The following is a 55,291-nucleotide window of genomic DNA, read 5'->3' as shown; positions in this document are numbered from 1 at the left end:
AGGGTGCACGACCGTGTAGGGAAGCTGCGGCAGGCCGGCGGCCGCGAAGACGACCTTGGCGACGGCCTTGTCCATCGCGACCGCGCTGGCCAGGACGCCGGAGCCGACGTAGCGCAGCCCCGCCATCTCGAACAGGCCCTGGATCGTCCCGTCCTCTCCCCACGGCCCGTGCAGCAGGGGGAAGGCGACGTCGATATCGGCGACCACACGGGTGCCCCCGTCGGTCGTCGCGGCGAGCAGTCGCGACCCGGCAAGGGAGACCGGCGTGCCGGACTCGTCGACGACGGGCAGTGTGCCTGCTGCTGCGGAAACTCCGTGCTCCTGGAGCAGCCAGCGCCCGTCACGGGTGATGCCGACCGCGACGACGTCGTAGCGCTCGCGGTCGACCACCGCGAGGACCTCACGCGTCGTCATGCAGGACACCTCGTGCTCGCTCGAGCGTCCCCCGAAGACGAGCAGGACGCACGGGCGTCCGTCGTGGGAGGCGGTGCCGGAAGGTGCGGGGTCGTACAGCCTGGGATCACTCATCGGGGCGACCCTATCGTGAGGGGCGAGAATGGTCGGCATGGCTCGCACCGACCGCCCGCGCTCCCCTCGATCCGCGCTCTCCCCCGAGACTCTTGCCGTCGCCGCCGGACGTCCGCCGCGCACTCCGGACGCGCCCCTGAACGTGCCGCTCACCCCCGCTAGCACATACGTGGCCGGAGGCGCGCTGGAGTACGGACGGTTCGGCAATCCCACCTGGCAGGCGTTCGAAGATGCCGTCGGGGCGCTCGAGGGCGGACGTGCCGTGATGTACGCCTCGGGGCTCGCAGCGGCTGCTGCGACGTTCTCGCTCGTTCCCGACGGAGGCGCCGTGGTGGTGCCACGCCACGCCTACAACGGGACGCTCGGGCTCCTGCGGGACGGAGAGCGCAGAGGACGCCTCACGGTCCGCGAGGTCGACGTCACACATCCGGACGCCCTGGTCGACGCCGCGGAGGGTGCGGCGATGGTGTGGATCGAGTCACCGACGAACCCCGCACTCGAGGTCGTCGACATCGCCGAGACTGCCGCCGCTGCACGAACCCGCGGCGCCCTCGTGGTCGTGGACAACACGTTCGCGACGCCGCTGGTCCAGCAGCCGCTCGCCCTCGGGGCAGACGTCGTCGTCCACTCTGCGACGAAGCTTCTCGCGGGTCACAGCGACGCCCTCGCCGGCGTGGCGGTGGTCGCCGACGACGCGACCTACGACCTTCTCGAGGCCTATCGGCGGCTGCACGGCGCGACGCCCGGCACCCTGGAGGCCTACCTCGCCACGCGTGGCCTCCGGACGCTGGCGGTCCGCTTCGAACGCGCTCAGGACAACGCCCGGCGCCTCGTGGAGCGTCTCGAGGCCGACGAGGCTGTCGCGACGGTCGGCTATCCGGGATTCGGCACGGTCCTGACGTTCGAGCCGGTGGGAGGAGCGGTCGCCGCACACCGTGTCACCACGGCGAGCGAGCTCGTGGTCTGCGCGACCTCGCTCGGCGGCGTGGAGACGACCTGGGAACGACGCAGGCGTTGGGCCGGCGAGCCGGAGACGATCCCGGACGCCCTGATCCGAGTCTCGGTGGGCATCGAGGGGTTCGCCGACCTTTGGGCCGACGTCGCGCAGGCGCTCGACCCCTCGTCAGCGGACCTCGGGCTTCGGCGTACGTGAGACCAGGGTGGCGACGAGCTCCTTCGGGCTCGTCTCGCCCCGGATGAGAGCCGCCACCTGCTCCACGATCGGCATGTCCACTCCGTGGAGGCTCGCGAGCTCGGAGACCGAGTCGCTGGACTTGACGCCCTCGGCGACCTGCCGGGTCGACGCGACGATCTCGTCGATGCTCATGCCACGTCCGAGCTTCTCGCCGAAGGTGCGGTTGCGCGACAGCGGAGAGCTGCACGTCGCGACCAGGTCTCCCATCCCGGCCAGGCCCATCATCGTCATCGGATCAGCCCCCATCGCCATCCCGAGGCGCGCGGTCTCGGCCAGACCTCGGGTGATGACCGAGGCCTTGGCGTTGTCGCCGTACCCGAGGCCGTCAGCCACCCCGACGGCCAGCGCGATGACGTTCTTGGTCGTGCCGGCCAGCTCGCAGCCCACGACGTCGGTGTTGGTGTACGGGCGGAAGGACGGCGTGTGGCACCACGCCTGGAGCCGCTTGGCGACGGCGTCGTCGACGCACGCCACGACCGCTGCGGCGGGCTCGCGCTGAGCGATCTCACGCGCGAGGTTGGGGCCCGTGACGACGGCGATCCGCTCCGGGCCCGCGCCGGTCAGCTCGGCGATGACCTCGCTCATGCGCAGGTGGGTGCCGAGCTCCACGCCCTTCATCAGGCTCACGATGACGGCGTCCGGCGGAATGTGACGGGCCCACTCCTGGAGGTTGGTCCGCAGCTGCTGGGACGGGACCGCGAGGACGACGATCTCTGCACCCGACAGCACGACGGCGGGGTCGTGGCTGGCCTTGATCGTCTCCGGCAGAAGGATCCCGGGAAGGTAGTCCGGATTCTCACGGGTCTGGTTGATCACCTCACAGACCTCGGTCCGGCGGCCCCACAGGTGCACGTCATTGCCGGCGTCGGCCAGGACCAACGAGAACGCGGTCCCCCAGGATCCGGCTCCGAGCACTGCGGTCTTCGGCATTGATCAATTCTCCTTCTGGGATGCCGACTGGCGGCGGGGTCGTGGACGCTGCCGCACACGGGGGTCGTCCAGAGACATCCGTCCGTCCGGGGCGGAGATGCCTCTGATCTTGGCCAGCTCCTCGGTCACCGCATCCATGATGCGTTCGGTGGCCGTGGCGAGGATAGCGGCACTGACCACTTGACCGCGAAGCTCGGCCAGATCGACCGGGGGCCCTGCGGCGACGACCATCGTCTTCCGGGGCAGCACATGGGGCACCTTGTCGTACGGCTCAAGAAACATGTTGGGCCCCCATTGGGCAATCGGGATCACTGGGCAGCCAGTCTCCAGCGACACGCGCGCGGCCCCACTCTTGCCTGACATCGGCCACTCGTCCGGGTCGCGGGTGATCGTGCCCTCGGGATAGAAGATGACGCCTTCTCCGTCGAGCACGGCCTGCTTGGCTGCGGCGAAGGCGTCGGCGGCGTGCGCCGTACCGCGGTAGACGGGGATCTGGCCGGTCGTCCGAAGGAGCCTGCCGGCGACCGGCAGGTCGAGGATCGCCGCCTTCGCGAGGTAGCGCGGCGGCACCCCGTTGTCGTACAAGAAGTGGGCGAGCATCACCGGGTCCGAGTGAGAGACGTGGTTGGCGGCCACGACGAACCCCTCGTCGACCGGGAGATGCTCGGCGCCGCGCCAGTCACGTTTCACCATCACCGTCACCGGACCGCGCAGCGTCGCCACGATCGCCCTCAGGACCAGCCCGGGATCACGCCGGGACCGGGCAGGGACAGGACTCTCCATCCGAGTGAGCCTAGTTCATCACGACCCGGCGCCAAGGGGTGTAGAGCCGCGATGGGGCAAGATCGACCTGTGAGTCGAAGGTGGTCGGTGGTCGTCCCCGTGAAGGACGCGTCGGTGGGCAAGTCGCGGCTCTCCGCGTACGCAGCCGCGCGCCCGACGCTCGCGCGGGCACTGGCGCTCGACACCCTCGACGCTGTCGCTGGTTGTCCCGTCGTCGCGCGCGTCATCGTGGTGACGTCCGACGAGACGTTGGCCGCCGCGTCCTCGACCAGTGCGTACGAGGTGGTTCCGGACCCGGGAGGGGGCCTGGGCGCCGCGATCATCGCGGGCCTGGCGAAGGCGGGCGGGGGCGGTGCTCCGGTCGCGGTCCTCACGGCCGACCTCCCCGCACTGACGTCTGACGAGCTCGCGGCCGCTCTGCGCCTCGCCGAGGCCTATCCCCTTTCCGTGGTCGCCGATGCGGACGGCACAGGCACCACCCTGCTCGCTGCCACCGACGTGCACCGGCTAGAGCCTCGTTTCGGCGCCGGCTCGTTGGCCGCCCACCTCGCTCAGGGCGCGACGCCGCTCCCGGCCGGCCGGGGGCTGCAGCGGGACACCGATCTTCCCGAGCACCTCGCCGCGCTCGGCACCGCGCTCGGGCCCCGGACGACCGCGGTCCTCGCGAGAGTCACGGTACGGTGACCTCCATGCAGGGCACGATTGCCACCTTCGACGCCGAGCGGGGCGGCACCCTCGTGCTCGACGACGGCGTGACGCTGTCGTACGACAGCGACGTGGTCGCCTCGTCGCCGGTCCGGCACCTTCGCCCAGGGCAGCGTGTCATCGTCGAGACGAGTGCGGGACGAGACCGCGTCACCGCCCTGCGCATCCACTGACCGCGGACGCGCGGATGCGGCCCCGGTCACGCCCGAGGCCGCATCCGTCGTCGAGGTCACACGCCGGCGGTGACGCGAGCAGGTGACTTGCGTGCGGTCTTCTTGGCGGCGGACTTCTTCGCCGCGGTCTTCCTTGCAGGGGACCTCTTGGCTGCGGACTTCTTCGCCGCAGTCTTCTTGGCTGCGGACTTCTTCGCCGCAGTCTTCTTCGCCGCAGTCTTCTTTGCGGCCGTCCTCTTCGCCGCAGTCTTCTTGGCGACGGACTTCTTCGCCGTGCTCTTCTTGGCCGCAGTCTTCTTGGCGGTTGCCTTCTTCGCCGTCGTCTTCTTGGCTGCGGTCTTCTTGGCTGCGGTCTTCTTGGCGGTCGCCTTCTTCGCGGCGGTCGTCTTCTTGGCTGCGGACTTCTTGGCAGTCGCCTTCTTCGCGGCCGCCTTCTTGACAGTCGCCCTCTTGGCCGTCGCCTTCTTTGCGGCCGCCGTCTTCTTCGCCGCGGACTTCTTGGCAGTCGCCTTCTTAGCGGTTGCCTTCTTCGCGGGCGCCCTCTTGGCTGCCGTCCTCACACCTGCCACCACGTTCTTCAGCTCCCCTCCGGGTATGAACTTCGGGATGGTCCGATCCGCGATCACGTGGATCTCCCCCGTCCGCGGGTTCCGGACCTCTCGGCCGGTGCGGATCGATTGTTGAAACGCTCCGAACCCGCTGATCACGACACGGTCACCGCTCGCCAGGCGGGCGGTGAGAGTCACGATCACAGCGTCGAGCGCGCGACGAGCCTGCGCACGGTTTCCTTCGAAGGAAGCCGCGAGCACCTCGACGAACTCGCTCTTGTTCACCGGTTCCTCTCCGTGAACGATTCGGCACTTCGCGTTTGACGGTAGGCAATCGCCTTGTCCGACTCAATCACCGTAGAGGCATTTGTCCGAACGTGTTGCCTCCACGTGTCGCCACACGCAGCGCGCCCTCACTGCCGTTCCGACTGCTGTCGTCCGGACGCGCAAAAAACCCGATTCTCGGAAACCACCGTGGTTACGTGGTTTCCGAGAATCGGGTCAGAGCGGACGGCCTACCCTTTCGACGTCATCGAGAGGGTGACCTGCTCGTCACAACGTTGCTGGCTTGAACGACGGTCGTGTCGCCTCGTACGCGCTGATTGCGTCCGCGTGCGACAGCGTGAGGCCGATGTCGTCGAGTCCTTCGAGCAGCCGCCAGCGCGTGTAGTCGTCGATGTCGAACGAGTCCTCGATGCGGTCGGAGCCCTCGCCGGCGACGAGGGTGCGCGCCTCGAGGTCGACGGTGATCGTCGCTCCGGGCTGCGCCTCGAGGAGCTCCCACAGGGCGGCCACGGTCTTCTCGTCGACCTGGGCCGCGAGGAGTCCCGCCTTGCCCGAGTTGCCTCGGAAGATGTCGCCGAAGCGCGGCGAGACCACGACCGCGAAGCCGTAGTTCTGGAGTGCCCAGACTGCGTGCTCGCGCGACGAGCCGGTGCCGAAGTCGGGGCCGGCCACGAGCACCGACGCGTCCGCGTACGCCGGCTGATTGAGGACGAACGCGGGGTCCTTGCGCCAGCCGGAGAACAAGCCGTCCTCGAAGCCGGTGCGAGTGACGCGCTTGAGGTACTCGGCGGGGATGATCTGGTCGGTATCGACGTTGCTGCGTCGTAGCGGGGCTCCGACGCCGGTGTGCGTGCTGAACTTCTCCATGGGCGTTCTCCGTGCGGGTCGGTCAGGCGTTGACGAGGTCGGCAGGTGAGGCGAGGTGTCCGAGGACCGCGGTCGCAGCGGCGACCTCGGGCGAGACCAGGTGGGTACGGCCGCCCTTGCCCTGACGCCCCTCGAAGTTGCGGTTCGACGTCGACGCGCTGCGCTCACCCGGCGCAAGCTGGTCGGGGTTCATGCCGAGACACATCGAGCAGCCGGCGCCGCGCCACTCGGCGCCCGCCTCCTTGAAGATGACGTCGAGGCCCTCCTCCTCGGCCTGCAGACGCACGCGCACCGAGCCGGGAACCACGAGAAACCGCGTCGAGTCGGCCACCTTGTGACCCTCGATGATGGCCGCGGCGACCCGCAGGTCCTCCATGCGCCCGTTGGTGCACGAGCCGACGAAGACCGTGTCGACGGCGATGTCGCGCATCGGCGTACCGGCGGTCAGGCCCATGTACTCCAGCGCGCGCGCGGCAGCCACGCGCTCGCTCGGGTCGTCGAAGTCGTCCGGCGACGGGACGTCGGCCGACAGTGGGACGCCCTGACCGGGGTTGGTGCCCCAGGTGACGAACGGGGTCACCCGGGAGGCGTCGAGGGTGACGACCTTGTCGAACTCGGCGTCGTCGTCGGTGACGAGCGTGCGCCAGTGCGCGACGGCGGCGTCCCAGTCGGCCCCCTTCGGCGCGTGCGCACGCCCCTCGAGGAACGCGAAGGTCGTCTCGTCGGGCGCGATCATGCCCGCCTTGGCGCCCCACTCGATCGACATGTTGCAGATCGTCATCCGCGCCTCCATCGACAGCGCACGGATGGCCTCCCCGCGGTACTCGACGATGTAGCCCTGCCCACCACCGGTGGACTCCTGGGCGATCAGCGCGAGGACGAGGTCCTTGGCGGACGCCCCCTCGGCCAGCTGGCCGACGACCTCGACGGCCATGGTCTTGGGGTGCGCCTGCGGCAGCGTCTGGGTCGCGAGGACGTGCTCGACCTCACTGGTGCCGATCCCGAAGGCGATCGCGCCGAACGCGCCGTGCGTCGCGGTGTGCGAGTCGCCGCACACGACGGTCATGCCCGGCTGGGTCAGACCGAGCTGCGGGCCGACGACGTGCACGATGCCCTGCTCGATGTCGCCCATCGGGTGGAGGCGAACGCCGAACTCCTCGCAGTTGCGGCGCAGCGTCTCGACCTGCGTCCGGGAGATCGGGTCGGCGATCGGCTTGTCGAGGTCGGTCGTCGGGATGTTGTGGTCCTCGGTGGCCAGCGTGAGGTCAGGCCGCCTCACCGTACGGTCGGCCAGGCGCAGGCCGTCGAAGGCCTGGGGGCTCGTCACCTCGTGAATGAGGTGAAGGTCGATGAAGAGGAGGTCGGGCTCCCCCTCGGCACGTCGTACGACGTGCTCGTCCCACACCTTCTGCGCAAGGGTCTTGCCCATTGCTCTCTCCTTCTTCCACGTGGTGCGCCGTCCAGATGTTCGTACGAGTCCGGCGTGAGCTCGCTCGCCCATGCTTGCATTTCACAATGCGAGACGGCAATATCAAGGCATGGACAACTCTAGCGGAGTCGGCGTGCTCGACAAAGCCGCACTGGTCTTGTCGGCACTCGAGGCCGGACCGGCGACACTGGCCGGCCTCGTGTCGAGCACCGGACTCGCGCGCCCGACGGCGCACCGCCTCGCGGTGGCGCTGGAGCACCACCGTCTCGTCGCCCGCGACATGCAGGGGCGCTTCGTCCTCGGCCCCCGCCTCTCCGAGCTCTCGGCCGCTGCGGGCGAGGACCGGCTCCTCGCCGCGGCCGGGCCGGTCCTCGCGCGCCTGCGCGACATCACCGGTGAGTCGGCACAGCTGTTCCGCCGGCAGGGCGACTACCGCGTGTGCGTCGCCGCCGCCGAGCGCCCGACGGGGCTGCGCGACACCGTGCCCGTCGGCAGCCAGCTGACGATGCGTGCGGGGTCCGCGGCGCAGATCCTGCTCGCCTGGGAGGACCCCGAGCGGATGAACCGCGGCCTCCAGAACGCGGCGTTCACCGCGGCCGCGCTGTCGCAGGTACGCCGCCGTGGCTGGGCGCAGAGCGTCGGTGAGCGCGAGCCGGGCATCGCCTCGGTCTCCGCGAGCGTCCGCTCCCCCTCCGGCAAAGTCATCGCCGCGGTGTCCGTCTCGGGCCCGGTCGAGCGCCTGACGCGTCAGCCGGGTCGCATGCACGCACCCGCCGTCGTCGCCGCCGCCGAGCGCCTCTCGCAGTCGCTGCGCCGCAACGGCGAGTAGCCGGGTCAGAACAGCCCCGGGCCTCGCTCGAGGTCGAGCAGGGTCTGCTTGCGGTGGAGCCCGCCTGCATAGCCGGTGAGCGTGCCGTTGGCGCCGACGACGCGGTGGCACGGGACGACCACGGGGATCGGGTTGGACGCGTTCGCGGACCCGACCGCCCGCGCCCCGAACGGGCCGAGCTCGAGCCGCGCCGCGATCTCCCCGTACGTCGCGGTCTCGCCGAACGGGATCGCGGCGAGCTCCTTCCAGACAGCGCGCTGGAACGCCGAGCCCTTGCGAGGGCCGAGCGGGAGGTCGAAGTCCGTACGCTCGCCGGCGAAGTACTCGCGGAGCTGGGTCACGGCCGCCTCGAGGACGGGGTCACCCGTCGTGTCCGGCTCCTCGGGCTCGGCATCGAAGTCGATCGCCACGACGGCAGCGCCGTCGCTGTGGACGCGCAGGCCGCCGATCGTGGTGTCGACGTACGCGGTGTTCGTGACAGTCATGGCTGCCTCTCGGTCGGTCGGGTGTCGGGAAGGTTCCAGAGATGCATCGCGGCGTACGAGCGCCACGGGCTCCAGGCGGCGGTCGGGTCGACCGTACGGGTCGGCGCGAGCCCGAGGGCATCGAGCCGGCGCCGGATCACGAGGTCGGTCGCGAGCAGGACGTCGGGATCGCGGGTCGCACGCATGAGGACGTAGTCGGCGGTCCACGGGCCGACGCCTCGCAGCGCCAGCAGCTCCTCGCGCAGGGCTGCGCGGTCGGCGCTCGGGCAGATCTCGAGCTTGCCGACGGCGACCGCGTCCGAGACCCCGGCGACCGTCGCGCCGCGTGAGCGCGGCATCCCGAGCGATGCAGGATCGACGGCGGCCAGCGCGTCCGGCTCGGGGAAGACGTGCGTCAGGGTGTACGCCGCCGCGAGCGGGTGCGCCTGAGGATCGAGGGCCGACCCGTGGTCGCGCACGATCCGCCCGAGGGTCGTCCGCGCCCCGGCGACCGACACCTGCTGTCCGACGACCGCCCGGACGACGAGCTCGTAGCCGTCGACGTGGCCCGGCACGCGGGTGCCGGGGACGGCACGGACGGCGTCACCGAGGGAGGCGTCGGCGCCGAGGACCTCGTCGATCGCCACCGGGTCGGCGTCGAGGTCGAGCAGGCTGCGGCAGCGCGTGACGGCGGACATCGTGTCGCGCAGGTCGCTGAGCTCGAGCGCACAGGTGACGTGGTCGGCGGCCGGCGTGAGGGCGACGACGCCCGGACCGTGCGGGAGACGCAGCGTGCGGGCGTAGGTGCCGTCACGCACGGTCTCGATGCCGGGGACGGCGCGCGTCTCGAGAAACCCGAGGATTCGGTCGTACGCGAAGGGGGCACGCACCGCGAGGCGCAACGTGATCCGCCCGGAGGTCGACGCGGCCGGCCGGGCGCGAGCGGTGCGTCGGTGCGCTGCGTCGCGCAGGGCGGTCGGGGTGGCGTCGTAGACCGTGCGGAGGGTGTCGTTGAACTGCCGCACGGACGCGAATCCGGAGGCGAACGCCACGTCCGTCACGGGGACGGCGGTAGTCTCCAGCAGGATGCGCGCGTGGTGGGCGCGGTTGCTCCGTGCGAGCGCGAGCGGTCCGGCGCCGACCTCGTCCACGAGGATCCGGTGCACGTGCCGGGTGCTGTAGCCGAGCCTGTCGGCGAGACCGGGCACGCCGTGACTCTCGACGACGCCGTCGCGGATGAGGCGCATCGCCCGCCCGACGGTGTCGGCACGGACGTCCCACTCGGGCGACCCCGGCGCCGCGTCAGGGCGGCACCTGCGGCAGGCCCGGAAGCCGGCGTCGTGGGCCGCGGCCGCCGTCGCGTAGAAGCGCACGTTCTCGCGCTTCGGGGTCCGCGCCGGGCAGGACGGACGGCAGTAGATGCCGGTGCTCGTCACCGCCGTGTAGAAGACGCCGTCGAACCTGGCGTCCTTTGCGCTCACTGCCCGGTAGCAGCGGTCCTCGTCGATCCTCATGCCCCCAGCATGCCTGGCCGCACCGACAGGAACTAGCGGGAATCGGACGTCGCCGTGGCCGGCCCGTACACCCGATCAGTCCATCACGCCGACCATCTGGGCGCTGTCGGACCACAGTGCTCGCGCGGTCGCGAGATCGCGCGCACGCTCCGACGGTTCCGGCCACGTGACTCGCCCGCGTCGCAGCGCGGCGTACGTGCGGCCGTCCGGCGGGCGCGTACGCCGCAGAGCGAGGTCGGCGAGCGCTCTGCCTGCGGCATCGCGGGTGTTGTGGGTGGCGTTGAGCGCGCGCAGGGGCGGCCCGAGCACCGGCCCGGCCATCACGGACCACGCGGCACGCATCGGGGCGGGGAGGTTCCTGGCGAGCCCGGTCCCGAAGACCTGGCCCGGGCAGAACGCCACCGCCGCCATCCGGCGGCTGCGGATGTCAGCGCGCTCGGACAGCGCTCTGACGGTGAGCACCACGCACAGCTTCGACGCCGTGTAGGCGTGCTCGGCCGCCTTGCGCGGGCGGTCCTCCGTCCCAGGGTCACGTGCCGGGTCGGCAAGGAGCTCGGCGTCGGCATGGCGGGGTGCTCGCAGGCCCGCGCCGGTCGCAGGATCGTGCGTCCCGCTCGTGGTCAGGACGACGGCCGCGCCGTCGGCCAGACGGGGCGCCAGGCGTCGCAGCAGCAGGTAGTGGGCCAGGTGGTTCACCGCGAACGTCGTCTCGTACCCGTCCTCGGTCCGACCGTCGACGTCCCGCCGGATCCCTCCCGCGTTGAGGACGAGCGCGTCGATCGGCGCGTCGCCCAGCAGCTCATCCACCGCGAAGGCGAACCCCCGCACCGCGTCGAGGCGAGCGAGGTCGAGCGGCAGGGCCTCCCCGTACGGGGCATCGCCACGGGCACCGACGACGAGTCGCACGTCGCCCGACCGTACGAGGCGCTCGGCCGCGACCGCACCGAAGCCCGAGGAGCCGCCGGTCATCACGATCGTCGGCATGGCTCCCCCTGGTCCCTCGCCCGAGGCTCACGCTATCGCCACGGACGGACCCCCGTAAACACCAAGGCGCCCGAGTCCTGAGGACTCGGGCGCCTGTTGTAGCCCCGACGGGATTCGAACCCGCGCTACCGCCTTGAGAGGGCGGCGTGCTAGGCCGCTACACAACGGGGCCGTGGTGATGAAAGAACCCTACCGGATGCTCCGGAGCGTTCCTTCGCTGGGGTACTAGGACTCGAACCTAGACTAACGGTGCCAGAAACCGACGGGCTGCCAATTACCCCATACCCCATGGCTTTGGCCCGAGCCCGTTGCGGCCCCGAACCGAGAAGAACATTACCGGACGGGTTCGCGCTCCCCAAATCCGGGGTCTCCTCCAGAACGTCTTCCCAGGTCACCATGCCTTTGCGCTCTCCGCAGACCCCGCGCAGTCGGTCGATGCCGTGTCGCCCACGGCCACCACGTGACCACCCAGCGACCGACGCGGCGGGCTCGACTCGGGTTCGTCGGCAACGAGAACGGCCCCGACGTGAGGATTCTCACGTCGGGGCCGCATGCTTCGACCGCCTCAGGCCTCGAGCGCCCTGTCGAGGCGGGTCAGCGTGCGCGCCTTGCCGAGCAGCTCGATCGACTCGAACAGCGGCGGCGACACCCGGCGCCCGGAGACGGCGACGCGTACGGGGCCGAACGCGTGGCGAGGCTTGAGCCCCAGGCCGTCGACGAGCGCCGCACGCAGCGCCGCCTCGATCGAGGCCGTGTCGAACGGCTCCAGCGGCGCCAGCGCGTCGCGAGCGGCGCGGACGACCGTGAGGCCGTCCTCGGTGAGCACCTTGGCCGCGTCGTCGGGATCGACCCGGAAGTCGTCCTCACTGACGAACAGGAACGCCAGCATCTCCACGGCTTCGCTCAGCACCGTGATGCGCTCGTTGACCAGCGGCGTGGCCGCGGCCAGCAGCCCCAGCTCCTGGTCGGACGGCATCTGGCTCAGAAGGCCCGCCTCCCTGAGGTACGGGACGAGCCGCGACGCCAGCTCCTCGACCGGCAGCTCGCGGATGTGCTGGGCGTTGATCGCCTCACACTTCTTCGGGTCGAACTGCGCGGGGTTCGGGTTGACGCGGGAGATCTCGAACGCCTCGGCCATCTCCTCCAGCGAGAAGACCTCACGGTCGCCGCCGATCGACCAGCCGAGCAGCGCGAGGTAGTTGAGCAGACCCTCGGGCAGGAAGCCCTTCTGCTTGTACTCGTCGAGGCCGCCGCCGGGGTCGCGCTTGGACAGCTTGCGGTTGCCCGGGCCCATCACGAACGGCAGGTGCCCATACTCCGGCACGACGCCCTCGCCGATCCCGAGCGCGACCAGCGCGCGGTGCAGCGGGATCTGGCGCGGCGTCGAGCTGAGCAGGTCCTCGCCGCGCAGCACGTGGGTGATGCCCATCGCCGCGTCGTCGACAGGATTGGTCAGCGTGTAGAGCGGCTGGCCGTTGGCGCGCACGATGACGTAGTCGGACACGTGCTCCGGCTCGAACGTCACCTCGCCACGGACCAGGTCCGTGAACGTGATCGCCTCGTCGGGCATGCGGAAGCGGATGACGGGCTTGCGCCCCTCCGCCTCGTACGCGGCACGCTGCTCGTCCGTCAGGTCACGGTGCAGGCCGTCGTAGCCGCTCGAACGGCCCTCGGCACGCGCCTGCTCGCGTCGCTGCTCGAGCTCCTCCGGCGTGTCGTACGCGAGGTAGGCGTAGCCGGCCTCGACCAGCTTGTCGGCGACCTGGGCGTAAAGGTCCATGCGCTCGGACTGCCGGTACGGACCGAAGTCGCCACCGACCTCCGGCCCCTCGTCCCAGTCGAGACCAAGCCATCGCAGCGAGTCGAGGAGCCCCTGGTAGGACTCCTCCGAGTCGCGCGCGGCGTCGGTGTCCTCGACGCGGAAGACGAAGCGGCCGCCGTTGTGGCGGGCGTACGCCCAGTTGAACAGTGCGGTCCGTACGTTGCCGACGTGCAGGTTGCCCGTCGGGGACGGGCAGAAGCGCACGCGGACAGCGCGGTTGGACTCAGTCACGGGATACCACCTTGTTGGTCAGGGTTCCGATGCCCTCAACGGTGACGCTGACCTCGTCACCAGGGTTCATGGGCCCGACACCCTCGGGGGTGCCGGTGAGGATGACGTCGCCCGGGAGCAGCGTCATGAAGCCAGAGACGTACGCGATGAGCTCAGGGACCTTGAAGATCATCTGGCCCGTGCTGCCGTCCTGGACAACACGGTCCCCGACGGTCGTGGTGATCTGCAGGTCGGCGACGTCAAGGTCGGTCTCGATCCACGGCCCGAGCGGGCAGAAGCCGTCCGAGCCCTTGGCACGGGTCCACTGACCGTCGGTCCGCTGCAGGTCCCGCGCGGTCACGTCGTTGGCGATGGTGTAGCCGTGGATCACCTTCGCGGCGTCCTCGACGGGGACGTCCTTGCAGATCCTGCCGATCACGACGGCGAGCTCGCCCTCGTACTGGAGATCGTCGGTGAAGTCGGGATAGAGGATCGGGTCGCCAGGCCCGACCACGCTCGTGTTGGGCTTGAGGAAGACCAGCGGCTCGGACGGCACCTCGTTGCCGAGCTCCGCCGCGTGTGCGGCGTAGTTGCGGCCGATGCCGAGCACCTTGCTGCGTGGCAGCACCGGTGCCAGGAGCCGCACGTCGTCCACGGGGATCTTCTCGCCCGTGAGCTGGATTCCTGCATAGAGGGGGTCGCCGGTGATCACCGCGATCACCGAGACGCCGTCGGCCTCGCCGATGACGCCGAACCGGGGGTCTTCGTCAGTCGTGAATCTCGCGATACGCACGAGGTTCAGCCTATCCGTCGACGTAGAACCAGCGCCCCGCGCGCTGCTCGAAGCGGCTGCGCTCGTGCAGGGCGCCCGGCCCGTCGGCCGTGCGGTAGTGCGCGACGAACTCGACCTCGTCGCCGGCGGCGTCCAGGATCTCGAGCCCCTCCCACGTCAGGCCCGGGGTCGACGGGACGTCGTCGGGGCGGGTCCGCGGGTGCCACGTACGGAAGACGTAGTCGCGAGCGTCGACGGCGTACGCCGCGTAGCGCGCGCGCATGAGCTCCTCGGGGGTGGCCGCCTGCCGCTCGCCGCGGTGCAGCGGCCCGCAGCACGCGTCGTACGGCTCGGCGGAGCCGCACGGGCACGCAGAGACGAAGAGGCTCATGCCGAGCCGTAGCGGCGGTGGCGGCGGGCGTACTCCTCGATCGCCTCCCACAGCGCGCGCCGATCGACGTCGGGCCAGGCGATGTCGGAGAACACCATCTCGGCGTACGCCGCCTGCCACGGGAGGAAGTTGCTCGTGCGCTGCTCGCCCGAGGTGCGCCAGAACAGGTCGACGTCAGGCATGTCCGGCTCGTCGAGGTAGCGCGCGAACAGGTCCTCGTCGATCTTGCCCGGCTTGACCCGCCCTGCCGCCACATCGCGAGCGAGCGCCGCAGCAGCATCGGCGATCTCGGCCCGGCCGCCGTAGTTGACGCACATCGTGAGCGTCAGCACGTCGTTGTCCTTCGTGAGCTCCTCGGCGATCTCGAGCTCCTTGATGACGCTGCCCCACAGGCGCGGACGCCGCCCCGCCCAGCGCACGCGGACGCCGAGCTCGTGCATCTCGTCGCGGCGACGGCGGATGACGTCGCGGTTGAAGCCCATGAGGAAGCGGACCTCGTCCGGCGAACGCTTCCAGTTCTCGGTCGAGAAGGCGTACGCGGAGATCCACTTCACGCCGACTTCAATGCCCCCCTCGACGACGTCGAACAGCGAGGACTCGCCGGCCTCGTGACCCGCCGTACGGGGAAGCCCACGCTCCTTGGCCCAGCGTCCGTTGCCGTCCATCACGATCGCGACGTGCTTCGGGACCTGGTCGAGCGGGATGTCGGGGGCGGTGGCGCCGGAGGGGTGCGGCGTCGGGCGTCGTACGGGAGTGCGCGTCACGAGGCCATTGTCTCTCGCCTCGATCGGGACCGGGGTCAGCGGTCGACGTAGTCCAGCGAGCGCAGGCTGCGCTCGAGGTGCCACTGGAGGTACGTCGCGACGAGGCTGCTCGCCTCGCGTGTCGCGCGCTCCCCCGCCGCCTCGGCCTGCGGCCACAGACCGCTGAGCAGGGCGGCGAGCAGCGCGACGGTGTCCGGCGCCGGGTTGGCCGAGCCGGGGAGCCGACAGTCGGTGCAGAGCATGCCGCCGGCACCGGAGTTGAACGCGCGGTGAGGGCCGCCCACGCCGCAGCGGGCGCACGCGTCGAAGCTCGGGGCATAGCCGGCGATCGCCAGCGACCGGAGCAGGAACGAGTCGAGGATCAGCCCGCTGGGGTGGCGACGCTCCGCGAGCGCCCGCAGGGCTCCGACGAGGAGGAGGTACTGCTGGGCCGCGGGGTGCCCGTCCTCGCCGACGAGCCGGTCGGCGGACTCGAGCATCGACGTGCCGCACGTGTAGGCGCCGTAGTCGTTGCCGAGCCGGCCGGCGTAGGCGTCGAGGGTCTCGACCTGCGTGATGACGTCGAGCGTGCGGCCTTCGGCGAGCTGGAGGTCGACATGCATGAACGGCTCGACGCGCGAGCCGAAACGTGAGCTCGTCCGGCGGACCCCCTTTGCGACGGCACGGACACGGCCGTGGTGTCGGGTCAGGAGCGTGACGATACGGTCCGCCTCACCCAGCTTCTGGGTACGGAGGACGACGGCCTCGTCTCGGTACAACACCACGGCACCATTCTGCCGGGCCGTTCGTCGTACGGGGTGGAGGCCTCGCCGGGACCAAGGGTTGATACCTGTACCCCCTAGGGGTATGTTGCCTTCATGATCACGTACACCGCACGGCGACGTGCCGCCGCTCTCGTGTCCGCTCTCGCGCTCGGCCTCGGCATCTCGGCCTGCGGTGCGGGCGAAGACGGCGCTGGTGCCGACGGGCACGGCGAGCACGGCTCCTCCTCGACGTCCGCGGATCGCGCGGCGGCGGACGTCACGTTCGCCCAGCAGATGATCCCCCACCACCGCCAGGCCCTCGAGATGGCCTCGCTCGCCCCGACGCGTGCCGGTGCCGAGGTGACGGCCCTCGCCGCGCGCATCAGCGCGGCACAGGATCCCGAGATCGCGACGATGACCGCCTGGCTCGAGAAGTGGGACGAGCCCGTGCCGTCCGAGGAGGGCGACGACCACGCCGGCCACGGTGACGCGGAGGGCATGATGTCGCCCGAGGACCTGACCCGGCTCGCGGCGCTCCAGGGCGCGGCGTTCGACGAGGAGTTCCTGCGCCAGATGATCGCCCACCACGAGGGAGCGATCACGATGGCGGAGGACGTGCTCAGCACCGGCAGCGACCCTAAGGTCGCCACCCTCGCGCAGCAGATCTCCGACACGCAACGCGCGGAGGTCGACGAGATGCAGGACTTGCTCGACCGATGACCCGCGGGGAGCGCGCTAGCGTGAGCCGATGACTACGCTCCGCGACACGTGGGCCGACCGCGACCGACTCGTCGTGCTCGACGGCGCACTCGCGACCGAGCTCGAGCGGCACGGCGCAGACCTCTCGTCGGCCCTGTGGTCCGCGTCGCTGCTGCGCGACGACCCCGCCTTGATCGCGCAGGTCCACCGCGACTACCTGGAGGCCGGCGCGGACGTGATCATCACGGCGAGCTATCAGGCGACGGTCGGTGGCTTCGAGCGGCTCGGCCTGCCCGCCGACGAGGCCGAGCGCCTGATCCGGTCCGCGGTGACTCTCGCGCGCCAGACCCGCGATGCCTACGTGCAGGAGAACCCCGGCCGGCGTCCTCTGGTCGCCGCGTCCGTCGGCCCGTACGGCGCCGCGCTGGCCGACGGCTCGGAGTACCGAGGCGACTACGGTCTCGACGTGCCGGCGCTCCGCGACTTCCATCGTGAGCGCCTGCACCTGCTCGCCGACGCCGGTCCGGACGTGCTGGCGTGCGAGACGATCCCTTCCGCCCTCGAGGCCGCGGCGCTCGCCGACCTGCTCGACGACGTGAACGTGCCCGCCTGGGTGACGTTCAGCGCACGCGACGATGCGCACCTCAGCGACGGGACGCCCGTCGCTGAGGTCGTGCGCCTGGTCGCCGACCACGGTGTTGCCGCCGTCGGGATCAACTGCACGCCGCTGGAGCACATCGCCCCACTCGTGGACCGCATCGCCGCCGTCACCGACCTGCCGATCGCGGTCTACCCGAACTCGGGCGAGGTGTGGGACGCTGCCGCGCGGCGATGGACCGGCACCACCGCCCGTGGTTCGTGGGCTACGTGGGTGGGCCGGTGGCGCGACGCCGGCGCCAACCTCGTCGGGGGCTGCTGCCGTACGACACCCGCCGACGTGGCGGAGATCGCCGCGACCCGCGTCTGACTCAACCCTCCTCCGCAGGGACGGAACGCTGTTACGATCCAGCGATCCAGCGGCGCCCCTGCGCCCGAGCAGAGGAGCCTCATGAGCGACGACACCCCGATCACGCAGCGCCAGTGGCTCGCGATGCTGACGCTCTCGCTGGGCGTCTCGCTCGTCGTGATGGACATGACCATCGTCAACGTCTCGGTCCCGGTGATCATCGACGACCTCGGGCTGACCGCTGCCGGCGCGCAGTGGATGAACGCGATCTATCTCCTGATGCTCGCCTCGCTCCTGCTCGCAGCCGGCCGCCTGGGCGACCGGATCGGTCGCCGCCGGGTGTACGCGGCCGGCCTGGTGCTGTTCATGGTCGCCAGCCTCAGTGCCGGGGCGGCGCAGAACCAGGAGATGCTCATCGCCGCCCGGTTCGTGCAGGGCCTAGGCGCCGCCATGATCGTGCCCGCCACCCTGTCGACCCTCAACGCGACGTTCCAGGGCCGTGCCCGCGGGATCGCGTTCGCGATCTGGGGCTCGACCGTCGGCGGCATGGTCGCAGTCGGTCCGCTCATCGGTGGATGGCTCGCGACTGAGTCGACGTGGCGGTGGGCGTTCTGGATCAACGTGCCGTTCGGCCTGCTCGCGCTCGTCGGCATCGTCAAGGTCCTCGACGAGACCCGCGACGACGACATCCGCCCCGGCACGGACCTGCCCGGCCTGCTCCTCTCGACGCTCGGCCTCGGCGGAGTCGTGTTCGGCCTCATCGAGGGCCAGTACTACGGCTGGTGGCGTCAGGAGTCCGGCGCCCTCTCCCCCGTCCCGTTCTCGCTCGCGCTGGGCGTGCTGCTCCTGGTCGCGTTCGTCGTCGTCGAGGCGCGCCGCGCACGTGCCGGCGCAGTCACGCTGGTCGATCTCGGCCTGATGCGCTTCCGCTCACTGCGGTATGGGTCGATCGCCGCCATGGTCGTCGCGCTCGGCGAGATCGGCCTCATCTTCACCCTCCCACTGCTGCTGCAGGGTGCCCTCGGTTACACCCCGCTCGGCACCGGAGTCCTCGTCCTGTGGCTGGCGGTCGGCACCTTCCTCGCCTCCGGGGCTACCCCTCCGCTCACCAACCGTCTCGGGCAGCGCGCCGTCATCCGGATCGGCCTGGCCCTCGAGGTCGTGGCGATCGCAGGGACCGCTCTCGTCATCAGCACCGACGTCAGCGGACCCGCGATCGCGGCCCTGCTGTTCCTGTACGGCATCGGCGTGGGCATGGCGACCGCGCAGCTGACCAGCGCCATCCTCGTCGACATCCCGGTCGGCTCGAGCGGACAGGCCTCCGGGTTCCTGACGACGGTCCGCCAACTCGGCTCCGCGCTCGGCATCGCTGTCCTCGGCGGCCTGCTGATCTCGACCCTCGCCGCGCAGACGGCCGACGAGCTCGCGCGGACGGACATGCCGGGGCCCGATCAGGACGCGGCCGTCTCGCTCGTCCGCGACAGCGTCGGGGCAGCGATCCCGGAGCTCCTCGAGGACCCTGCGACGGCCGAGGTGGGCGAGGTCGCACAGGCGTCGCTGATCACCGCCAGCAAGGTCACCACCGCGGTCGCCGCCCTCATCCTCGTGGGCGGCCTGGCGGCCACGCTGGCGCTGCCCTCGGACACGACGTCGAGCCGCAGTGGCGGCGCGGGGCGTACCCCCGCCCGTACCCGCCGGCCGGCGCGGTCCTAGCGCACCTGCCGGCGGATCGGCGTCAGACGCGGGTCGCCGCAGCGCGGTTGGCGGCGGACACGACCGCCTTGAGCGAGGCCGTCACGATGCTCGGGTCGACCCCGACCCCCCAGACGATCTGGTCACCGATCTCGCACTCGACGTACGCCGCCGCGGCCGCGTCGCCGCCGGAGGACAGCGCGTGCTCGGCGTAGTCGAGCACCCGGATGTCTCCGTTGACCGACGCGATGGCGTCGACGAACGCGGCGACCGGGCCGTTGCCCTCGCCCTTGATCGACTGGACGGTCTCACCGACCCGGACGTCCACGACGAGCTCGTCCAGCCCGTCCTGGATCGTCGACGAGCGGAACGCCTCGAGCGCGTACGGTGCCGTCCGCTCGAGGTACTCCGCGGAGAACGCCTTCCAGATCTCGTCGACCGACATCTCGCCGGCCTCACCCTCGGTCATCGACTGGACGACGCGGCTGAACTCGATCTGGAGCCGACGGGGCAGGTCCATCTTGTGCTCGGACTTCATGATGTACGCGACGCCGCCCTTGCCGGACTGGCTGTTCACGCGGATCACCGCCTCGTACGAGCGGCCGACGTCGTGCGGGTCGATCGGCAGGTACGGGGCCTCCCACGGCATCTCCGACACGGGGATGCCGCGCTCGGCCGCCTGGCGGTCGAGGTCCTCCAGACCCTTCTTGATCGCGTCCTGGTGCGAGCCCGAGAAGGCGGTGTAGACCAGGTCGCCCGCGTACGGGTGGCGCGGGTGGACCGGCAGACCGGTGCAGTACTCGACGGTGCGGCGTACCTCGTCGATGTCGGAGAAGTCGATCTGCGGGTCGATGCCCTGGCTGAAGAGGTTCATGCCCAGCGTCACCAGGTCGACGTTGCCGGTGCGCTCGCCGTGACCGAACAGGCAGCCCTCGACGCGGTCGGCGCCGGCCATCATCGCCAGCTCGGTCGCGGCCACGGCGGTACCGCGGTCGTTGTGCGGGTGCAGCGAGATCGCGACGTTCTCGCGGCGCGAAACGTGTCGGCCGAAATACTCGATCTGGTCGGCGTACGTGTTGGGCGTCGCCATCTCGACAGTCGCCGGCAGGTTGAGGATGATCTCGCGGCCGTCCTCAGGCTGCCAGACGTCCATCACCGCCTCGCAGACCTCGATCGAGAAGTCGAGCTCGGCGCCGGTGAAGATCTCCGGCGAGTACTGGTAGCCGAAGTCGGTGCCCTGCAGGTACTCCTCGGCGTACTTCATCACCAGCTCGGTGCCTCGGACAGCGATCGCCCGGCACTCGTTGCGGTCCACGCCGAAGACGACGCGCCTGAAGAGAGGGGCGACGGCGTTGTAGAGGTGGATGCTGCCGTTCTTGGCGCCAACCAGGGATTGCGCCGTACGGTCGATCAGGTCCTCGCGGGCCTGCGTCAGGACGGAGATCGTCACGTCATCGGGGATCAGGTCGTCCTCGATCAGGTGACGGACGAAGGCGAAGTCGGTCTCGCTCGCGCTCGGGAAGCCGACCTCGATCTCCTTGTAGCCCATCCGTACGAGCATGTCGAACATGCGGCGCTTGCGGGCGGGCGTCATCGGGTCGATCAGGGCCTGGTTGCCGTCACGCAGGTCGGTCGAGAGCCAGCGAGGGGTCTCGGTGATCGTCTTCGACGGCCAGGTGCGGTCGGGCAGGTCGATCGCAGGGAAGGTCGGGTAGCGCTGGTATGGCATACCGCTGGGCTGCTGAGGGGAGATGGCCATGGTGATGTCCTCGTTCGGGGCTCGTCTGAGATGAGAAGCGCCGCGGTGCGGCGACGGCCGGCCATGACGAACGCCGCGACGAGGGGGTCCGACCTAGTGCGAACCCTCGCCGCGGCACCGAAGGAGGAGGCGCGCGATGTACATGGCTGGCGTCAGCATAGCCCACGACGGCGCTAGTCTCGCGAGATGTCCACCCTGCTGATCGTCCACCACTCGCCGACACCGACCGTCCAGTCGCTCACGGACGCCGCGGTGGCAGGCGCGCACGATCCTGCGCTCGAGGGTGTCGAGGTGGTCGTCCTCCCGGCGCTGGAGGCCCGGGCCGGCGACGTGCTGGCGGCCGACGGGTACCTCTTCGGCACCACCGCGAACTTCGGCTATATGAGCGGAGCTCTCAAGCACTTTTTCGACACGATCTTCCTCGAGGCCGGCGGTGCGCTGAGCGAGGACGGCTCCGCAGCGGGCACGAAGGACGGAGTCCGCAGGACCAGGCCGTACGGGCTCTGGGTGCACGGCCGGTACGACACCACCGGCGCCGTACGAGCGGTGCAGTCGATCGCGGGCGCGCTGCCATGGACACAGGCAGCGCCCGTGCTCGAGGTGCTCGGCAACGTCGGTGCGCCCGAGCGGGAGCAGGCCTACGAGCTCGGTGCGACGCTGGCGGCGCTGCTCACCCCGTAAGGCTGTGCAAAGGCGCCATCGCCCCCTCACCTCCTGCCCGTACACTGGCTGCCGTCGTACCGCCGAACCCCCCGGGAGGACGTACCGTGTCGGCTCTCCGACGCCCCCGCACCCGCGCCCGCAACTCGCTGCTGGGTGTGGTCGGCGCTGCGGCGCTAGTGCTCGTCACCGCCTGCGGCTCCGCCGGCGACATCAGCGGCGCTGCGCCCGGTGCGGACGACGCGCCGCCCCCGCCCGTACGCTCGCTGCCGCCTGCCACAGGGACGACCCCCGCACCGACCCCGACCGCAGAGCCTGTCGCGGCTCCACCGAAGGCTGGCGAGTGCCGCAAGCCGAGCACGGTCGACGTCGCGCTGCGCGTCAGCGACGACGATGCCGCCCCGATCACGTGCTCAGGTGCGACCTCGGTCACCTCTCTCGTACGCCCGATGAACGCTTCCGTGAAGGCCGCTGTCACCGCGTACGACACCACCCGCATCCTCCGCTCGGCCCGCCCGTACTGCGAGCGGGCCGCTGCCGGCTGGCTCGGCACCGACGCCAAGACGCTGAAGCGGTCGCAGTTCGGCTTCGTCGTCGGTGTCCCCAGCGCAGCGCAGACCGCCGAGGGCGCCGACTGGATGCGGTGCGACCTCGTGCTGTCGGCGAACAGCGCACGACTGGCTGCGCTGCCCGCTCGGACCAAGAACGCGCTCAAGGGCAAGCGCGGCCGCGACTTCATGCAGTGCGTGCGCGGTGACATCCGCAGCGCCAGCGGCACAGTGACCTGCTCGACCCGTCACCAGTGGCGCGGGGTGGACACCATCCGGCTCGGCGCCGCGAAGGTGAGGTACCCCGGCACCAAGAAGGTCCAGGCGACCATGCGCGACCGCTGCCCCGCGGGCGTGCGCCGCTATCTCGACACCCGCGGGTCGTTCGACTACGGCTACATCTCCCCCAGCCGCACCGCGTGGCAGCGCGGCGAGCGGTGGGGCGTCTGCTTCGCCAAGACCAAGAAGTAGCCCGCGGGCTAGAAGCCGAGGCGGCGCAGCTGCTTCGGATCGCGCTGCCAGTCCTTGGCGACCTTGACCCGCAGGTCCAGGAACACCGGGGTGCCGAGGATCCGCTCGATCTGTCCGCGCGAGTCGGTGCCGATCTGGCGCAGGCGCGAACCGCCCTTGCCGATCACGATGCCCTTCTGGCTGTCACGCTCGACGAAGATCGTGGCCCGCACGTCGACCAGCGGCTTGTCCTCGGGTCGGTCCTCGCGCGGCACCATCTCCTCGATGACGACCGCGATCGAGTGCGGGAGCTCGTCGCGCACGCCCTCGAGCGACGCCTCACGGATCACCTCGGCGACCAGCGTCTCCTCAGGCTCGTCGGTGAGGTGGCCGTCGGGATAGAGCGGGACCCCCTCGGGCAGCTCGGCGATCAGCAGGTCACGCAGATGCTCGACCTGGTAGCCGGACACCGCGGAGACGGGGACGACGTGCTTCCACTCGACGCCGAGCTCGTCGCCGGTCGCAGCGATCGCCGCGAGGTGCTCGATGAGCCGCTCGGGCGCGACCTTGTCCGCCTTGGTGGCGAGCGCCAGCATCGGCCTGCGTCGGATCTTGGCGAGCTCGCCGATGAGGTAACGGTCGCCAGGACCGATCCGCTGGTCGGCCGGCAGGCACACGCCGATCACGTCGACCTCCGACCACGTGCTGCGAACGAGGTCGTTGAGCCGCTCCCCCAGCAGGGTGCGCGGGCGGTGGAGCCCCGGGGTGTCGATCAGGATCAGCTGACCCTCGGGGCGGTGGACCAGCCCTCGGATCGCGTGGCGGGTCGTCTGCGGACGCGAGGACGTGATCGCGACCTTCTCGCCGACGAGCGCGTTGGTGAGTGTCGACTTGCCGGCGTTGGGACGGCCGACGAAGCATGCGAAGCCCGACCGGAACGTGCTCACGAGTCCACCCGAGAGTGCGGCGTGCCGTGGACGTCGGCGACCAGGACCGGGACACCCGCGCCGGCGAGGTCGCGGACCGCCGCCATGTCGTCGTCGCTCACGCCGTCACCGTCGGTGCTCAGCGCCGCAGCCTCGAGGCCGGTCGCTCCGGACGAGACGGCCATCGCGACCGCGAGACGGAGTGCGGTCAGCTTCAGCGAGGGCAGCTCGACGGTCGATGCCGCGTACGTTCGACCGTCGCGGTCGCGCACGGATGCCCCCTCGGCGGCGCGGGTCCGCGCCCGCGTCGCGCGGGCGAGGGTGAGGATCTTGCGATCCTCAGGGTCGTCGACAGTGAGGGGTGGGGAAACCATGAGGTCCAGGGTATCGGCGGACCCTCAACCCGACGCGCTCGCGCCGACCGACTCCTCCGAATCACCGCCGGAGGCCTCTCGGCTCACGATGACCGTGCCGATCCGGTTGCGTCGTCCGCGCGGGGCCTCGGCGACGAAGCGCAGCCCGTCGAGCGACACCTCGCTCCCCGCGATCGGGACCTTGCCGAGGTGCTTGGCCATGAGGCCGCCCACCGAGTCGACGTCGTCGTCCTCGATCGGGACCCCGAACAGCTCCTGGAGGTCGTCGACGTCGAAGCGTGCGCTGATGCGTACGGAGCCGTTCGACAGGTGCTCGATGTCCTCCGGCGGCGCGTCGTACTCGTCGGTGATCTCGCCGACGATCTCCTCGAGGATGTCCTCGATCGTGACCATGCCCGCCGTGCCGCCGTACTCGTCGACGACGATCGCCACGTGGGTGCGCTGTGCCTGCATCTCGCGCAGGAGCTCGGCCGCCGGCTTGGAGTCGGGGACGTACAGGCACGGCCGCATCACCGACTCGACCCGCTCGGTCGTCTCGGCGTCACGGTTGTCGAAGACGCGCTTGGTGATGTCCTTGAGATAGGCCATGCCGACGACGTCGTCGAGGCTGTCGCCCGTCACCGGGATGCGGGAGTAGCCGCTGCGCAGCGCGAGCGACATCGCCTGGCGCAGCTTCTTGGTGCGTTCGATGAACACGACGTCCGTACGAGGCACCATCACCTCGCGCACGACGGTGTCGCCGAGCTCGAAGACGGAGTGGATCATCTGCCGCTCGCCGGACTCGATCAGCGCGCTCTGCTCAGCCAGGTCGACCAGCTCACGCAGCTCTGCCTCGGACGAGAACGGGCCTTCACGAAAGCCCTTGCCCGGGGTGAGGGCGTTGCCGATCGCGATGAGGACGCGCGGGACGGGGCCCAGGATGCGGGTGATCGCGATGAGCAGCCCGGCGGACAGCAGGCCGACGCGCTCGGAGTTCTGGCGGCCGAGCGTACGAGGGCCGACACCGATCGCGACGAACGAGACGACCGACATCACCAGCGTCGCGAGCAGCAGCTGCTGCCAGAGCCCGTCGATGGCACGGGCGAACATGACCGCCACGAGGACGACGGCGCCGGTCTCGGCCACGATGCGCAGCAGCAGCGCCGTGTTGATGTACGGGGCGGGGTCGCGGACGACGCGCGCGACCCGCGTGGCACCGGAGCGCCCCTCGGCGACCAGCTCGTCGGCGCGAGCCTTGGAGAAGGTGGAGAGCGCGGCGTCGACACTGGCGAGCAGGCCCGCCAACCCGACCAGAGCGACGGCGAGGACGACCAGCCAGACGTCGATCGTCATTGCGGTGGCTCCGCCTCGCGCCACTTGGCCAGGACGACGTCCTGGAGGGCGAACATCTCGCGGTGCTCCTCGGGCTCGGCGTGGTCGTAGCCCAGAAGGTGCAAGATCCCGTGGACCGTCAGCAGCTCGAGGTGGTCGCGGAGATCCAGGCCTTCGCTGGCCGCATCCTTGGCGGCGACCGCGGGGCACAGCAGCATGTCGCCGAGATAGCCCTCCTCGGCGTCGAGGTCGTCGGAGCCGGGTCGCAGCTCGTCCATCGGGAAAGACAGGACGTCGGTCGGACCCTTCTTGTCCATCCACTTCTCGTTGTACTCGGCCATCGTGCCCGGATCGACGACGATCATCGTCATCTCGGTGGCCGGGGCCAGCCGCATCTCGGTCATCACGAACCGCGACAGGCGGGTCAGGCGCTCGACGTCGACCGGCTCGCCGGACTCGTCGCGCCAGCTGGACTCATCGAGTACGTCGACGTTCATGACCTTCGTCCTCATACTCGTCGTAGGCGGCCACGATGCGACCGACCAGCTTGTGGCGGACCACGTCCGCGGAGGTCAGCATCTGGAAGGAGATGTCCCGGACGCCGTCAAGGATCTCGCGCACCACCCGCAAGCCGCTGCGCGTGCCACCCGGCAGGTCGATCTGGGTGATGTCACCGGTGACGACCATCTTGGAGCCGAAGCCGAGCCGGGTGAGGAACATCTTCATCTGCTCGGGCGAGGTGTTCTGGGCCTCGTCGAGGATGATGAACGCATCGTTCAACGTGTTGTGCGTAACCAAGAAATCGTCCGTCACGTAGAGCGAGTCCTGAGCACCGACCGCGATGCACACGGTCTCCGCACGACCGGCGGGCTCGATCGAGTCGATGAACCGCATCGGCCGACCACCACCGGTTGCCGCGTACGCGTCTGCCTTGCGCGCGAGGCGGAACGGCGTGACACCCTCCGGAAGCCGGATGTCGAGCGTGTAGGCGTCGTGCCGATAGGCAACCTCACGTCCCCTCGCGAGCCCGGGCTTGCGACCGTTCGCCTGACGCGTATGCACGTATACGACTCCGCCGAGCGAACGTACGAGGAAGGTCACGTCGTCGCGAAGCCGTGGCGACGTCGTCGTGTACTGGATCCGGCAGGTCCGGCCGTCCTGTGTGACCGTCCCGCCGTCGCTGTCGAGCAGGCCCTGCAGGACACCGAGCCGGACCTCACGCGAGTTGTAGAGGTACGCGACAGGCACGAACGTGGCGGGTGAGGTCTTGTGCACGAGCGCGAGATCCCTGACGGCCACGGTGACGGGGTTCGCGATGCGAAGGCCGCCGCGTCCACCTTCGGTGTGTCGGAGCACGTAGTCGTAGTCGGAGCCACGGCGGGCGACCTGGATCGCGGGAAGCAGTCCCTCGAGCGCGTCGGCCAGCTCTGGATCGGCGGTCGTGAACGTCGGGGTCGTCTTGGTCGTGAGGCAGCCGTCGCCGAGCAGCAGCCCCAGTGCGTACGGGTCGATCGGGATGTCCTTCGGCTCCATCTCGACCGGGTCGACCATCGGAATCTCGTATCGGCGAGCGTGCAGCGCCCGCTCCTTGCCGATCATCTCGCGTGTCTGGAGCGTGCGGCTGCGCCCTCGCCGACGGTCCGACGCCGTGCGGACGGTCCACAGATGCTCGCCGCACGCCAGCGTCGACGCCCCGTCCTGGGCGGTGACGCGATAGACGTCACGCTCACCCTGCGGGTAGACACCGAGAACGGGCGTCGGTCGACCGTCCCGTCCGATAACGAGATCGCCGACCTGCAGCTTGCCGATTCGCTGCCAGCCCGTCGGCGTCAGCACAGCGCGGTCAACCGGCTGAGCCCTTCCACGCATGTAGGCCAGCGGCGCGACCTCGATCGTCCCGGCCGCGAGCAGCTTGGGGATTGTCTCGGGGTCGAGCATGTCGTGCAGCGCGTCGTACAGCGGGCGCAGGTAGGGATCGATCTTCTCGCTGAGCGTGCCCGGCAAGAAGCCGAGGTTCTCGCCGGCCTCCACCGCAGGGCGCGTGAGGATGATCCGCGTGACGTCCTTGGACTGGAGCGCCTGCACGGCCTTGGCCATCGCGAGGTACGTCTTGCCGGTGCCGGCGGGCCCGATGCCGAAGACGATCGTCTGCTTGTCGATCGCGTCGACATACCGCTTCTGGTTGAGCGTCTTGGGACGGATCGTCCGGCCGCGATTGGACAGGATGTTGAGGCTGAGGACGTCGGCGGGACGCTCCTCAGTCTCGGTCCGCAGGATCGCGATGCTGCGCTCGATCGTCTCGGTCGTCAGGCCCTGACCGGTCCGGATCATCGTCACCAGCTCATCGAGCAACCGCTCGACCAGCGCGGACTCGGCCGCCGTTGCGCGGATGGAGACCTGGTTGCCACGGACGTGGACGTCGGCGTCGAAGCTGGACTCGATCAGGCGGAGGAACTCGTCGGCGGGGCCGAGCAGCGCCACCATCGGGATGCTCGCCGGGATCGTGACGGTGTGCTGCAAGGGTTCAGGCGTACTCATCGGCACCCCCGTCGGGGGCAGTTCTCCTTCGCTCGGTCGGGACTCGACCATGGTATGCGGGCCACCGGCCCCCGTGCGACCACGAATCCTCCTGGCCTCAGCGGAACGCGTCCCGGATCCGGCCGAAGACACTGCCGCGATGGGGTGCAGCGAACTCCGCCTCGACCCGCTCCTCGCCACGCTCGACGGCTAGCTTCGTGAGGAGGTCTCGCTGTGCCTCATCGAGCTTGGTGGGCGTCTCGACGACCATGCGGACCTTGAGGTCGCCACGCCCGACACCGCGTAGGTGCGGAACCCCGCGGCCCCGGATCGTCACCGTTTCGCCGGACTGGGTGCCCGCCGCGATGTCGAAGCCGATCGTGGGCTCCGCGCCCTCGACGTCGGCGTCAGCCTCGAGCGTCGGCAGGTCGATCTGCGTGCCGAGCGCCGCCGCGGTCATCGGCACCCGTACGTCGCAGTAGAGGTCGTCGTCGGAGCGGGTGAACACCTGGTGCGGCTCGACCTCGATCTCGACGTACAGGTCGGCGGCGGGCCCACCGCCCGGGCCGACCTCGCCCTCGCCGGTGAGCTGGATGCGCGTCCCGGAGTCGACGCCCGGGGGCACCTTGATGGTGAGCGTGCGGCGCGCGCGCACCCGGCCGTCGCCGGAGCACTCCTCGCACGGGTTGACGATGACCGAGCCGAAGCCCCCGCAGGTCGGGCACGGGCGCGCCGTACGGATGTCGCCGAGGAAGGAGCGCTGCACGTGCTGCACCTCTCCGTGGCCCTGACAGGTCTGGCAGGTGACCGGATCCGCGCCGTCGGCCGAACCGTTGCCGTGGCACGTGCCGCACACGACGGCCGTGTCGACCTTGAGCTCGCGGGTGGTGCCGAAGGCGGCGTCGGCCAACGGCACCGCGATGCGGATCAGCGCGTCGTTGCCGCGACGCGTCCGGCCGCGCGGACCGCGCTGGGTCTGCTGGCCGAAGAACGCGTCCATGATGTCGCTGAACGAGAACCCCGCGCCGAAGCCGCCGCCGCCACCCGCGCTGCCGAGCGGGTCGCCGCCGCGGTCGTAGAAGGCACGCTTCTCGGGGTCGGACAGCACCTCGTACGCGACGGTGACCGTCTTGAACCGCTCCTGTGCCTCCGGGTCGGGGTTGACGTCGGGGTGCAGGCTGCGTGCGAGCTTGCGGTATGCCTTCTTGATCTCCTCGGGTGTCGCATCGCGATTCACACCGAGGGTCCCGTAGTAGTCCTGGCTCATGCGTCCTTGTCTGTTCTCAATCGCTGAGGGTCTGGCCGACGTACCGGGCGACGGCACGCACGGCCGCCATCGTGCCCGGATAGTCCATGCGGGTGGGTCCGACGACGCCGAGGGTGGCCAGCGGCTCGTCGGTGCTGCCGTACGCCGTCGCGACGACCGAGGTCGCCGACAGCTCCTCGTACGGCACCTCGGCGCCGATCCGTACGGTGAGCATGCTCGGAGAGGTGGCCTCGCCGAGGAGCTTGAGCAGCACCACGTGCTCCTCGAGCGCCTCGAGCACCGGCTTGATCGAGGTGTCGAAGTCGGCCCCGAAGCGCGCGAGGTTGGCGGCACCGCCGACCGCGACCCGCTCGTCGGAGCGCTCGTCGGAGAAGGCGCGCGTCATCGTCGCGACGACAGCGGTCACGATCGGCCGCTCCTCGGGTCGGAAGGCCGTGATGAGGTCGGCGACGGTCGCTGACGCGTCGGGCAGCCGCTGGCCGACGGCGGCCGCGATGAGCTTGCCGCGCAGCTCGCCGAGCAGATGCTCGCCGGGCTCCTCGGGCAGCTCGATGATGCGCTGGTCGACGCGGCCCGAGCTCGTGATCAGCACGAGGAGGATGCGGCCGCGGTCCATCGGGACGAGCTCGACATGACGCACCGTGGAGCGGGTGAGCGTCGGGTACTGCACGAGAGCGACCTGGTGGGTGAGCTGCGACAGGAGCCTCACGCTGCGCTGCACCACGTCGTCCACGTCGACGGCCCCGTCGAGGAAGGACTCGATCGCCCGCCGCTCAGGGATGCTCAGGCGTCGTACGGAGGCGAGCCGGTCCACGAAGAGCCGATAGCCCTTGTCGGTCGGGATGCGACCTGCGCTGGTGTGGGGCTGGGCGATGAAGCCCTGCTCCTCGAGCACCGCCATGTCGTTGCGGACGGTCGCCGGCGAGACCCCGAGCTGATGCCGGTCGACCAGCGTCTTGGAGCCCACAGGCTCCCGCGTCGCCACGTAGTCCTCGACGATGGCGCGCAGGACCGCGAGCTTGCGTTCGTCGAGCACGACCTCCACCGCCTCGTCCCTTCTCGCACGTCTGGCACTCGTGTGCCGTGAGTGCCAGTCTAGCCAGCAAGGCCAGCCGCGCGTGGCGCCCCGGCGGCGTGTGCCGCCCTGGTGGACCCGCCGCCTCGACTACCGTGCTCCTCGTGACTCACGACCGCTACGGCTCCGACGTCCTCTCCGGCGACTGGCGCGTCCCCAAGCGCGGACGCTCCACCGAGCGGGAGGCGGAGGTCGGGATGGTGCTCGAGGAGGTCCAGACCGACTTCTGCGGCGCGGTCACCCGTACCGACCGCGACCTCGGCACGGTCGAGCTCGAGGACCGCCGCGGCAAGCGCCGTACGTTCCCTCTCGGCCCGGGCTTCCTGCTGGAGGGCAAGCCCGTGATCCTCAAGGCGCCCGTCCGTGCCGCCGCCCCCGCCCGCCCCACCCACACCGCCTCGGGGTCCGTCGCCGTCCACGACGCGAAGGCCCGGATCGCCCGGGCAAGCCGGATCTATGTCGAGGGGCGACACGACGCCGAGCTCGTCGAGAAGGTGTGGGGGGACGACCTGCGGATCGAGGGTGTCGCCGTCGAGTACCTCGAAGGCGTCGACGACCTCCCGTCGGTGGTCGCGCAGTTCAAGCCGGGGCACGGGCGCCGCCTCGGCGTGCTCGTGGACCACCTCGTCCCCGGGTCGAAGGAGTCACGGATCGCCGCCTCGGTGCTGCGCGGCCCGTACAAGGAGCACGTGCTGGTCGTCGGCCACCCCTACGTCGACATCTGGCAGTCCGTGAAGCCGGACCGCCTCGGGCTGGCGAAGTGGCCGATGATCCCGCGGACGATGTCGTGGAAGCACGGCATCTGCCAGGCGCTGGGCTGGCCGCACCGCAACCAGGCCGACATCGCGCACGCCTGGAAGCGGATCCTCGGTACGGTCTCCTCTTACGCCGACCTCGAGCCTGCGCTGCTCGGTCGGGTCGAGGAGCTCATCGACTTCGTCACGCAACCCACCGCTGGTTGAGCCTGTCGAAACCTTGAGCCTGTCGAAACCTTGAGCCTGTCGAAACCTTGAGCCTGTCGAAACCTCTACGGCACGTCCCCTCGGACCCGCCAGAAGCACAACCCACCGAGGCCGAGCGCCAGCACGAGGAGCAGCGCCGTCTCGCGCCACTGCAGCGTCCAGAAGGCGCTGGACGGGTACGACGTGACCTGCTGTTGGTAGCCGTCGGCCGTGAGCCGTTCGAAGCACGCCTCCCGAGCGCCCGCCTTGGCGCTCTCACCCGGCGGCGGCCCGCCGCAGTCGACGACCCACTTCGGCAGGGTCGCCAGCGTCGTTCCGTCGGCGTCGACCGTGACGTTGGAGAGCTCCCACTCACCCGTCCCTTCGGTGCTGACCTGGATCTCCTCCACGCTGGTGATCTCGTCACCAGGCCCCTCGGCCCCACCGACCAACAGCCCGACGAGGTTCTCGTCGGTGATGGAGGTCGCAGTGGTCTCAGGTTCGGCCAGGTGGGCACGCAGCACCGCGGGGACCAGCACCTGGGCGGCGACGATCAGCACGAGGGTCACCGCCATCGCCGGGACGGTCCGCCGGATCACGAGGCCGGCGAGCACACCGATCGCGAGCGCCAGCAGCGCGTAGCCGATCGGTACGCTCCCCCGCGCCCCGAACAGCGCCGGCTCGATCCGGGCGACGGCGAACACGTCCGTCCGATCTCCGGCGGTGACCGCGCGGTCGATGGGACCGGCCCACCAGGTCACACCCCACGCGAGCACACCGGCGACGGCAGCGGTGACTAGCGCGGTGAGGCCGAGCTTCGTGGCCAGCCAGCGCGTACGGGTGACCGACTGGCTCCACGCGAGCCGGTGGGTCCGCGTCTCGAGCTCGCGCGCGACCATCGGCGCACCCCAGAAGGCGCCGACCACGGCTGGCAGCGCGTACGCCGCCGCGATGCCTGCGTAGTAGAGCGTGACCTTGAGTCCGTCGGAGGTCACTCCGTCCAGGAACGAGCTGCTCTCGGCCGCGTCGCCCAGACTCGGGCCGGTGGCCGCGAGCGCGGCGAGCAGCAGGGCGACGCCGAGCGCCGTCGGCACGGCCTGGGGGCGCATCTGGCGCCAGGTCAGCCAGATCATCGGACTACCTCCACGGTCGGGCGCGGGCGCTTGTACGAGGCGTCATTGCGCAGATAGGCGAGAACGAGATCTTCGAGCCCCAACGGGGTCGCGTCCCATGACGGGTCGATCAGCGGCCCGTCTGTGCGGACCACGAACGTGCTCTGCCGCTCGGTGTGGCTCGCCGTCACCACGTGATGTCCGGCAGGCGCCGCGTCGGATGGGCGCCGAGCCCCGGTCATGCGGCGGTGCGAGGCGAGCAGGTCGTCGAGGTCGCCGGCGACCCGGACCTCCGAGTCCACGAGCACCACCAGGAAGTCGCAGGCACGTTCGAGGTCGGAGACGAGGTGCGACGAGAGCACGACCGTGAGGTCGTGCTCGGCGACCGCCTCCATGAGGTCCTGCATGAACTCGCGACGGGCCAGCGGGTCGAGAGCGGCGACCGGCTCGTCCAAGATCAGCAGCTCCGGTCGCTTGCCGATCGCCAACGTGAGCGCGATCTGGGCACGCTGGCCGCCCGACAGCGTGCCGGTACGGCGCCGGGCGTCGAGACTGAGCCGGGCGATCCGCTCGTGGACCAGCCCGTGGTCCCATCGCGGGTTGAGCTTCGCGCCGAGGCGAAGGTGATCGGCGATACTCATCCCCCGGTAGGTCGGAGTGTCCTGACTCACGTAGCCGACGCGCGCGAGATGGTCGGCACCCGACGACGGGTCCTCCCCCAGGACCTCGACCCGCCCTGCGGTGGGCACCAGCATCCCGGCCGCCAGACCGAGGAGCGTGCTCTTGCCGGCACCGTTCGGGCCGACCAGACCGACCACGCGACCGGTCGGGAGCTCGAGGGTGCAGTCCTTCAGGGCCCATTGCCGATTTCGGCCGTATCTCTTGCCGAGCTCATGCGTCCTCAGTGCGGTGGTCATGCGATGTCCTCCTCGGAGGCGGCGCGAAAGGTGGTCGTGAACAGCGCCTCGATGCTCTCGTCGTCGAGGCCGGCACGGCGGGCCTTGGCGAGCCAGCGCTGCAGGTCCGTACGGAGGGGTCCGTGCGCCGCGAGCGTGTTGTCGGTGAGGGTCCGGGTGACGAAGGTGCCGACACCGGGCCGCGGCGCGACGAGGCCGTCGCGCTCGAGGTCGCGGTAGGCCTTCAGGACGGTGTTGGGGTTGATCGCCAGCTGGTGGGCGACGTCCTTCACGGTCGGGAGCTGGTCGCCCTCGGCGAGCAGGCCGAGCCGCAGGGCGCGGCGCACCTGCTGCACGAGCTGAAGGTAGGCCGAGACCCCCGAGCGGGAGTCCAGGTGGAACTCGATCATCGGATACTCCTAATGTGCTACTTGACTAGCACTATAGGCCGCAGCAGCTCCGGCCGCAAGGGTCGTTGGCGGCGCCCTGAGACACTGGACGCATGCCGTCGACGTTGCCTGAGGGTGAAGCTGTCCCCACCGACGGCGCCCTCCCCTCCTCCTCGCTGCAGGCGCTCGGAGCGGCGCCGTTCGCGGCGTACGTGCACGTCCCGTTCTGCGTGACCCGCTGCGGCTACTGCGACTTCAACACGTACACGTCGTCCGAGCTCGGGCCTGGCGCCTCACACGACTCGTACGCCGACACCGTGCTGGCCGAGATCGACCTCGCGGCGCGGGTCCTGGAGCGCGCCGACCGCCCGCTCCCCCGGGTGGAGACGGTGTTCGTCGGCGGCGGGACGCCCACACTGCTCTCGTCCGACGACCTGGGCCGCATCCTCGAGGGCCTCGACAAGACGTTCGGGCTCGCCGACGGCTACGAGGCCACGACCGAGGCCAATCCCGACAGCGTGACGCCGGAGTCGCTCGCGACGCTGCGCTCGCGCGGCTTCACCCGGATCTCGTACGGGATGCAGTCCGCGGTCCCGCACGTCCTCGCCACCCTCGACCGCACCCACGACCCGGCACGGATGCCCGACGTCGTCCGGTGGGCCCGCGAGGCCGGGTTCGCACAGGTCAGCGTCGACCTCATCTACGGCACGCCAGGCGAGTCGCTCGCGGACTGGGAGCGCTCGCTCGACACGGCGCTCGCGCTCGATCCGGACCACGTGAGTGCGTACGCGCTGATCGTCGAGGAGGGCACGGCGCTCGCTCGGCGAGTGGCACGCGGGGAGATCGCCGCGCCGGACGACGACCTGATGGCCGACATGTACGCGGCGGCCGACCAGCGGCTCGGCTGCGCCGGGCTCGGCTGGTACGAGCTGTCCAACTGGGCGCGCGACGAGGCGGCCCGATGCTGCCACAACGAGCTCTACTGGACGGGCGCAGACTGGTGGGGCTTCGGTCCCGGGGCGCACAGCCACGTCGCCGGCACCCGCTGGTGGAACGTCAAGCACCCCGCGGCGTACGCGAAGCGGCTCGCTGACGGCGTCTCTCCCGGGCACGGACGCGAGATCCTCGATGCCGAGACGCGACGGGTGGAGCAGGTTCTGCTGGAGTCACGCCTGCGCGACGGCATGCCGATCGAGAGGTTGGACGACGCCGGGCGGGCGGCCGTACCGGCGCTGGTCTCCGAGGAACTCGTCCAGGCCGCACCGCTCGCGGACGCCGGCCGGCTCGTCCTGACGCTGCAGGGTCGCCTCCTCGCCGACGTCGTCGTACGCCGCCTCCTGCCGTAGAACGACGGAAGGGCCGCACCGCCTTGCGGTACGACCCCTCCGGACGCGCTCGGATCAGGCGTCGGCGTAGAAGCCGTCGAGGGTGTCCTTGAACTTGTCCTCGACGTACTTGCGCTTGAGCTTGAGGCTCGGCGTCAGCTCGCCCTCCTCGACGGTCAGGTCGTGGTCGAGCACGACCCACTTCTTCACCGTCTCCCAGCGGTTGAGCTTGGAGTTCAGCTGGTCGACGTAGCCCTCGATCGCCGTCTGCATCTGCGGCGACGAGACGACCTCCGCGTAAGACTTGCCCGCGAGCCCGTGGTTGTCGGCGAACAGCGTCGCGGCGTCGGGATCGATCGTGATCAGCGCCGAGACGAAGTTGCGGTTGTTGCCGTAGACGACCATCTGGCTCGCCAGCGGGCAGACGCCCTTAAAGATGCCCTCGACGTACGACGGTGCGACGTACTTGCCGCCCGACGTCTTGAAGAGGTCCTTCTTGCGATCGGTGATCTTCAGGAACCCGTCGGCGTCGATCTCACCGATGTCACCGGTCGCCAACCAGCCGCCGTCGATGATCGCGGACGCCGACTCGCTCTCGAGGTTGTGGTAGCCCTGCATGACACCCGGACCCTTGATGAGGATCTCGCCGTCGTCGGCGATCTTGACCTCGGTGCCGGGCATCGGCAGTCCGACCGTGCCGAGCTTGTAATGGTCTGGGTGGTTGACGAACGAACCCGCGGCGCTCTCGGTCAGCCCGTAGCCCTCGAGGATGAGGATGCCGGCAGCCTCGAACCACTCCGCGACCTCCTGGGACAGCGCCGAGGCACCGGAGATGAAGAAGCGGATGCGTCCGCCGAAGCGCTCGCGCACCTTGGAGAGGACGAGCTTGTCGCCGATCTTGTGCTGGAGGTTGAGGCCCGCCGGGACAGGCTTGCCCTCGCGCTCGAGCTGCTTGACCTGCGCGGCGACCTTGGTGGCCCAGGTGAAGAGCTTGAGCTTGACGCCGCCCTCCTCCTCCATCATGCCGACGATGCGGCCGTAGGCCTTCTCGAAGATGCGCGGCGCCGCGCCCATGAACGTCGGCTTCACGACGGCCAGGTTGTCGACGATCTTGGGGATGCGTCCGTCGATCGCGGTCGCGAAGCCCACGCGCAGCTGGGTCGAGAGCAGGACCTTGCCGAAGGAGTGCGCCATCGGCAGCCAGAGGTACTGGAGGTCGTCGATGTTCAGGTATCCACCCGCGGCAACAGCTGCGCCCTCGTACGTCCACGAGTCGTGCGTCAGCCGGACGCCCTTCGGACGACCCGTCGTGCCGGAGGTGTAGATCAGGGTGGCGAGGTGCTCGGAGTCGATGGCAGCAACGCGGTCAGCGACGACGGTCGGCTGCTCGGCCAAGAGCTTGGCCCCGAGCTCCTCGACCTCGCCGAGCGACAGCACCCAGTCACCGTCACCGTCACCGTCGAACAGCACGACCTTGATGACGTCGGGGAGCTCGCTGCGCTTCTCCTGGAGCTTGGCCAGCTGCGTCGCATCCTCGGCGAACACGATGCGGCTGCCAGAGTCCGCGAGGATGTAGGCGACGTCGGCGGCAGCGGTGGTCGGGTAGACCGTGGTGGTCGCCGCACCTGCGGCCATGATCGCCAGATCGCTCAGGATCCACTCATAGCGCGTGCCGGACGCGATCGCCACGCGCTGCTCCGGCTCGATGCCCAGCGAGATGAGGCCCGCCGCGATGCGCGACACGATCTCACCGGTCTCACCCCAGGTCAGCGACCTCCAGTTCTCGCCGACAGGGTGGCGGTAAGCCTCACGGTTCGGGGTCTCACGGACACGGGCGTAGAACAGCTCGCCGACGTTTTTTGCACGCGAGTCGACGACTTTCATCTGCTCGGGTGTCGGGGCGTTGGCCATCAGGAGTGCACCTCATCGCTGGGAGTGGTAGGAGTGATGGGGATCACGGGATGGGCTGAATCGTACGCGACCCCTGTGACTCCGGGCACAGTCCCGGCCCAATCGAGACCTTTCCGCGACCCGCGGGTGTCCGCTCACGCTTGCGTCGCGACGTACTCCTCCGCTTTGCGGCGCGCCTTCGTACCGAGCGCCTGGGCGTCAAGAAGCGCCGGCAGAAGGTCGCGCTCAGTCGCGAGCGCTCGGAACACCACCCGGACCGTCACGCCGTGCGCAGGCCGGTCGACGACCTCGATCGCGTTGCCGGATGCAAGCTCGCCTGGCTCGACGACCCGCAGGTATGCCCCGGGGACCCGCGCCTCGACGAACCGACGAGCCCACCGCTCCTGGTCGACGTGGCCGGCGAACACCGCGCACGGGATCCGGGTCCCGCACACCTCCAGCACCGTCGTCCCGATCCCCCAGCGCTCGCCGACGACCGCTTCGTTGACGTCGATCCCGCGGGTGGTGAGGTTCTCCCCGAAGGTGGTGCCGTTCGGCAGCGGGCGGCCGAGCTGTGCCGACCAGTCCTCGAGGTCTTCCGCCGCGTAGGCGTACACCGCCTGGTCGACTCCCCCGTGGTGCTCGAGGTCGGCGATCTCGTCGCCGTCCAGTCCGTACGGACCGACGCGCACCGGTCCGGAGACCGGGCGCTTGTCGATCGCGGACCGCTTGAGCGATCCCCACGGCACGGGCTTGATGCGTCCGGTGCAGACGGACTCGACGTACGCTCCCACGGCGGCGAGCGTACCGACAGCGTCAGCCCACCGCGACCGGCAGCAGTCCTCTTCGGGTCCGCGACGCGATCTCGGCGTTGGTCACCGTGTTCGGCGACGCCACGTTGACCGGGCAGCTGATCTCGGGTTGGTCGGCGATGTGGTCCACGGCGCGCGCAACGTCGTCCACGTGCAACCAGCTGAACACCAGCGGAGCCCCGCCGCGCAGCAGCGGGAGCGTGCGGTCGCGGTGCTCGCGCTGCACGCTCAGGTAGAGCTCGTGGGCCAGCGCGTCCTTGCCGGAGAAGTAGGTAGGCGTTGCCGAGCGAGACCCCGGCATCGCTCGCGATCCGGCGCATCGTGGTCGCCTCGTACCCGTCTTCGCGGAACAGTCGCAGCGCCGCCGAGACCGACCGCTCACGGGTGTCCTTCGGCAGGTATGGCGAACACGTCAAGACCAGGATCGGACCAGGGTGCAGCTCAGCGGTGTCCCATGCCAGGGCGTACGTGCGGTAGGTGCCGTCAGCGCAGCGACTTCGCCATGACGACACGTGGCCGCGGGTGGAAGTACGGCGCGTTCCAGGGCACGTCAGCGAACGTCGTCAGCGTCAGGACGTCATGCTCGTTCGTGCGCGCCCAGCGCTCGACGGTGTCGACGAGCGCCGCGCCGATCCCCCGCCCCGCGTGTGACGGGAGCACTGAGAGCTGCTCGAGGTGCGCGCGACCGTCCACGACGTCGGCGAGCGCGAACGCGACCGGCACACCGTCGTCGCCCACCTCGACCCACGTCGTCCCGCGATCGACCGACGCCGAGACAGCCTCGTACGACGTGGGCTCGCCGTCAGCGACGAAGCCGAGGCCGATCTCGCGGAACCTCTCGTCCGCGGCGCGCTCGATCTCTCGGATCGCCTCGACGTCTTCACACGCGGCCGGCCTCATGAGGTGCCTACTTCTTACCCTTCTCGCCCGAGTCGCCGGTCGACAGCGCGGCCACGAAGGCCTCCTGCGGCACCTCGACGCGGCCGACCATCTTCATCCGCTTCTTGCCTTCCTTCTGCTTCTCGAGCAGCTTGCGCTTGCGGCTGATGTCACCGCCGTAGCACTTGGCGAGCACGTCCTTGCGGATCGCGCGGATGGTCTCGCGGGCGATGACGCGCGCGCCGATGGCGGCCTGGATCGGCACCTCGAACTGCTGACGCGGGATGAGCTCCTTGAGCTTCTGCGCGAGCGCGACACCGTAGGTGTAGGCGTTGTCGCGGTGGACGATCGCGCTGAACGCATCGACCGGGTCGCCCTGCAGCAGGATGTCGACCTTCACGAGGTCCGCGGCCTGCTCGCCGGTTGTCTCGTAGTCGAGCGACGCGTAGCCCTTCGTACGGCTCTTGAGGTGGTCGAAGAAGTCGAAGACGATCTCAGCGAGCGGCAGCGTGTAACGGATCTCCACGCGGTCGGACGAGAGGTAGTCCATGCCGAGCAGCGTCCCGCGCCGCGTCTGGCACAGCTCCATGACCGGACCGATGAAGTCGGTGGGTGTCAGCACCGTCGCCCGCACCACCGGCTCGTACACCTCGGAGATCTTGCCCGTCGGGTATTCGCTGGGGTTGGTGACGCGGTGCTCGGTGCCGTCCTCCATGACGACGCGGTAGACCACGTTGGGGGTCGTCGAGATCAGGTCGAGGTTGAACTCGCGCTCGAGCCGCTCGCGCACGATCTCCATGTGGAGCAGCCCGAGGAAGCCGATGCGGAAGCCGAACCCGAGCGCGCCGGAGGTCTCCGGCTCGTACTGGAGCGCGGCGTCGTTGAGCTGCAGCTTGTCGAGCGCGTCACGCAACGTCGGATAGTCGTCGCCGTCCATCGGGTAGAGGCCGGCGAACACCATCGGGTTGGGGTGGCGGTAGCCGCCGAGCGCCTCGGTCGCGGGCTTGTTCGCCGACGTCACCGTGTCGCCGACGCGGGACTGGCGGACCTCCTTCACACCCGTGATGAGATAGCCGACCTCCCCCACGCCGATGCGGTCGGCCTTCATCGGCTCGGGCGAGATCACGCCGACCTCGAGCATCTCGTGCACGGCGCCGGTCGACATCATCTTGATCTTGTCGCGGTGCGAGAGGTGGCCGTCGATGACGCGGACGTACGTCACCACGCCGCGGTACGTGTCGTAGACGGAGTCGAAGATCATCGCCCGCGCCGACGCGTCCGGGTTGCCTACCGGCCCCGGGATCTGGTCGACGACCGCGTTCAGCACGTCCTCGACGCCCACGCCGGTCTTGGCCGAGACCCGCAGGACCTCGTGGGGCTCGCAGCCGACCAGGTGCGCCAGCTCCTCGGCGAACTTCTCCGGCTGGGCGCTCGGCAGGTCGATCTTGTTGAGCACCGGGATCACGTGCAGGTCGGCGTCGAGCGCGAGATAGAGGTTGGCCAGCGTCTGGGCCTCGATCCCTTGCGCGGCGTCCACGAGCAGGATCGCGCCCTCGCACGCGGCGAGGCTGCGGCTCACCTCGTACGTGAAGTCGACGTGCCCGGGGGTGTCGATGAGGTTGAGGACGTACGTCGTGCCCGCGTCGTCGCCGGTCGACTTCGTGAACGGCAGGCGGACCGCCTGGCTCTTGATCGTGATGCCGCGCTCGCGCTCGATGTCCATGCGGTCGAGGTACTGGGCACGCATCGACCGGGCGTCGACGACCCCCGTGTGCTGCAGCATGCGATCGGCCAGCGTGGACTTGCCGTGGTCGATGTGCGCGATGATGCAGAAGTTGCGGAGGATCGCGGGGTCGGTCGCGCCCGGAGCGGGTGCCGACGAGGAAGCAGCGGTCTTGGCCATGGTGCTTCCCATCCTCCCATGTCGGGCCAGGGTTCCCGAACGCGTACGCCATCGACCGACACGACCTAGGCTTCGATGCGTGAACGTGATCCTCAACATCATCTGGCTCGTGCTGAGCGGGATCTGGCTGGCGATCGGCTACACGCTCGCCGGCGTCCTGCTCTGCCTCACGATCATCGGCATCCCGTGGGGGATCGCGTCGTTCCGCATCGCCTCGTACGCGCTGTGGCCGTTCGGACGCACGATCGAGCCTCATCCGACCGCCGGCGTGCCGTCGATGATCGGCAACGTGATCTGGATCCTGCTCGCCGGGTGGTGGCTCGCGCTGGGCCACCTGGTCAGCGGAATCGCGCTCTGCCTCACGATCATCGGGATCCCGCTGGGCCTCGCGAACGTCAAGATGATCCCGATCTCGCTGATGCCGCTGGGCTACCGGATCGTGCCCGTGCAGCGCTGACATCCCTGGCGTGGAGGGTTTGGGTCGCACGGTCGACGGGTACGTGGTGTGAGCCCCCATCGTCGACAAGGAAGGACTGTCGTGGTCATCGGACTCGGCATCGTTCTCATCATTCTCGGCCTCATCTTCGCCCTCGACGTCATCAACATCGACACCAGCGCGGTGGACACGGGGACCCTCGGTTGGATCCTGCTCGGCGCAGGCATCGTGGCCGTGGTGGTCTCGCTGATCGTCAACCAGCAGCGTTCCAGGTCCACGCACGTGGTCGAGGAGCGTCGCGACGGCGGCTATCCACCGGCTCGGTAGAGCACACAGCAGCATCGAGGAGCAGTTTTGGACCGTGCCGGACCCACTGATACAGTGGGTGGTCGCGTGTCCGTGTCCGCGCGCGCAACTATCCACTTCGACAGAACAACGAGGCTTGCCCCGTGGCAAACATCAAGTCGCAGATCAAGCGCAACCGGCAGAACGAGCGTGCGCGTGAGCGCAACAAGGCCGTGCGTTCGGAGCTGAAGACCGTCGTCCGACGCTTCACCGAGGCCGTCGACGCCGGCAACACCGACGACGCCAAGGAGTTCGCGAAGGCAGCGAACCGCAAGCTGGACAAGGCTGCGTCCAAGGGCGTCATCCACAAGAACCAGGCGGCGAACCGCAAATCGTCGATCTCCAAGAAGGCCGCCGCTCTCTGAGCGCCTGACCTTCCGCCGAACGGCACCTCTCGTACGGGAGGTGCCGTTCGTGCGTCCTGGGGCGAGGCGGGGACGTGCGTGCGTCAGCGGACGCGCGCAGCAACCACGCCGAGCACCATCCGCTCCAGCGCGTACTCCGGGTCGGCGGCGCCCTTGACGTCGAGGTCGGCGCGCGCGACCGCGGCGATGGCGGTCGTGATGCCGACGGTGTCCCACCCCTTGAGCTGAGCGCGCAGCCGCTTGAGCCGGAAGGGCGGCGCTCCGACCTCACGTGCGAGCTCGGCCTCGCGCAGCCCCTTGCTCAAGGCCACGCCATAGCGAGCCAGCGAGCGTAGGCCGGTCGCGAACGCCGAGGTGATGAGGACCGACGCGACGTTGTTGTTGATCGCCCACCGCAGCTGCTCGAGAGCGAGCGCCGCGTCGCCGTCGATCGCCGCGTCGGCGATGTCGAAGCCCTTGACCTCCGCGCGACCGCCGAAATATTGACGGACGAGGTCGAGCGAGATCTTGTCGCGGCGGCCGTCCGCGCCTGTCGCGGCGTCCACGAGCTGGTCGGCGGCCGCGGCGAGCGAGCGCAGGTCGTGGCCGACCGCAGCGACGAGGTAGTCGGCGGCGTCCTCGGAGATCGACGCACCCAGCTGGCGGACCTCGGTCGAGGTCCACCGGGTCACCTCCCACGGCTTAGGGGCCGCCGTCACGATCTCCTGCACGGCCCCGAGCTTGCGGAGCTTGTCGAGGACGCCCTTGCCCTTCTGGCCACCCCCGTGGGTGAGCACGACGGCGACGTCGGGGGCGGGCGCGGCTGCGTACGCGAGCAGCTCGTCGGCGACGGACGGATCGAGCGACTCGATGCCGCGGACGACCACGGCGCTGTGCGCGGAGAAGAGCGACGGACTCGTGAGCCCGGCGAGCTCGCCGGGGGCGAGCGACGAGCCGTCGACCTCCGAGACGGACGTCTCGGGATCCTCGTCGTGGACCTGCGCCAGGGCACGTCGCATCGCGCGGTCGGCGAGGAACTCGACTCCGCCGGTGATCAGGACGAGGGTGCTGAACAAGGACGCCATCGCAGGTCAGCATGCCACGCGGCACTGACGTCGCGTACGGGCGGTTCACCGGCGCACGCCGTTGATCTCACCGTTCCGTACGACCACGGCAACGTCTCCCCCGGCATCGGTCCTCAGCACCGTCACGTCCGCCGCGTTCAGTGTCGTGAGCGTCGCCGGTGCGGGGTGCCCGTACGTGTTGTCGCGACCTGCGCTGACGGTCGCCCACCGCGCACCGAGGTCGGCGAGCCACGCGGCGTCCTGGTGCGCGCTGCCGTGGTGAGGGACCTTCAGGACGTCGACGCGAAGGTCGGGATACGTCCGACGCAGCACGGCCTGGCCGGGTGGCTCGACGTCCCCAGTGAGCAGGATGCGCGCCCCCTGGGTCTCGGCCACGAGAACCACGCTCGCGTCGTTCGCCTCGTCCTCGGTGACGTCGGCGCGCTGCTCGGCAGCTAAAGGTGCGAGGACGGTGAGGGTGAGGTCGCCGACACGCCAGCGCTCGCCGCCCCGGAGCCGACGGACGTCGCCCCCGCTGAGCGACGGTCGGCTCAGCCCGACGCCGACCCAGCCGACGTCGCGTCCCCGGATGACGCCGGACAGGCCGTCGACGTGGTCGGCGTGAGCGTGGGTGAGGACGACCAGCGGGACCGTCCGTATGCCGAGGTCGTCCAGACAGCGGCCGACGTCACCTGGATCGGGACCGGCGTCGATGACGACCGCCGCCGACGGGCCCGCACGCAGGACCGTCGCGTCACCCTGGCCGACGTCGCAGGCGACCATCACCCAGCCTCGGGGCGGCCAGCCGGGACTGAGCGGAGCGACCGTGACGACGGCGATGAGCATGGCGGCCACGACGGTCGGGAGCGGACGCCTCAGGAGGAGGTGCCCGGTCACGGCGACGACTCCACTGACGATCACGAGGAGGGCGATCGTGATCGGCCCCTCACCGACGGCTGCGGAGGCACCGGGCAGATCGGCCGCGCGCCGTCCGACGAGGACGATCCAGCCCGCCGGGACGGTGGTCAGGAGTCCGACGAGCGTGCCGAGCGGCGCCCACAGAAGGCCGGCCAGTCCCCCGGCCAACCCAAGGACCGTCGCCGGTCCGACGGCGGGTGCGACGACCAGGTTGGCGACGACCGCCACCAGCGAGACCTCACCCGAGAGCGCGGCGACCGGCGCGGTGCAGGCGAGCTGCGCGGCCGCCGGGACTGCGATGGCCTCCGCGAACCACAGAGGCATCCACCGGGCGAGTGCGTCACGCCACACCGGGGCGAGCAGAAGGATGCCGCCGGTCGCGACCGCAGACAGGAGGAACCCTGCCGACGTGGCCAGCCACGGATCGAGGAGGACGACGGCGACCACCGCCCAGGCGAGGCAGCGGGCACCGCGCCTGCGCCCGCCCGTGCTGAGCCCGGCGATCCCCACCAGCCCCATCACGGCCGCCCGCACGACCGACGGCTCGGGCCTGGCGAGAAGCACGTATCCGACGGTCGCCACGACGGCGAGCACCACGCGGGCACGAGGACCAGCGCCCAGAGGCCGCGCCAGCGCCAGGAGGAACCCGATCAGCAGCGTGAGGTTGGTCCCCGAGACCGCGAGGAGATGCGTGAGTCCGCTCGTACGGAAGTCCTCGCGTAATCCGTCGGACAGCGCGTGGTCGTCGCCGTGGACCAGTGCCGGCACGAGGGCGGACACGTCGGTGCCCCGTCCCGAGACGGCGGCGGTGATCGCGTCACGCAGCCGTTGGGCGCCGTCCCACCACCAGGCCGGGTCACCGTCAGGACGCACGGACACCCTGGTCAGCGACAGCGTGGCCGCGGTCGCCGAGTCGTCGGCGGCGTCGAGACGGCCTGCCGCGTCGACCTGCTGGCCGAGCCGCAGGGCTGGCGCGTCCCCGCGGACCCACGCCGTGACCGGGCTGCGCAGACGCCAGGTGGCGCCACGTGCCTCGACCCGCAGGACGGTCAACCGGAGCACGGTCGAGGTGCCGAACGTCCCGCGGACCTCCTTCGGGTCGGACGCGACCACGGCGACGATCGCGACCGACGCGCGCTCGGCCGCGAGGTCGGGCACGACTCCCGAGCGGTGGGTGGACGCGCGCAGCGCTCCGAGGGCGAGCGAGGCGATCAAGAGCACCAGCAGGAGCCCCACCCACGCGGCGCGCCTCCGGGCGGAGGGGAACCAACGCACCACTACGGCCGCGACCAGCGCCGCGCACACCGAGACGACGAGCACGGCCGTCACGGAGACGCGGACCGCGACGACGGCTCCCGCCCATGCGGCGAGCGCCGGGGCGACCATGCGCAGGTCGACATCTCCGCCGCGCTCACCAAGACGCGCCGGCGCGGTGACCACCGTGGCCGAGGTCAGAGCGTGACCAGGTCGCGAAGCTTGACCAGGGTCGCCTCGCCGATGCCGTCCACCTCGAGGAGCTCGTCGACGGTGCTGAACCGGCCGTGCTCCGTACGCCAGTCGAGGATCGCCTGGGCCGTCACCGGGCCGACCTGAGGCAGAGTGTCGAGCTGCTCGAGGGTCGCGGTGTTGAGGTTGACGACGGCACCGGTCGACGACCCCGGTGAGGACGGCGCGCCACCCGAGGTCCCGCTCCCCGGCGGTGGGGCGACCGAAGGCAGCCCGACGACGATCTGCTCCCCGTCGACGAGCACCCGTGCCAGATTGAGGGCGGTCAACTCGGTGCCGCGGCGGGCTCCCCCCGCCGCCTCGAGCGCGTCCACCACGCGCGAGCCGGCCGGGAGGGTGACGATGCCGGGCCGCCGAACCTTGCCGGCGACGTCGACGACCACCTCGGCCGGGACCGTACCGGTGGGCGCAGCAGGATCGGGTGAGGCCACCGCCTCTCCCGCGCCGCCGGGGGCGGCCAGCGCCACCGGCTCGGCCCCCACGGTCTCGGGCTGAGCCCGTTGAACCCACCAGAGCGCGCCGCCGGCTGCCACCACCAGGACGACCAGGAGCACCAGCACGTGCGTGGTCGTCGTGCCCTGGCCGAGCGCCGACCTCAGCCGCGGCGGGATCCTGTCGCGCGCGTCTGCCGACCAGGCAGGCGGCGAAGCGGCCCCTGCGCGATGGCGGGCAGGCGGAGACGCCACGCGGCCGTCGCGGTGCTCGAGGGCGGCGATGTCGACCTCGTCGAAGAGGTCGTCGCCAAGGTCGTCGTCAAGATCCTCGATGAGCATGGGGGGCGGATCGTCGAACGGCCCCTCGAGAGGATCGTCGACCACCTCGCCGGGCCGGGCGTCGAGCCGGCTCAGCTCGCGCGCGAGCTGCTCGAGACGTCGCCGTGCCGCCTCGCTCGTCCGGTCCCCGCGTCGCTCCACCCGCGGAACGCTACGGCGACGGCGACTCCCGCCGCTGCCGCTGAGCGGCCGCCTGTGGACAACTACCTCGTACGAGCGCCTGTGCGGCGTCGGCTCTGCTCAGCCCAGCGGGGGGAGCTTGCCGGAGACCGTGACCGCGAGCAGGCCCGGCCCCACATGGGCACCGATCACGGCTCCCACCTCGACGACGTCGATCGCGCCGAGCCCGAGGGTCTCCCTCAGCCGTTCGGCCAGGTCCTCGGCCGCGTGCGCGGCGTCGAGGTGCTGAACCGCCACCTCGACACCGTCGGTGTGCTGCTCCGACGCCTGCGCCGTCAGCTCCTCGAGGCGGGCGATCGCGCGGGCGGACGTGCGTACCTTCTCGACCGGCCTGACCCGCCCGTCCTGGACCGACAGCAACGGCTTCACCGACAACGCCGACCCGAGCAGCGCCGAAGCGGTGCCGATCCGGCCGCCCTTGCGCAGGTATTCGAGGGTCGCGACATAGAAGAGCGTCGTCGCCCGCTCCGCGCGGTCACGAGCCGCCTTGGCCGCCTCCTCGGCCGAGGCCCCCGCGTCACGGAGCTCCGCCGCGGACAGGACCGCATAGCCGGTCGCCATCCCGACCTGGAGCGTGTCTACGCAGAGCACGGGCACCGGAGCCGCCTGCGCGGCCAGCTGTGCCGACTCGTAGGTCGCCGAGACCCGAGAGCTGAGGTGGATCGAGACGATCGCCTCGGCTCCCTGGTCGGCCAGGTCTGCGTAGAGGCGGGAGAAGCGCTCGGGCGCCGGACGCGAGGTGCTGACCGAGCGTCCGGCTCGCAGAGCGCGGGCGAGGTCGTCGGCGGTGACGTCGACGCCCTCGGTATAGGAGCGGGCGTCGACGACGACCTCGAGCGGAACGACGCTGATCGCGCGTGACTCCGAGAGCTCGCCGGGCAGCGACGCTGTGGAGTCCGTCACGATCGCGAGGGTCATGGGCCGAGACTAGCGGGCCGGGGCCCCCTCGCGCGGCTGCGCGTCGTCCTCGGTGAACGCGCCCGCGTGTCGCGCGCGCCACCTCGCCGGGGACGCCGGTCCGTGGACGTCGGCAGGCCACTCGCCGCGCACGCGCAGCCATCCCGCACGGGCACGCGGATGGTAGCGGCGGTCGAAGGGGACGAGCCGGAACGCCGTCGAGATCGTCCGGGTCGCCAGAACGAACAGCACCTGGTCACGGCGCCGCCAGCGCAGCCCGAGAAGCTGCCGCACGGAGGGGTCGTACAGGCCGGTGGTCAGCCAGGCGAAGCCGCGCCCGATCGGGAGCCGCGCGACCCGCCACACCGCCCGGGGCATCCACCGGAGGGTTGAAGGCCGAGCGAGATCCGTGAGGTCGAGGACCTGGCGGGTGGCGAGGTTGACCTCGAGGACCTCGCGGCACGTGCGGTCCCAGTACGCCTGGAAGTCCTCCCAGGTCGCGGGCACCGGCCGCATGCTCATGCCGTACATCGCATACCACTGGACGTGCTCGTCGAACATCCGGCGCTTGTCAGCCTCCGACAGCCCGCCGGCGAAGTGCTCGGCCGTGAGCACGGCGTTCATGAAGAACGTCGCGTGCGCCCAGTAGAAGGTGTCGGGATCGAGCGCGTGGTAGGGCCGCCCCGCAGAGTCGACGCCGCTGATCGTGTCGTGATAGCGCCGCACCTCCCGCGCGGTCTCGGCGGCGCGCGGTCCGTCGTACACGACCCCGCCGATCGGATAGAGGGAGCGGAACAGCCGCTCCCACCGCTCCTCGAAGAAGTGGGAGTGCTCCTCGACCCCCGCACCGAGGCCAGGATGCATGTTCTGCATGGAGCCCGCCCACAGCGCACACAGCAGCCCGCGCCAGTCGCCGAAGTAGCGCCAGGTCAGGGAATCGGGGCCGAGCGGCTCAGGGTCACGCGAGGTGGACACCCGCGTGACCCTACCGAGCCGGGTGACGCTCTCGAAAGAGCGCGGCGTGGGTCAGACGGCGCAGCGCGAGCAGGACCGGCTCGATGAGGACCGTGCCGAGGACCACGTCCTGCACGACGGTGGCGAGGTCGCTCGGCCCCTCGGCCTCCACGGAGGCGACCTCCCGTTCGGCGATCACGCGGATCTGCTCGGCGTAGCGACCGACGGCGGCGACATCGAGGGGGCGTCCGGCGGCTTCGAGACCGGCGAGGGCCGCGTCGAGCTGCGCCACGGCGGCCGTCTCCTCGTACGGGAGGCCGATCGCGTCGAGCACGGCGGTCGCGCGCTCGTACGGCGGGGACGGGTCGACGTACGGGGGAAGCGCGGCGAGGGCGTCGCTCACCGCGTCGTACGGGTCGGGGGCGGGGTCGTCGACGACGGCGAGGACCGCGCGCACCTTGGCCAGCGGCATGCCGCCGACCTCGACGAGCGAGCGTACGAGGCGCAGGCGCTGAAGGTGGGTGTCGTCGTACGAGGCCTGGGTGGCGCTCGTCGCCCGGCCAGGCGGAAGAAGGCCGTCCCGCAGGTAGTACTTGACGGTCGCGACGGGGACGCCGGCGGCGTTGGCGAGCTCGGAGATCCGCATGGTCGGCTCCTGACGGAACGGGGTTGACGCATTGGAGAGTAGCACTATCTAATATTAGATAGTGCTACTCTCCAATGCCTCGAGGAGGCTCCTATGAACGCCGCATCCACGCTCGTCGCCGGCATCGTCGTGCTGACGGTCATCACCATCGAGACTGGTGGGATGTTCCTGCTGCGGGTCGTCGGCGGCAAGCGGCCGGCCAACGCGCTGCAGAAGTCGTTCTTCCGCGCCGGTCACGCACACGCCGGGGTGCTCGTCATCCTCGGGCTGGTCACGCTGCTTCTGACCAACGCCGCAGACGTCGACGGCGCCTGGCGCCTCGTGGGCCCGATCGGCGTGCTGATCGCCGCGATCGTGATGCCCGCCGGGTTCTTCCTGTCCGTGCTCGGGCGTGACCCGCAGCGGCCGGGACGCCTCATGGCGCTGGTTTGGACGGGCGCAGGCGTGCTTGCGCTCGGCCTGGCGACGACGGGGGTGAGCCTCGTCGTGACCGGCGCGAGCGCGTGAGGGTTTCGACAGGCTCAACCAACGGGCGAGGCGCGGGTTTCGACAGGCTCAACCAACGGGCGAGGCGCGGGTTTCGACAGGCTCAACCAACGGGCGGGGCGCCGGGTTTCGACAGGCTCAACCAACGTCCGCGGGTTGAGCCTGTCGAAACCTCAGATGACGATGTTGACCAGCTTGGGCGCGCGGATGATCACCTTGCGGATCTCCGCGCCCTCCAGGTGCCGGACGACGTTCGGCTCGGCCAGCGCCAGCACCTCGAGCTCCTCGTCGGAGATCGACGGCGGCACCTCGAGCTTGCCGCGCACCTTGCCCTTGACCTGCACGACGCAGGTCACGGTGTCGTCGACCAGCAGCGCCGGATCGACCGCCGGCCACGCCTGCTGCGAGACCGACGGGCTGTGACCGAGCTCGGCCCACATCTCCTCGGCGACGTACGGCGCGACCGTGCTCAGCAGGATCGCCGTCACCTCGGCCGCCTCGCGGACCGCTGGGTCGGCCGGGCCAGCGCCGGAGTCGATGGTCTTGCGGGTCGCGTTGACCAGCTCCATGACGCGCGCGACGACGACGTTGAAGCGCTTCGACTCGTAGAGATGCTCGCACTCCGCGACAGCCTTGTGCGTGACCCGGCGCAGCGCCACGTCACCGTTGGCGGGGTCCGCGCCAGGCGCGCTCGCGATCTCGTGCGCGACGCGCCACGCCCGCTGGAGGAACTTCGACGAGCCGGCCGGTGACACGTCGGCCCAGTCGATGTCGTCCTCCGGCGGCCCGGCGAACACCAGCGTCAGGCGCACGGCGTCGACACCGAACTCCTCGATCTGCTGGCCGAGGTCGACACCGTTGCCGAGCGACTTGCTCATGGCCTTGCCCTCGTTGATCACCTGGCCCTGGTTCATCAGGGCGGTGAAGGGCTCGACGAAGTCGACCAGGCCCATGTCGTGCAGCGCCTTGGTGAAGAACCGGCTGTAGAGCAGGTGGAGGATCGCGTGCTCGACACCGCCGACGTACATGTCGACCGGCATCCAGCGCTTGACGTCCTCGGGGTCGAACGGGGCGTTGGCGTCGCCCGGGGAGCAGTAGCGCAGGTAGTACCAGGAGGAGTCGACGAACGTGTCCATCGTGTCGGTGTCGCGCGTCGCGGCGCCACCGCAGCGGGGGCAGGTGGTGTTGACCCAGTCGGTCGCCGCGGCCAGGGGCGAGGTGCCCTTGGGCGCCAGGTCGGCACCGGTCAGGTACGGCAGCTCGACCGGCAGCTGGTCGTCCGGCACCGCGACCTCGCCGCAGTCCGGGCAGTGCACGATCGGGATTGGGCAGCCCCAGTAGCGCTGGCGGCTCAGCAGCCAGTCACGCAGGCGGTAGTTGATGGTGCCCTCACCGACACCGTCGGCCGCGAGCCGGTCGATGATCGCCGCGATGCCCTCGGTCTTGTCGGTGAGACCGTCGAGCGCGGCCGAGTTGACGTACGTGCCGTCACCGGTCGTCGCGACGCCGGTCTCCTCCGGGTTGTCCTCCCCCGGCACGTCGACGACGCGACGGACCGGCAGGTCGTACGTACGGGCGAAGTCGAGGTCGCGCTGGTCGTGCGCCGGGACCGCCATGACCGCGCCGGAGCCGTAGTCGGCCAGCACGTAGTCGGCCGCCCACACCGGCATCTGGGCACCGGTCAGCGGGTTGATCGCGTGGACGCCGAGGAACACGCCGGTCTTGGGACGGTCGGTCGACTGGCGCTCGATCTCGGTGGCCTGCTTGGTGCGCTCGAGGTACGCCTCGAACGCAGGTCGCTGCTCGTCGCTCACGAGCTCGGCGGCCAGCTTGGCGTCGGGCGCCACGACCATGAACGTCGCGCCGTACAGGGTGTCCGGCCGCGTGGTGAAGACCCGTACGGGCTCGTCTCGTCCGGGGACCGCGAAGTCGACCCACGCCCCTTCGGAACGGCCGATCCAGTTGCGCTGCATCGTCAGGACGCGCTCCGGCCAGGTGCCCTCGAGCTGCTCCATGTCGTCGAGGAGACGCTGGGCATAGTCGGTGATCTTGAAGTACCACTGAGTCAGCTCGCGCTTGGTGACCACCGCGCCGCAGCGCTCGCAGAATCCCTGGACGACCTGCTCGTTGGCGAGCACCGTCTGGTCATTGGGGCACCAGTTGACGTACGAGGCCTTGCGGTAGGCCAGGCCACGCTCGAACAGGCGCAGGAAGAGCCACTGGGTCCAGCGGTAGTACTCCGGGTCGGAGGTGTGGAGGCGGCGCGTCCAGTCGAAGCTCACGCCGTAGCGGCGGATCGACTCGGCCTGCGTCTCGATGTTGTCGTACGTGAACGTGGCGGGGTTCTCGTTGCGCTTGATCGCGGCGTTCTCGGCGGGCAGGCCGAAGGAGTCCCAGCCGATCGGGTTGAGGACGTCGTAGCCCTTGAGCCGCCAGTAGCGCGCGAGGACGTCATGCAGCGCGAAGACCTCGCCGTGCCCCATGTGGAGGTCGCCCGACGGGTACGGGAACATCGTGAGCGCGTAGCGCCGCTCGCGGTTCGGGTCGCTGCCGTCCGCGTCGTACGGGCGAAGCTCGTCCCACACCGCGCGCCACTTGTCCTGGGTCGCGCGGACGTCGTACGACGCCGCTTCCGCGTGCTGGGTGCTCACCTGGGTCTCCTCCGAATGTCTCTCGTACGGCTCCGTACACAGAACAGCCCCTCGAGCAGAGGGGCTGCCGCGCTGACCGGGTGGCGTCAGCGCGGCTCGACAAGGAGCTCGCCGTACATGGCACCCATGCTAGCGCGGGCCGTGTCCCACCCGGTCGCGCCTACTCAGGGCCCGCCTTCTGGTCCTCCAGCGCCTCCGGGGGCACCTCTTCGACGACCAGCGGCTTCACGATCACCCAGACGATGAACATGAGGGCGACCGCGAGCAGGATCAGCCCGTTGACGAGGTTCACGTTGAAGCCGTCGGCCTTCTCGAGCTCGGCGTCGGAGGCGTTGAAGATGCCGAGGAAGGTGAGAATCACGCCGTAGATGCCCAGCAGGGTGCCGATGATCGTCCTGATGTCGAACGCCGACGCGATCTTGAAGCGGTTCTTGCGCTCAGCCATGGGAGATCCTCTCACCAGAAGATGATGTTCAAGATGATCACCATGACCAGCGAGATCGCGGCGAGGACGGTCGGGCGCCGGTACCACGGCAGCAGGTGGGCGAGCGGGTCGCGCAGCTGGTCACGCGGGGTCAGCGAGTAGACGAAGCCACGCAGCTCGGTGGCCGGCTTCGGCTGCGTCGCCAGGCTGACGACATAGCTGACGACGATGTCGACCACGAACGCGGCGCTCGCCGCGACGAAGCTCGCCCCCTGGCCGGACAGTGGCAGCACGCCGATGCTCGCACTGCCGAACGCGTCCTCGCTCAAGAAGGCGACGAGCACGGCCGCCGCGGTACCGGAGACCAGCCCGACCCAACCTGCGGTGGCCGTCATCCGTTTCCAGAACATACCGAGGATGAACGTCGCGAACAGCGGGGCGTTGAAGAACCCGAACAGCGTCTGCAGGTAGTCCATCAGGTTCGAGTAGTTCGACGCGATCAGTGCGGTGAAGATCGCGACCACGGTCGCGCCGACGGTGGCCCAGCGACCGACCGAGGTGTAGTAGCCGTCTGGCCGGTCCTTGTGGACGTACTGCTGCCAGAGGTCGACGCTGAAGACCGTATTGAACGCGGAGATGTTGGCGGCCATGCCGGCCATGAACGACGCGAGCAGACCGGCGATGGCCAGGCCCAGCATGCCGTTGGGCAACAGGTCGCGCATGAGCAGCAAGATGGCGTCGTTGTAGTCCACGCCCGCTTCTGCGTCGCCGGCCTTGAGGTCGATCATCTCCGGGATGAGGACCGCGCAGATCATGCCGGGGACGACGACGATGAACGGCACGAACATCTTCGGGAAGGTGCCGATGATCGGGGCGCTGCGCGCGGCCGACATCGACTTCGACGCCATCGCGCGCTGGACCTCGACGAAGTTCGTCGTCCAGTAGCCGAAGGACAGCACGAAGCCCAGGCCGAACACGATCCCGACCACCGACCAGAACGGGTCCTCGATGCCGGTGAGGTTGGTGCCCGGCCAGGACGAGAGCTCCTCGTCGCCCCCAGGCGTCGCCGAGATCTTGTCGGTCAGACCGCTGACCCCGCCGACCTTGTGCAGCGCGACCAGCGTGAGCGGCAGCAGCGCGGCCACGATCACGAAGAACTGCAGCACCTCGTTGTAGATCGCGGCGGAGAGGCCGCCGAGCGTGGTGTAGGTGAGGACGACGATCGCGGCCGCGATCAGCGACACCCACAGCGGCCAGCCCAAGATGACCTCGACGATCGTCGCGAGCAGGTAGAGGTTGACGCCGGCGATCAGCAGCTGGGCGATCGCGAAGCTCAGCGCGTTGACCAGGTGCGCGCCGGTGCCGAACCGCATGCGCATGAACTCGGGGACGCTGCGGACCTTCGAGCCGTAGTAGAAGGGCATCATCACGATGCCCAGGAACAGCATCGCCGGGACAGCGCCGATCCAGAAGTAGTGCATGGTCGGCAGGCCGTACTGCGCACCGTTGGCCGACATGCCCATGATCTCGACCGCGCCGAGGTTCGCCGAGATGAACGCGAGGCCGGTCACCCAGGCAGGAAGCGACCGTCCGGAGAGGAAGAAGTCGATGCTGCTGGAGACCTGGCGCTTGGCGAGGATGCCGATGCCGAGGACGAAGATGAAGTAGATCCCGATGATCAGGTAGTCGGAGAACCCCGTGTCCAGACGAAACGTGTCGTCTGCCGCCAGCCACACCGTGCCGTCCATCCGCCCTCCTGCGTCGTCGGTCGATGTCGGGCCCGGGCCCGGCCCCGCTCGGCACGTTACTCCTGAGCAGGCGGGTCGGCAGCGCGAGAAGAACGGGCCGTCGCGGCGCGCGCAGGGGTGTCCACCGACGCGCCGTACGGAAGACTGTCCCTATGTCGCTGACTCGCCGAGAGGTCCTCGTCGCACTCGCTGCTGCTGGGGCCGGGCTCGCCACCGGCTGCACCGGCGACGACCCCGACTCGGCTCCGGCCACCGAGCCGACGACCGCTCCCCCTGCGTCGCCGTCGACGGCTCCGGCGTCTCCGGCACCCGCTGCGCCGGGCGACCCGACGCGCCTGCGCGTCGACGGCGCGATCGCCGAGGACCTCACCGTTCCGTGGGGGCTGGCGTTCCTCCGCGACGGCAGCGCGCTGGTCACCGAGCGCGACACCGCGCGTGTCGTCCGAGTCGGTGGCGGGCGTACGACCACCGTCGGCGAGGTGCCCGGCGTCGACACCGACAGCGGTGAGGGCGGTCTCATGGGGATCGTCGTCCTCCCTGGCGAGGACGCGGTGATCGCGGCCTTCACCTCGCCTGACGACAACCGGATCGTGCGCATGGCGTACGACGGGCGACGCCTGGGCCGGCCGAAGGTGCTGCTCGACGGCATCCCCCGCGCGTTCAACCACAACGGCGGCAGGCTCGTGATCGGCCCCGACGGCACGCTGTACGCCAGCACCGGCGACGCCGGGCAGGGCGAGCGCTCCCAGGACGTCGACTCGCCCGCCGGGAAGGTCCTGCGCATGACGCTCGACGGCAAGGCCGCCGAAGGCAACCCGTTCGGCAACCGTGTGTGGTCGTACGGTCACCGCAACATCGAGGGGCTCGCGTTCGACTCCGCGGGCCGACTCTGGGCGGCGGAGTTCGGCGACCAGGAGACCGACGAGCTCAACCTGATCGAGCGCGGCGCCAACTACGGCTGGCCGCAGACCGAGGGTCCGACCGACGCCAAGGGCATCACCGGCCCGAAGGCGTGGTGGAGCACCGACGACGCCTCGCCCGCCGGAGTCGGGATCGCGTACGGGACGGCGTACGTCGCCGCGCTGCGCGGACAGTGCGTCTGGGCTGTGCCGTTGTCGGGCACCGATGCCGGACGACCGCGACGGCGCCTCGCCGGCGAGGACCTCGGCCGCATCCGCAACGCCGTCCCCGCCCCCGATGGGTCGCTCTGGGTGACGACCAGCAATACCGACGGCCGTGGCGACCCACGGGCCGGCGACGACCGCATCCTGCGCGTCACCGTCGGTTAGGGTCGATCGCATGACCTGGCTCGTCACCGGCGGCGCGGGATACATCGGCTCGCACGTCGTCCGCGCGTTCCTCGACGCCGACATCGAGGTCGTCGTGCTCGACTCCCTGGAGACGGGGTTCCGCGAGTTCGTCCCGGGCGACGTCCCCTTCGTCGAGGCCAACGTCACCGACACCGACACCGTCCGTACGACGCTGCGCGGGCACGCCGTACGCGGGGTGGTGCACGTGGCGGGCTACAAGTACGCCGGTGTCTCGGTGCACAGGCCGCTGCACACGTACGAGCAGAACGTGACGGGCACTGTCCACCTGCTCGAGGCGATGG

At 70.2% G+C, this 55,291-nt stretch carries 55 protein-coding genes, 2 tRNA genes and 4 pseudogenes (2 of these 61 running past the window's edge); 17 read left to right on the top strand and 44 right to left on the bottom strand.

Annotated elements, in window-relative coordinates:
• On the bottom strand, positions 1–528 hold the start of the coding sequence (locus ACFSDF_RS12085) for a D-alanine--D-alanine ligase family protein (protein ID WP_377157655.1). Its footprint begins 606 nt before the window's first position; the window shows 528 of its 1,134 coding nt (coding positions 1–528); the start codon lies at positions 526–528; the stop codon falls past the left edge of the window.
• Positions 529–565: 37 nt separating this feature from the next.
• Here ACFSDF_RS12085 and ACFSDF_RS12080 point away from each other — a divergent pair, with 37 nt between their 5' ends.
• Positions 566–1,681 carry a trans-sulfuration enzyme family protein gene (locus tag ACFSDF_RS12080; RefSeq protein WP_377157653.1) on the top strand — a complete coding sequence of 372 codons (1,116 nt, stop codon included), beginning with the start codon at positions 566–568 and terminating at the stop codon, positions 1,679–1,681.
• On the opposite strand, the gene ACFSDF_RS12075 is transcribed toward ACFSDF_RS12080, so the two are convergent.
• A complete protein-coding gene (locus tag ACFSDF_RS12075; protein WP_167251941.1) occupies positions 1,652–2,653 on the bottom strand; it encodes an NAD(P)H-dependent glycerol-3-phosphate dehydrogenase in 1,002 nt (333 codons plus the stop codon). The genes ACFSDF_RS12080 and ACFSDF_RS12075 overlap by 30 nt on opposite strands.
• Before the next feature lie 3 nt (positions 2,654–2,656).
• A complete protein-coding gene (locus tag ACFSDF_RS12070) occupies positions 2,657–3,436 on the bottom strand; it encodes a lysophospholipid acyltransferase family protein (protein ID WP_167007978.1) in 780 nt (259 codons plus the stop codon).
• An 87-nt stretch (positions 3,437–3,523) separates the two neighbouring features.
• Here ACFSDF_RS12070 and cofC point away from each other — a divergent pair, with 87 nt between their 5' ends.
• Together cofC and ACFSDF_RS12060 are read left to right on the top strand one after the other, a co-directional pair.
• Positions 3,524–4,120, top strand: coding sequence for a 2-phospho-L-lactate guanylyltransferase (cofC, locus tag ACFSDF_RS12065; RefSeq protein WP_377157651.1), 597 nt, complete (start codon positions 3,524–3,526; stop codon positions 4,118–4,120).
• 5 nt (positions 4,121–4,125) lie between these two features.
• A complete protein-coding gene (locus ACFSDF_RS12060; protein ID WP_167007973.1) occupies positions 4,126–4,314 on the top strand; it encodes a cold-shock protein in 189 nt (62 codons plus the stop codon).
• A 56-nt stretch (positions 4,315–4,370) separates the two neighbouring features.
• Here ACFSDF_RS12060 and ACFSDF_RS12055 read toward each other — a convergent pair whose 3' ends face one another.
• The 3 genes from ACFSDF_RS12055 to leuC form a co-directional block, all read right to left on the bottom strand.
• Complete coding sequence (locus tag ACFSDF_RS12055; protein ID WP_377157648.1) at positions 4,371–5,147, bottom strand: HU family DNA-binding protein; 777 nt, start codon at positions 5,145–5,147, stop codon at positions 4,371–4,373.
• Positions 5,148–5,414: 267 nt separating this feature from the next.
• Positions 5,415–6,014 carry a 3-isopropylmalate dehydratase small subunit gene (gene leuD / locus ACFSDF_RS12050; protein ID WP_167007968.1) on the bottom strand — a complete coding sequence of 200 codons (600 nt, stop codon included), beginning with the start codon at positions 6,012–6,014 and terminating at the stop codon, positions 5,415–5,417.
• A gap of 22 nt (positions 6,015–6,036) precedes the next feature.
• Positions 6,037–7,443 (bottom strand): 3-isopropylmalate dehydratase large subunit, encoded by a 1,407-nt coding sequence (gene leuC / locus ACFSDF_RS12045; protein ID WP_167007965.1) that lies wholly within the window; start codon positions 7,441–7,443, stop codon positions 6,037–6,039.
• A gap of 109 nt (positions 7,444–7,552) precedes the next feature.
• On the opposite strand from leuC, the gene ACFSDF_RS12040 reads away from it, so the two are divergent.
• Positions 7,553–8,272, top strand: coding sequence for an IclR family transcriptional regulator (locus ACFSDF_RS12040; protein WP_167007961.1), 720 nt, complete (start codon positions 7,553–7,555; stop codon positions 8,270–8,272).
• Between the two features lie 5 nt (positions 8,273–8,277).
• On the opposite strand, the gene ACFSDF_RS12035 is transcribed toward ACFSDF_RS12040, so the two are convergent.
• The 10 genes from ACFSDF_RS12035 to recO form a co-directional block, all read right to left on the bottom strand.
• Positions 8,278–8,757 carry a methylated-DNA--[protein]-cysteine S-methyltransferase gene (locus tag ACFSDF_RS12035; protein ID WP_167007959.1) on the bottom strand — a complete coding sequence of 160 codons (480 nt, stop codon included), beginning with the start codon at positions 8,755–8,757 and terminating at the stop codon, positions 8,278–8,280.
• Positions 8,754–10,250 carry a DNA-3-methyladenine glycosylase 2 family protein gene (locus tag ACFSDF_RS12030; protein WP_377157645.1) on the bottom strand — a complete coding sequence of 499 codons (1,497 nt, stop codon included), beginning with the start codon at positions 10,248–10,250 and terminating at the stop codon, positions 8,754–8,756. Before ACFSDF_RS12030 ends, ACFSDF_RS12035 begins: the two co-directional genes overlap by 4 nt.
• Before the next feature lie 75 nt (positions 10,251–10,325).
• The gene (locus ACFSDF_RS12025; protein ID WP_377157643.1) at positions 10,326–11,234 is read right to left on the bottom strand and encodes an SDR family NAD(P)-dependent oxidoreductase; all 909 of its coding nucleotides are present in this window, start codon (positions 11,232–11,234) and stop codon (positions 10,326–10,328) included.
• Positions 11,235–11,333: 99 nt separating this feature from the next.
• A tRNA-Glu gene (locus tag ACFSDF_RS12020) sits at positions 11,334–11,406 on the bottom strand.
• A gap of 45 nt (positions 11,407–11,451) precedes the next feature.
• A tRNA-Gln gene (locus tag ACFSDF_RS12015) sits at positions 11,452–11,523 on the bottom strand.
• 276 nt (positions 11,524–11,799) lie between these two features.
• Complete coding sequence (gene gltX, locus ACFSDF_RS12010) at positions 11,800–13,287, bottom strand: glutamate--tRNA ligase (RefSeq protein ID WP_167251946.1); 1,488 nt, start codon at positions 13,285–13,287, stop codon at positions 11,800–11,802.
• Complete coding sequence (locus ACFSDF_RS12005) at positions 13,280–14,059, bottom strand: fumarylacetoacetate hydrolase family protein (RefSeq protein ID WP_167007950.1); 780 nt, start codon at positions 14,057–14,059, stop codon at positions 13,280–13,282. The genes gltX and ACFSDF_RS12005 overlap by 8 nt, the downstream gene beginning before the upstream one ends.
• Before the next feature lie 10 nt (positions 14,060–14,069).
• Positions 14,070–14,429 carry a YchJ family protein gene (locus tag ACFSDF_RS12000; protein WP_167007947.1) on the bottom strand — a complete coding sequence of 120 codons (360 nt, stop codon included), beginning with the start codon at positions 14,427–14,429 and terminating at the stop codon, positions 14,070–14,072.
• Entirely contained in the window at positions 14,426–15,193 is a 768-nt protein-coding gene (locus ACFSDF_RS11995; protein WP_167007263.1) for an isoprenyl transferase, read from the bottom strand. Before ACFSDF_RS11995 ends, ACFSDF_RS12000 begins: the two co-directional genes overlap by 4 nt.
• Before the next feature lie 35 nt (positions 15,194–15,228).
• Positions 15,229–15,957: a DNA repair protein RecO gene (recO, locus tag ACFSDF_RS11990; protein WP_167007945.1), complete on the bottom strand. Its 729-nt coding sequence runs from the start codon at positions 15,955–15,957 to the stop codon at positions 15,229–15,231.
• Positions 15,958–16,050: 93 nt separating this feature from the next.
• On the opposite strand from recO, the gene ACFSDF_RS11985 reads away from it, so the two are divergent.
• From ACFSDF_RS11985 to ACFSDF_RS11975, 3 genes are all read left to right on the top strand, one after another.
• Positions 16,051–16,656: a DUF305 domain-containing protein gene (locus tag ACFSDF_RS11985; RefSeq protein WP_167007942.1), complete on the top strand. Its 606-nt coding sequence runs from the start codon at positions 16,051–16,053 to the stop codon at positions 16,654–16,656.
• Positions 16,657–16,684: 28 nt separating this feature from the next.
• Entirely contained in the window at positions 16,685–17,602 is a 918-nt protein-coding gene (mmuM, locus tag ACFSDF_RS11980; protein ID WP_167007939.1) for a homocysteine S-methyltransferase, read from the top strand.
• An 81-nt stretch (positions 17,603–17,683) separates the two neighbouring features.
• Entirely contained in the window at positions 17,684–19,294 is a 1,611-nt protein-coding gene (locus ACFSDF_RS11975; protein WP_167007936.1) for an MFS transporter, read from the top strand.
• Positions 19,295–19,316: 22 nt separating this feature from the next.
• On the opposite strand, the gene leuA is transcribed toward ACFSDF_RS11975, so the two are convergent.
• Positions 19,317–21,032 carry a 2-isopropylmalate synthase gene (leuA, locus tag ACFSDF_RS11970; protein ID WP_243843099.1) on the bottom strand — a complete coding sequence of 572 codons (1,716 nt, stop codon included), beginning with the start codon at positions 21,030–21,032 and terminating at the stop codon, positions 19,317–19,319.
• Between the two features lie 186 nt (positions 21,033–21,218).
• On the opposite strand from leuA, the gene ACFSDF_RS11965 reads away from it, so the two are divergent.
• Positions 21,219–21,713: a flavodoxin family protein gene (locus ACFSDF_RS11965; RefSeq protein WP_167007933.1), complete on the top strand. Its 495-nt coding sequence runs from the start codon at positions 21,219–21,221 to the stop codon at positions 21,711–21,713.
• A gap of 86 nt (positions 21,714–21,799) precedes the next feature.
• Positions 21,800–22,711 carry a septum formation family protein gene (locus tag ACFSDF_RS11960; protein WP_167007930.1) on the top strand — a complete coding sequence of 304 codons (912 nt, stop codon included), beginning with the start codon at positions 21,800–21,802 and terminating at the stop codon, positions 22,709–22,711.
• Between the two features lie 8 nt (positions 22,712–22,719).
• Here ACFSDF_RS11960 and era read toward each other — a convergent pair whose 3' ends face one another.
• From era to hrcA, 9 genes and pseudogenes are all read right to left on the bottom strand, one after another.
• Positions 22,720–23,637, bottom strand: coding sequence for a GTPase Era (era, locus tag ACFSDF_RS11955; RefSeq protein ID WP_167007927.1), 918 nt, complete (start codon positions 23,635–23,637; stop codon positions 22,720–22,722).
• A complete protein-coding gene (locus ACFSDF_RS11950; protein WP_167007924.1) occupies positions 23,634–23,990 on the bottom strand; it encodes a cytidine deaminase in 357 nt (118 codons plus the stop codon). The genes era and ACFSDF_RS11950 overlap by 4 nt, the downstream gene beginning before the upstream one ends.
• Positions 23,991–24,014: 24 nt before the next feature.
• Positions 24,015–25,322, bottom strand: a complete 1,308-nt coding sequence (locus ACFSDF_RS11945) for a hemolysin family protein (protein WP_167007921.1) — start codon at positions 25,320–25,322, stop codon at positions 24,015–24,017.
• Positions 25,319–25,798, bottom strand: coding sequence for an rRNA maturation RNase YbeY (ybeY, locus tag ACFSDF_RS11940; RefSeq protein WP_167007919.1), 480 nt, complete (start codon positions 25,796–25,798; stop codon positions 25,319–25,321). The genes ACFSDF_RS11945 and ybeY overlap by 4 nt, the downstream gene beginning before the upstream one ends.
• Positions 25,776–26,261 (bottom strand): annotated as a pseudogene (locus tag ACFSDF_RS11935) (PhoH family protein); the annotation flags it as partial. The pseudogene ACFSDF_RS11935 and the gene ybeY, both read right to left, overlap by 23 nt.
• Positions 26,262–26,345: 84 nt before the next feature.
• Positions 26,346–26,834, bottom strand: a pseudogene (locus tag ACFSDF_RS11930) (LAGLIDADG family homing endonuclease); the annotation flags it as partial.
• A 324-nt stretch (positions 26,835–27,158) separates the two neighbouring features.
• Positions 27,159–27,839 (bottom strand): annotated as a pseudogene (locus tag ACFSDF_RS11925) (PhoH family protein); the annotation flags it as partial.
• 97 nt (positions 27,840–27,936) lie between these two features.
• The gene (gene dnaJ, locus ACFSDF_RS11920; protein WP_167007915.1) at positions 27,937–29,085 is read right to left on the bottom strand and encodes a molecular chaperone DnaJ; all 1,149 of its coding nucleotides are present in this window, start codon (positions 29,083–29,085) and stop codon (positions 27,937–27,939) included.
• A 16-nt stretch (positions 29,086–29,101) separates the two neighbouring features.
• Positions 29,102–30,121 (bottom strand): heat-inducible transcriptional repressor HrcA, encoded by a 1,020-nt coding sequence (gene hrcA / locus ACFSDF_RS11915; RefSeq protein WP_167009248.1) that lies wholly within the window; start codon positions 30,119–30,121, stop codon positions 29,102–29,104.
• A gap of 134 nt (positions 30,122–30,255) precedes the next feature.
• Between hrcA and ACFSDF_RS11910 the strand changes: the two genes are divergently transcribed.
• Positions 30,256–31,122 (top strand): DUF3097 domain-containing protein, encoded by an 867-nt coding sequence (locus ACFSDF_RS11910; RefSeq protein WP_167007913.1) that lies wholly within the window; start codon positions 30,256–30,258, stop codon positions 31,120–31,122.
• A 65-nt stretch (positions 31,123–31,187) separates the two neighbouring features.
• Here the strand turns inward: ACFSDF_RS11910 and ACFSDF_RS11905 are convergent, their stop codons facing one another.
• From ACFSDF_RS11905 to ACFSDF_RS11895, 3 genes are read right to left on the bottom strand one after another with little or no spacing between them, the layout of a single operon-like run.
• On the bottom strand, positions 31,188–32,234 hold the full coding sequence (locus ACFSDF_RS11905) for an ABC-2 transporter permease (RefSeq protein ID WP_167007911.1): 1,047 nt from the start codon (positions 32,232–32,234) through the stop codon (positions 31,188–31,190).
• A complete protein-coding gene (locus ACFSDF_RS11900) occupies positions 32,231–33,130 on the bottom strand; it encodes an ABC transporter ATP-binding protein (protein ID WP_377157636.1) in 900 nt (299 codons plus the stop codon). Before ACFSDF_RS11900 ends, ACFSDF_RS11905 begins: the two co-directional genes overlap by 4 nt.
• The gene (locus ACFSDF_RS11895) at positions 33,127–33,519 is read right to left on the bottom strand and encodes a GntR family transcriptional regulator (protein WP_167007907.1); all 393 of its coding nucleotides are present in this window, start codon (positions 33,517–33,519) and stop codon (positions 33,127–33,129) included. Before ACFSDF_RS11895 ends, ACFSDF_RS11900 begins: the two co-directional genes overlap by 4 nt.
• Positions 33,520–33,611: 92 nt before the next feature.
• Between ACFSDF_RS11895 and hemW the strand changes: the two genes are divergently transcribed.
• Positions 33,612–34,844: a radical SAM family heme chaperone HemW gene (gene hemW, locus ACFSDF_RS11890; RefSeq protein ID WP_167007904.1), complete on the top strand. Its 1,233-nt coding sequence runs from the start codon at positions 33,612–33,614 to the stop codon at positions 34,842–34,844.
• A 54-nt stretch (positions 34,845–34,898) separates the two neighbouring features.
• On the opposite strand, the gene ACFSDF_RS11885 is transcribed toward hemW, so the two are convergent.
• From ACFSDF_RS11885 to lepA, 6 genes and pseudogenes are all read right to left on the bottom strand, one after another.
• On the bottom strand, positions 34,899–36,734 hold the full coding sequence (locus ACFSDF_RS11885) for an AMP-dependent synthetase/ligase (RefSeq protein WP_167007901.1): 1,836 nt from the start codon (positions 36,732–36,734) through the stop codon (positions 34,899–34,901).
• A gap of 134 nt (positions 36,735–36,868) precedes the next feature.
• Positions 36,869–37,507, bottom strand: a complete 639-nt coding sequence (locus tag ACFSDF_RS11880) for an MOSC domain-containing protein (protein ID WP_167007898.1) — start codon at positions 37,505–37,507, stop codon at positions 36,869–36,871.
• A 22-nt stretch (positions 37,508–37,529) separates the two neighbouring features.
• Positions 37,530–37,826 (bottom strand): hypothetical protein, encoded by a 297-nt coding sequence (locus ACFSDF_RS11875; protein WP_208322501.1) that lies wholly within the window; start codon positions 37,824–37,826, stop codon positions 37,530–37,532.
• Positions 37,827–37,845: 19 nt separating this feature from the next.
• A pseudogene (locus tag ACFSDF_RS11870) lies at positions 37,846–38,037 on the bottom strand (hypothetical protein); the annotation flags it as partial.
• Positions 38,009–38,425, bottom strand: coding sequence for a GNAT family N-acetyltransferase (locus ACFSDF_RS11865; RefSeq protein ID WP_167007895.1), 417 nt, complete (start codon positions 38,423–38,425; stop codon positions 38,009–38,011). The pseudogene ACFSDF_RS11870 and the gene ACFSDF_RS11865, both read right to left, overlap by 29 nt.
• A gap of 7 nt (positions 38,426–38,432) precedes the next feature.
• Positions 38,433–40,319 (bottom strand): translation elongation factor 4, encoded by a 1,887-nt coding sequence (lepA, locus tag ACFSDF_RS11860; protein ID WP_167007893.1) that lies wholly within the window; start codon positions 40,317–40,319, stop codon positions 38,433–38,435.
• Between the two features lie 67 nt (positions 40,320–40,386).
• On the opposite strand from lepA, the gene ACFSDF_RS11855 reads away from it, so the two are divergent.
• The 3 genes from ACFSDF_RS11855 to rpsT all read left to right on the top strand — a co-directional run bounded on the left by ACFSDF_RS11855 (position 40,387) and on the right by rpsT (position 41,453).
• Positions 40,387–40,764, top strand: a complete 378-nt coding sequence (locus ACFSDF_RS11855; protein WP_167251950.1) for a YccF domain-containing protein — start codon at positions 40,387–40,389, stop codon at positions 40,762–40,764.
• 81 nt (positions 40,765–40,845) lie between these two features.
• Complete coding sequence (locus ACFSDF_RS11850) at positions 40,846–41,070, top strand: DUF6458 family protein (RefSeq protein WP_167007888.1); 225 nt, start codon at positions 40,846–40,848, stop codon at positions 41,068–41,070.
• Between the two features lie 122 nt (positions 41,071–41,192).
• Positions 41,193–41,453 carry a 30S ribosomal protein S20 gene (gene rpsT, locus ACFSDF_RS11845; protein ID WP_167007885.1) on the top strand — a complete coding sequence of 87 codons (261 nt, stop codon included), beginning with the start codon at positions 41,193–41,195 and terminating at the stop codon, positions 41,451–41,453.
• 83 nt (positions 41,454–41,536) lie between these two features.
• Here the strand turns inward: rpsT and holA are convergent, their stop codons facing one another.
• From holA to ACFSDF_RS11815, 6 genes are all read right to left on the bottom strand, one after another.
• Positions 41,537–42,517, bottom strand: a complete 981-nt coding sequence (gene holA / locus ACFSDF_RS11840) for a DNA polymerase III subunit delta (protein WP_377157630.1) — start codon at positions 42,515–42,517, stop codon at positions 41,537–41,539.
• Positions 42,518–42,562: 45 nt separating this feature from the next.
• A complete protein-coding gene (locus ACFSDF_RS11835) occupies positions 42,563–44,854 on the bottom strand; it encodes a ComEC/Rec2 family competence protein (RefSeq protein ID WP_377157628.1) in 2,292 nt (763 codons plus the stop codon).
• An 11-nt stretch (positions 44,855–44,865) separates the two neighbouring features.
• The gene (locus ACFSDF_RS11830) at positions 44,866–45,834 is read right to left on the bottom strand and encodes a ComEA family DNA-binding protein (protein ID WP_377157626.1); all 969 of its coding nucleotides are present in this window, start codon (positions 45,832–45,834) and stop codon (positions 44,866–44,868) included.
• 99 nt (positions 45,835–45,933) lie between these two features.
• The gene (locus tag ACFSDF_RS11825; RefSeq protein ID WP_167007876.1) at positions 45,934–46,791 is read right to left on the bottom strand and encodes a DegV family protein; all 858 of its coding nucleotides are present in this window, start codon (positions 46,789–46,791) and stop codon (positions 45,934–45,936) included.
• 9 nt (positions 46,792–46,800) lie between these two features.
• Positions 46,801–47,745, bottom strand: a complete 945-nt coding sequence (locus ACFSDF_RS11820) for an oxygenase MpaB family protein (RefSeq protein WP_377157623.1) — start codon at positions 47,743–47,745, stop codon at positions 46,801–46,803.
• A gap of 10 nt (positions 47,746–47,755) precedes the next feature.
• Entirely contained in the window at positions 47,756–48,370 is a 615-nt protein-coding gene (locus ACFSDF_RS11815; protein WP_167007871.1) for a MerR family transcriptional regulator, read from the bottom strand.
• A gap of 93 nt (positions 48,371–48,463) precedes the next feature.
• On the opposite strand from ACFSDF_RS11815, the gene ACFSDF_RS11810 reads away from it, so the two are divergent.
• Complete coding sequence (locus tag ACFSDF_RS11810; RefSeq protein WP_377157621.1) at positions 48,464–48,877, top strand: hypothetical protein; 414 nt, start codon at positions 48,464–48,466, stop codon at positions 48,875–48,877.
• A gap of 152 nt (positions 48,878–49,029) precedes the next feature.
• Here ACFSDF_RS11810 and leuS read toward each other — a convergent pair whose 3' ends face one another.
• From leuS to ACFSDF_RS11795, 3 genes are all read right to left on the bottom strand, one after another.
• Positions 49,030–51,507 carry a leucine--tRNA ligase gene (gene leuS / locus ACFSDF_RS11805; protein WP_377157619.1) on the bottom strand — a complete coding sequence of 826 codons (2,478 nt, stop codon included), beginning with the start codon at positions 51,505–51,507 and terminating at the stop codon, positions 49,030–49,032.
• A gap of 160 nt (positions 51,508–51,667) precedes the next feature.
• Positions 51,668–51,952 carry a hypothetical protein gene (locus ACFSDF_RS11800; RefSeq protein ID WP_167007865.1) on the bottom strand — a complete coding sequence of 95 codons (285 nt, stop codon included), beginning with the start codon at positions 51,950–51,952 and terminating at the stop codon, positions 51,668–51,670.
• An 11-nt stretch (positions 51,953–51,963) separates the two neighbouring features.
• Positions 51,964–53,679 carry a sodium:solute symporter family protein gene (locus ACFSDF_RS11795; protein ID WP_167007863.1) on the bottom strand — a complete coding sequence of 572 codons (1,716 nt, stop codon included), beginning with the start codon at positions 53,677–53,679 and terminating at the stop codon, positions 51,964–51,966.
• 152 nt (positions 53,680–53,831) lie between these two features.
• Between ACFSDF_RS11795 and ACFSDF_RS11790 the strand changes: the two genes are divergently transcribed.
• Positions 53,832–54,968, top strand: coding sequence for a PQQ-dependent sugar dehydrogenase (locus tag ACFSDF_RS11790; RefSeq protein ID WP_377157616.1), 1,137 nt, complete (start codon positions 53,832–53,834; stop codon positions 54,966–54,968).
• Positions 54,969–54,978: 10 nt separating this feature from the next.
• Positions 54,979–55,291, top strand: partial view of a UDP-glucose 4-epimerase GalE gene (gene galE, locus ACFSDF_RS11785; RefSeq protein ID WP_377157614.1) — the 5' end (the start) only. 671 nt of this gene lie beyond the right edge of the window; only the first 313 of its 984 coding nucleotides appear in the window; the start codon lies at positions 54,979–54,981; the stop codon falls past the right edge of the window.

The organism is Mumia zhuanghuii (genome assembly GCF_042681565.1).
Classification (GTDB): domain Bacteria; phylum Actinomycetota; class Actinomycetes; order Propionibacteriales; family Nocardioidaceae; genus Mumia.
This window is presented reverse-complemented; position numbering and strand designations above follow the sequence as displayed.

Excerpts from the sequence above, each read along its gene's own strand:
- ACFSDF_RS12080 (WP_377157653.1), top strand. The coding sequence starts at position 566 with ATGGCTCGCACCGACCGCCCGCGCTCCCCTCGATCCGCGCTCTCCCCC.
- ACFSDF_RS12075 (WP_167251941.1), bottom strand. The coding sequence starts at position 2,653 with ATGCCGAAGACCGCAGTGCTCGGAGCCGGATCCTGGGGGACCGCGTTC.
- ACFSDF_RS12070 (WP_167007978.1), bottom strand. The coding sequence starts at position 3,436 with ATGGAGAGTCCTGTCCCTGCCCGGTCCCGGCGTGATCCCGGGCTGGTC.
- ACFSDF_RS12060 (WP_167007973.1), top strand. The coding sequence starts at position 4,126 with ATGCAGGGCACGATTGCCACCTTCGACGCCGAGCGGGGCGGCACCCTC.
- leuD (WP_167007968.1), bottom strand. The coding sequence starts at position 6,014 with ATGGAGAAGTTCAGCACGCACACCGGCGTCGGAGCCCCGCTACGACGC.
- leuC (WP_167007965.1), bottom strand. The coding sequence starts at position 7,443 with ATGGGCAAGACCCTTGCGCAGAAGGTGTGGGACGAGCACGTCGTACGA.
- ACFSDF_RS12040 (WP_167007961.1), top strand. The coding sequence starts at position 7,553 with ATGGACAACTCTAGCGGAGTCGGCGTGCTCGACAAAGCCGCACTGGTC.
- ACFSDF_RS12035 (WP_167007959.1), bottom strand. The coding sequence starts at position 8,757 with ATGACTGTCACGAACACCGCGTACGTCGACACCACGATCGGCGGCCTG.
- ACFSDF_RS12030 (WP_377157645.1), bottom strand. The coding sequence starts at position 10,250 with ATGAGGATCGACGAGGACCGCTGCTACCGGGCAGTGAGCGCAAAGGAC.
- ACFSDF_RS12025 (WP_377157643.1), bottom strand. The coding sequence starts at position 11,234 with ATGCCGACGATCGTGATGACCGGCGGCTCCTCGGGCTTCGGTGCGGTC.
- ACFSDF_RS12000 (WP_167007947.1), bottom strand. The coding sequence starts at position 14,429 with ATGAGCCTCTTCGTCTCTGCGTGCCCGTGCGGCTCCGCCGAGCCGTAC.
- ACFSDF_RS11985 (WP_167007942.1), top strand. The coding sequence starts at position 16,051 with ATGATCACGTACACCGCACGGCGACGTGCCGCCGCTCTCGTGTCCGCT.
- mmuM (WP_167007939.1), top strand. The coding sequence starts at position 16,685 with ATGACTACGCTCCGCGACACGTGGGCCGACCGCGACCGACTCGTCGTG.
- ACFSDF_RS11975 (WP_167007936.1), top strand. The coding sequence starts at position 17,684 with ATGAGCGACGACACCCCGATCACGCAGCGCCAGTGGCTCGCGATGCTG.
- leuA (WP_243843099.1), bottom strand. The coding sequence starts at position 21,032 with ATGGCCATCTCCCCTCAGCAGCCCAGCGGTATGCCATACCAGCGCTAC.
- ACFSDF_RS11965 (WP_167007933.1), top strand. The coding sequence starts at position 21,219 with ATGTCCACCCTGCTGATCGTCCACCACTCGCCGACACCGACCGTCCAG.
- ACFSDF_RS11950 (WP_167007924.1), bottom strand. The coding sequence starts at position 23,990 with ATGGTTTCCCCACCCCTCACTGTCGACGACCCTGAGGATCGCAAGATC.
- ACFSDF_RS11945 (WP_167007921.1), bottom strand. The coding sequence starts at position 25,322 with ATGACGATCGACGTCTGGCTGGTCGTCCTCGCCGTCGCTCTGGTCGGG.
- ybeY (WP_167007919.1), bottom strand. The coding sequence starts at position 25,798 with ATGAACGTCGACGTACTCGATGAGTCCAGCTGGCGCGACGAGTCCGGC.
- dnaJ (WP_167007915.1), bottom strand. The coding sequence starts at position 29,085 with ATGAGCCAGGACTACTACGGGACCCTCGGTGTGAATCGCGATGCGACA.
- ACFSDF_RS11905 (WP_167007911.1), bottom strand. The coding sequence starts at position 32,234 with ATGATCTGGCTGACCTGGCGCCAGATGCGCCCCCAGGCCGTGCCGACG.
- ACFSDF_RS11900 (WP_377157636.1), bottom strand. The coding sequence starts at position 33,130 with ATGACCACCGCACTGAGGACGCATGAGCTCGGCAAGAGATACGGCCGA.
- ACFSDF_RS11895 (WP_167007907.1), bottom strand. The coding sequence starts at position 33,519 with ATGATCGAGTTCCACCTGGACTCCCGCTCGGGGGTCTCGGCCTACCTT.
- hemW (WP_167007904.1), top strand. The coding sequence starts at position 33,612 with ATGCCGTCGACGTTGCCTGAGGGTGAAGCTGTCCCCACCGACGGCGCC.
- ACFSDF_RS11885 (WP_167007901.1), bottom strand. The coding sequence starts at position 36,734 with ATGGCCAACGCCCCGACACCCGAGCAGATGAAAGTCGTCGACTCGCGT.
- ACFSDF_RS11875 (WP_208322501.1), bottom strand. The coding sequence starts at position 37,826 with ATGCCGGGGTCTCGCTCGGCAACGCCTACCTACTTCTCCGGCAAGGAC.
- ACFSDF_RS11865 (WP_167007895.1), bottom strand. The coding sequence starts at position 38,425 with ATGAGGCCGGCCGCGTGTGAAGACGTCGAGGCGATCCGAGAGATCGAG.
- lepA (WP_167007893.1), bottom strand. The coding sequence starts at position 40,319 with ATGGGAAGCACCATGGCCAAGACCGCTGCTTCCTCGTCGGCACCCGCT.
- holA (WP_377157630.1), bottom strand. The coding sequence starts at position 42,517 with ATGGCGTCCTTGTTCAGCACCCTCGTCCTGATCACCGGCGGAGTCGAG.
- ACFSDF_RS11825 (WP_167007876.1), bottom strand. The coding sequence starts at position 46,791 with ATGACCCTCGCGATCGTGACGGACTCCACAGCGTCGCTGCCCGGCGAG.
- ACFSDF_RS11815 (WP_167007871.1), bottom strand. The coding sequence starts at position 48,370 with ATGCGGATCTCCGAGCTCGCCAACGCCGCCGGCGTCCCCGTCGCGACC.
- ACFSDF_RS11810 (WP_377157621.1), top strand. The coding sequence starts at position 48,464 with ATGAACGCCGCATCCACGCTCGTCGCCGGCATCGTCGTGCTGACGGTC.
- ACFSDF_RS11800 (WP_167007865.1), bottom strand. The coding sequence starts at position 51,952 with ATGGCTGAGCGCAAGAACCGCTTCAAGATCGCGTCGGCGTTCGACATC.
- ACFSDF_RS11795 (WP_167007863.1), bottom strand. The coding sequence starts at position 53,679 with ATGGACGGCACGGTGTGGCTGGCGGCAGACGACACGTTTCGTCTGGAC.
- ACFSDF_RS11790 (WP_377157616.1), top strand. The coding sequence starts at position 53,832 with ATGTCGCTGACTCGCCGAGAGGTCCTCGTCGCACTCGCTGCTGCTGGG.